Annotated in this window: 37 protein-coding genes and 1 pseudogene; 23 read left to right on the top strand and 15 right to left on the bottom strand. The window is 70.8% G+C overall.

Translation table 11 applies throughout. The features are described 5' to 3' along the window. The 6 genes from KBX08_RS25490 to KBX08_RS25465 form a co-directional block, all read right to left on the bottom strand. Nucleotides 1–898 (bottom strand): succinate dehydrogenase/fumarate reductase iron-sulfur subunit (locus KBX08_RS25490; protein ID WP_210785889.1); only part of this gene is annotated, 898 nt, incomplete at its 3' end. Next, nucleotides 895–2823, bottom strand: a complete 1929-nt coding sequence (locus KBX08_RS25485; protein ID WP_210785888.1) for a fumarate reductase/succinate dehydrogenase flavoprotein subunit — start codon at nucleotides 2821–2823, stop codon at nucleotides 895–897. The genes KBX08_RS25485 and KBX08_RS25490, both read right to left, overlap by 4 nt. 12 nt (nucleotides 2824–2835) lie before the next feature. After that, nucleotides 2836–3642, bottom strand: coding sequence for a hypothetical protein (locus tag KBX08_RS25480; protein WP_088950095.1), 807 nt, complete (start codon nucleotides 3640–3642; stop codon nucleotides 2836–2838). Between the two features lie 245 nt (nucleotides 3643–3887). Continuing rightward, nucleotides 3888–5294, bottom strand: coding sequence for a TldD/PmbA family protein (locus tag KBX08_RS25475; protein ID WP_374101968.1), 1407 nt, complete (start codon nucleotides 5292–5294; stop codon nucleotides 3888–3890). 58 nt (nucleotides 5295–5352) lie between these two features. Further along, nucleotides 5353–6789, bottom strand: coding sequence for a TldD/PmbA family protein (locus KBX08_RS25470; RefSeq protein WP_210785887.1), 1437 nt, complete (start codon nucleotides 6787–6789; stop codon nucleotides 5353–5355). Between the two features lie 32 nt (nucleotides 6790–6821). Next, nucleotides 6822–7370: a Uma2 family endonuclease gene (locus tag KBX08_RS25465; RefSeq protein ID WP_210785894.1), complete on the bottom strand. Its 549-nt coding sequence runs from the start codon at nucleotides 7368–7370 to the stop codon at nucleotides 6822–6824. A 268-nt stretch (nucleotides 7371–7638) separates the two neighbouring features. Between KBX08_RS25465 and KBX08_RS25460 the strand changes: the two genes are divergently transcribed. From KBX08_RS25460 to KBX08_RS25440, 5 genes are all read left to right on the top strand, one after another. After that, nucleotides 7639–8703 carry an ABC transporter ATP-binding protein gene (locus KBX08_RS25460; protein WP_210785893.1) on the top strand — a complete coding sequence of 355 codons (1065 nt, stop codon included), beginning with the start codon at nucleotides 7639–7641 and terminating at the stop codon, nucleotides 8701–8703. Next, nucleotides 8700–9791, top strand: coding sequence for an ABC transporter ATP-binding protein (locus KBX08_RS25455; protein WP_247670042.1), 1092 nt, complete (start codon nucleotides 8700–8702; stop codon nucleotides 9789–9791). Before KBX08_RS25460 ends, KBX08_RS25455 begins: the two co-directional genes overlap by 4 nt. After that, on the top strand, nucleotides 9788–10795 hold the full coding sequence (locus KBX08_RS25450) for an ABC transporter permease (protein WP_210785886.1): 1008 nt from the start codon (nucleotides 9788–9790) through the stop codon (nucleotides 10793–10795). The genes KBX08_RS25455 and KBX08_RS25450 overlap by 4 nt, the downstream gene beginning before the upstream one ends. Nucleotides 10796–10806: 11 nt before the next feature. After that, a complete protein-coding gene (locus KBX08_RS25445; RefSeq protein ID WP_210785885.1) occupies nucleotides 10807–11793 on the top strand; it encodes an ABC transporter permease in 987 nt (328 codons plus the stop codon). 157 nt (nucleotides 11794–11950) lie between these two features. Beyond that, the gene (locus tag KBX08_RS25440) at nucleotides 11951–13693 is read left to right on the top strand and encodes an ABC transporter substrate-binding protein (RefSeq protein WP_210785884.1); all 1743 of its coding nucleotides are present in this window, start codon (nucleotides 11951–11953) and stop codon (nucleotides 13691–13693) included. 767 nt (nucleotides 13694–14460) lie between these two features. On the opposite strand, the pseudogene KBX08_RS25435 reads toward KBX08_RS25440, so the two are convergent. Continuing rightward, a pseudogene (locus KBX08_RS25435) lies at nucleotides 14461–15193 on the bottom strand (XRE family transcriptional regulator). A 186-nt stretch (nucleotides 15194–15379) separates the two neighbouring features. On the opposite strand from KBX08_RS25435, the gene KBX08_RS25430 reads away from it, so the two are divergent. From KBX08_RS25430 to KBX08_RS25420, 3 genes are all read left to right on the top strand, one after another. Next, a complete protein-coding gene (locus KBX08_RS25430; protein ID WP_307850649.1) occupies nucleotides 15380–16582 on the top strand; it encodes a helix-turn-helix transcriptional regulator in 1203 nt (400 codons plus the stop codon). A 40-nt stretch (nucleotides 16583–16622) separates the two neighbouring features. Next, on the top strand, nucleotides 16623–17687 hold the full coding sequence (locus tag KBX08_RS25425; protein ID WP_210785883.1) for an XRE family transcriptional regulator: 1065 nt from the start codon (nucleotides 16623–16625) through the stop codon (nucleotides 17685–17687). 312 nt (nucleotides 17688–17999) lie between these two features. Further along, complete coding sequence (locus KBX08_RS25420; RefSeq protein ID WP_210785882.1) at nucleotides 18000–19418, top strand: xylulokinase; 1419 nt, start codon at nucleotides 18000–18002, stop codon at nucleotides 19416–19418. Nucleotides 19419–19567: 149 nt separating this feature from the next. Here KBX08_RS25420 and KBX08_RS25415 read toward each other — a convergent pair whose 3' ends face one another. Together KBX08_RS25415 and KBX08_RS25410 are read right to left on the bottom strand one after the other, a co-directional pair. Next, entirely contained in the window at nucleotides 19568–20560 is a 993-nt protein-coding gene (locus KBX08_RS25415; protein ID WP_210785881.1) for a MerR family transcriptional regulator, read from the bottom strand. Between the two features lie 67 nt (nucleotides 20561–20627). Further along, nucleotides 20628–21530, bottom strand: coding sequence for an NADP-dependent oxidoreductase (locus KBX08_RS25410; RefSeq protein ID WP_210785880.1), 903 nt, complete (start codon nucleotides 21528–21530; stop codon nucleotides 20628–20630). Nucleotides 21531–21635: 105 nt separating this feature from the next. Here KBX08_RS25410 and KBX08_RS25405 point away from each other — a divergent pair, with 105 nt between their 5' ends. Both KBX08_RS25405 and KBX08_RS25400 read left to right on the top strand, forming a co-directional pair. Then, the gene (locus tag KBX08_RS25405) at nucleotides 21636–22034 is read left to right on the top strand and encodes a helix-turn-helix domain-containing protein (RefSeq protein ID WP_210785879.1); all 399 of its coding nucleotides are present in this window, start codon (nucleotides 21636–21638) and stop codon (nucleotides 22032–22034) included. 81 nt (nucleotides 22035–22115) lie between these two features. Further along, nucleotides 22116–22499, top strand: a complete 384-nt coding sequence (locus KBX08_RS25400) for a nuclear transport factor 2 family protein (protein WP_238690268.1) — start codon at nucleotides 22116–22118, stop codon at nucleotides 22497–22499. 88 nt (nucleotides 22500–22587) lie between these two features. Here KBX08_RS25400 and KBX08_RS25395 read toward each other — a convergent pair whose 3' ends face one another. Then, nucleotides 22588–22791: a DUF1737 domain-containing protein gene (locus KBX08_RS25395; protein WP_307850648.1), complete on the bottom strand. Its 204-nt coding sequence runs from the start codon at nucleotides 22789–22791 to the stop codon at nucleotides 22588–22590. A gap of 170 nt (nucleotides 22792–22961) precedes the next feature. Next, entirely contained in the window at nucleotides 22962–25106 is a 2145-nt protein-coding gene (locus KBX08_RS25390; RefSeq protein WP_210785876.1) for a prolyl oligopeptidase family serine peptidase, read from the bottom strand. A gap of 87 nt (nucleotides 25107–25193) precedes the next feature. On the opposite strand from KBX08_RS25390, the gene mshB reads away from it, so the two are divergent. From mshB to KBX08_RS25375, 3 genes are all read left to right on the top strand, one after another. Beyond that, nucleotides 25194–26120, top strand: a complete 927-nt coding sequence (gene mshB / locus KBX08_RS25385; RefSeq protein WP_210785875.1) for an N-acetyl-1-D-myo-inositol-2-amino-2-deoxy-alpha-D-glucopyranoside deacetylase — start codon at nucleotides 25194–25196, stop codon at nucleotides 26118–26120. A gap of 17 nt (nucleotides 26121–26137) precedes the next feature. Continuing rightward, entirely contained in the window at nucleotides 26138–26575 is a 438-nt protein-coding gene (locus tag KBX08_RS25380; RefSeq protein ID WP_210785874.1) for a hypothetical protein, read from the top strand. 114 nt (nucleotides 26576–26689) lie between these two features. Then, nucleotides 26690–27154, top strand: coding sequence for a hypothetical protein (locus KBX08_RS25375; protein WP_210785873.1), 465 nt, complete (start codon nucleotides 26690–26692; stop codon nucleotides 27152–27154). 60 nt (nucleotides 27155–27214) lie between these two features. On the opposite strand, the gene KBX08_RS25370 is transcribed toward KBX08_RS25375, so the two are convergent. Next, nucleotides 27215–28186 (bottom strand): GNAT family N-acetyltransferase, encoded by a 972-nt coding sequence (locus KBX08_RS25370; protein WP_210785872.1) that lies wholly within the window; start codon nucleotides 28184–28186, stop codon nucleotides 27215–27217. Between the two features lie 79 nt (nucleotides 28187–28265). On the opposite strand from KBX08_RS25370, the gene fdxA reads away from it, so the two are divergent. From fdxA to KBX08_RS25345, 5 genes are read left to right on the top strand one after another with little or no spacing between them, the layout of a single operon-like run. Continuing rightward, complete coding sequence (gene fdxA / locus KBX08_RS25365; protein ID WP_030490464.1) at nucleotides 28266–28592, top strand: ferredoxin; 327 nt, start codon at nucleotides 28266–28268, stop codon at nucleotides 28590–28592. Continuing rightward, nucleotides 28589–29692, top strand: coding sequence for a succinyldiaminopimelate transaminase (gene dapC, locus KBX08_RS25360; RefSeq protein WP_282102894.1), 1104 nt, complete (start codon nucleotides 28589–28591; stop codon nucleotides 29690–29692). Before fdxA ends, dapC begins: the two co-directional genes overlap by 4 nt. Before the next feature lie 47 nt (nucleotides 29693–29739). Next, a complete protein-coding gene (locus KBX08_RS25355) occupies nucleotides 29740–30735 on the top strand; it encodes a prephenate dehydrogenase/arogenate dehydrogenase family protein (RefSeq protein WP_247670041.1) in 996 nt (331 codons plus the stop codon). A 10-nt stretch (nucleotides 30736–30745) separates the two neighbouring features. Beyond that, the gene (locus tag KBX08_RS25350; protein WP_091406191.1) at nucleotides 30746–31396 is read left to right on the top strand and encodes an SIMPL domain-containing protein; all 651 of its coding nucleotides are present in this window, start codon (nucleotides 30746–30748) and stop codon (nucleotides 31394–31396) included. Beyond that, nucleotides 31396–32043, top strand: coding sequence for a nucleoside/nucleotide kinase family protein (locus KBX08_RS25345; protein ID WP_210785870.1), 648 nt, complete (start codon nucleotides 31396–31398; stop codon nucleotides 32041–32043). The genes KBX08_RS25350 and KBX08_RS25345 overlap by 1 nt, the downstream gene beginning before the upstream one ends. Here the strand turns inward: KBX08_RS25345 and KBX08_RS25340 are convergent. Then, nucleotides 32040–32597 (bottom strand): sugar O-acetyltransferase, encoded by a 558-nt coding sequence (locus tag KBX08_RS25340; RefSeq protein ID WP_238690261.1) that lies wholly within the window; start codon nucleotides 32595–32597, stop codon nucleotides 32040–32042. The genes KBX08_RS25345 and KBX08_RS25340 overlap by 4 nt on opposite strands. A 76-nt stretch (nucleotides 32598–32673) precedes the next feature. Between KBX08_RS25340 and KBX08_RS25335 the strand changes: the two genes are divergently transcribed. Continuing rightward, the gene (locus tag KBX08_RS25335) at nucleotides 32674–36093 is read left to right on the top strand and encodes a S8 family serine peptidase (protein ID WP_210785869.1); all 3420 of its coding nucleotides are present in this window, start codon (nucleotides 32674–32676) and stop codon (nucleotides 36091–36093) included. Nucleotides 36094–36145: 52 nt separating this feature from the next. On the opposite strand, the gene dapD is transcribed toward KBX08_RS25335, so the two are convergent. Then, a complete protein-coding gene (gene dapD, locus KBX08_RS25330; protein ID WP_091406183.1) occupies nucleotides 36146–37105 on the bottom strand; it encodes a 2,3,4,5-tetrahydropyridine-2,6-dicarboxylate N-succinyltransferase in 960 nt (319 codons plus the stop codon). A gap of 78 nt (nucleotides 37106–37183) precedes the next feature. Here dapD and dapE point away from each other — a divergent pair, with 78 nt between their 5' ends. Continuing rightward, entirely contained in the window at nucleotides 37184–38257 is a 1074-nt protein-coding gene (dapE, locus tag KBX08_RS25325; RefSeq protein ID WP_210785868.1) for a succinyl-diaminopimelate desuccinylase, read from the top strand. A 50-nt stretch (nucleotides 38258–38307) separates the two neighbouring features. Here dapE and KBX08_RS25320 read toward each other — a convergent pair whose 3' ends face one another. Further along, nucleotides 38308–38475, bottom strand: coding sequence for a hypothetical protein (locus tag KBX08_RS25320; protein WP_210785896.1), 168 nt, complete (start codon nucleotides 38473–38475; stop codon nucleotides 38308–38310). Between the two features lie 154 nt (nucleotides 38476–38629). Here KBX08_RS25320 and KBX08_RS25315 point away from each other — a divergent pair, with 154 nt between their 5' ends. From KBX08_RS25315 to KBX08_RS25305, 3 genes are all read left to right on the top strand, one after another. Then, complete coding sequence (locus KBX08_RS25315) at nucleotides 38630–39484, top strand: TIGR00730 family Rossman fold protein (protein WP_210785867.1); 855 nt, start codon at nucleotides 38630–38632, stop codon at nucleotides 39482–39484. Continuing rightward, complete coding sequence (locus tag KBX08_RS25310) at nucleotides 39484–40029, top strand: TIGR00730 family Rossman fold protein (protein ID WP_091406178.1); 546 nt, start codon at nucleotides 39484–39486, stop codon at nucleotides 40027–40029. The genes KBX08_RS25315 and KBX08_RS25310 overlap by 1 nt, the downstream gene beginning before the upstream one ends. Before the next feature lie 157 nt (nucleotides 40030–40186). Next, nucleotides 40187–40665 (top strand): UvrD-helicase domain-containing protein (locus KBX08_RS25305; RefSeq protein ID WP_210785866.1); only part of this gene is annotated, 479 nt, incomplete at its 3' end.

The following is a 40665-nucleotide window of genomic DNA, read 5'->3' as shown; positions in this document are numbered from 1 at the left end:
CCTCCCGGTGCCAGTTGACGCCGCTCTGCGCCTGCGCCTCAGCCCGCGAATCGTGGGAGCCACCCGCGTGCGAGTGCAACCCACCCCGGGCGGAGCCCGGCGTCGCCGAGCCCTGACGGGCGGTGGTCACGCTGGTCTGGGGCGTCTCGCCCCGACGGAAGATCTTGCTACCAAGCCACACAAGGGGATCGTACCTGCGGTCGACGACCCGTTCCTTCATGGGGATGATCCCGTTGTCAGTGATCTTGATGTGCTCGGGGCAGACCTCGGTGCAGCACTTGGTGATGTTGCAGAAGCCGAGGCCCTGTTCGGCCTGCGCGTACTCCTTGCGGTCGGTCCGGGCGTCCAGCGGGTGCATGTCCAGCTCGGCCGCCCGGATGAAGTACCGCGGGCCGGAGAACGCCTGCTTGTTCTCCTCGTGATCGCGGATCACGTGGCAGACCGTCTGGCACAGGAAGCACTCGATGCACTTGCGGAACTCCTGCGAGCGCTCCACGTCGACCTGCTGCATCCGGTAGTCACCCGGGGCCACGTCCGCCGGAGGGGCGAACGCCGGGGTCTCCCGTGCCTTCTCGTAGTTGAACGAGACGTCGGTGACCAGGTCCCGGATGACCGGGAAGGTGCGCAGCGGGGTGACAGTGACGGTCTCGTCGTCCCCGAAGGTCGACATCCGCGTCATGCAACCCAGCCGCGGCTTGCCGTTGATCTCCATGGAGCAGGAGCCGCACTTGCCGGCCTTGCAGTTCCACCGGCAGGCCAGGTCCGGCGCGTCGGTGGCCTGCAGGCGGTGGATGACGTCGAGAACGACCTCGCCCTCGTTCACCTCCACCATGTAGTCCTGGAGGTCACCGCCGCTCTCGTCGCCCCGCCAGATCCGGAACTGACGCTTCCCGCTCATCGGTTGTCCGCCTCTCCAGCGTCGGCAACGAGGGCGTCGAAGTCGGCGATCTCCTCGTCGGTGAGGTACTTGGCCAGCTCGGCCCGGTCGAAGAGGCCGATCAGCTCCGGCCGCATCTTCGGCAGCGGCTTGCGGGTCAGCTGCACGGTGTCGCCGTCCAGCGCGCAGACCAGGTTGACCTGCCGCCACTTCGGCTCCATCGCCGGGTAGTCCTCCCGGGTGTGCCCGCCACGCGACTCCTGCCGCTCCAGCGCCGCCTTCGCGGTGCACTCCGAGACCACCAGCATGTTGCGCAGGTCCAGGGCCAGGTGCCAGCCCGGGTTGTAGCGTCGGCCGCCGGCCGCGCTCACCTTGGCCACCCGCTCACGCAGTTCGGCGAGCCGGACCAGCGCGTCGGCCAGTTCACCCTCCCGGCGGATGATGCCCACCAGGTCACCCATAACCGCCTGGAGGTCCTGCTGGAGGGTGTACGGGTTCTCGCCGGTGTCCCGCTGCAGCGGCGCGAGGGCGGTCTCCACGGCCGCCTCGACCTCGTCCACTGCCACCTTCGGCCGCGCGGTCAGCCCGTCGGCGTAGCTGGCCGCGTGCCCGCCCGCCCGCTTGCCGAAGACCAGCAGGTCGGACAGGGAGTTACCACCGAGTCGGTTGGAGCCGTGCATGCCGCCGGAGACCTCACCGGCGGCGAACAGCCCGCGTACGTGGCCGAAGGCGGCACCCGAATCCGGGTCAACCTCGACGCCGCCCATCACGTAGTGACAGGTCGGGCCGACCTCCATCGGCTCGGCCGTGATGTCGACGTCGGCCAGCTCCTTGAACTGGTGGTACATCGACGGCAGCCGGCGGCGGATCTCGTCGGCCGAACGTCGGCTCGCGATGTCCAGGAAGACGCCACCGGCGGGGGAGCCCCGGCCGGCCTTGACCTCGCTGTTGATGGCGCGGGCCACCTCGTCGCGGGGCAGCAGCTCCGGCGGACGCCGGTTGTTGTCCGGGTCGGTGTACCAGCGGTCCGCCTCCTCCTCGGTCTCCGCGTACTGCTTGCGGAAGACATCGGGGACGTAGTCGAACATGAACCGCTTGCCGTCGGAGTTCTTCAGGACGCCGCCGTCACCACGCACCGACTCGGTGACCAGGATGCCCTTCACCGAGGGCGGCCAGACCATGCCGGTCGGGTGGAACTGGAGGAACTCCATGTTGATCAGCGTCGCCCCGGCGCGCAGCGCCAGCGCGTGCCCGTCCCCGGTGTACTCCCAGGAGTTCGAGGTGACCTTGTAGGAGCGCCCGACGCCACCCGTGGCCAGCACGACCGCCGGCGCCTCGAAGAGGATGAACTCGCCCGACTCGCGGTAGTAGCCGAACGCGCCGGCCACCCGGTCACCGTCGAGCAGCAGCTCGGTGATGGTCGTCTCGGAGAACACCCTGATCCGGGCGTCGTACGAGCCGAACTCCCGCTGGTCCTCCTGCTGGAGCGAGACGATCTTCTGCTGGAGGGTGCGGATCAGCTCCAGGCCCGTCCGGTCGCCCACGTGCGCCAGGCGCGGGTACTCGTGGCCACCGAAGTTGCGCTGCGAGATCTTGCCGTCCTTGGTGCGGTCGAAGAGCGCACCGTACGTCTCCAGCTCCCAGATCCGCTGCGGCGACTCCTTCGCGTGCAGCTCGGCCATCCGGAAGTTGTTGAGAAACTTGCCGCCGCGCATGGTGTCGCGGAAGTGCACCTGCCAGTTGTCCCGGCTGTTCACATTGCCCATCGCGGCGGCCGCGCCGCCCTCGGCCATCACCGTGTGCGCCTTGCCGAACAGCGACTTGGAGATGATCGCGGTCTTCTTGCCGGCCAGCCGGGCCTCGATCGCCGCGCGCAGACCGGCGCCGCCGGCCCCGATGACGACGACGTCGTAGTGGTGTCGTTCGATGCGAGTGGTTGTGGTCATGTCAGGGGCCCTTTAGTTGATGAACCGCAGGTCGGAGAACCAGCCGGCCGCGAGCGCCATGATGTAGAAATCGGCCAGCGCCAGGGTGCCGAGGGTGATCCAGGCGAGCTGCATGTGCCGGACGTTCAACGCCGAGACGAAGGTCCAGGCCTTGTACCGCACCGGGTGCTTGGAGAAGTGCTTGAGCCGGCCGCCGATGATGTGCCGGCAGGAGTGGCAGGAAATCGTGTACGCCCAGAGCATCACCACGTTGAGCAGCAGGATGATGTTGCCCAGCCCGAAGCCGAAGCCCTTCGGCGAGTGGAAGGCGAGGATCGCGTCCCAGGTGTTGATCAGCGAGATGATCGCGGCGGCGTAGAAGAAGTAGCGGTGCAGGTTCTGCCCGAGCAGCGGGAAACGGGTCTCACCGCCGTACTCCTTGTGCCCGTCCGGGACGGCGCAGGCCGGCGGCGACAGCCAGAACGACCGGTAGTACGCCTTGCGGTAGTAGTAGCAGGTGAGCCGGAACAGCAGCAGGAACGGCAGGGTCAGCGCGGCGTCCGGGATGATCCACCAGCCGGGCAGGAACCGGCCGAAGTGCGAAGCGCCCTCGATGCACCGCTCCGTGACGCAGGGCGAGTAGAACGGAGTCAGGTAGTGGTAATCCGCGACCCAGTAGAAGTCGTGCATGAACACCCGGACCGTCGCGTACGCGACCCAGGCGCTGAGCCCGATCACGGTGATCAGCGGGGCGAACCACCATCGGTCGGTACGCAACGTCTTCGCCGCGATGGCGGCGCGCGCCCGCGCCCCCCTCGGCCTCGTTGCCGTTGAAGTCATTCGAGTCGTCTCCTCGACGGGCCCGTACGGGCGGGCTGGTCTCTCTCCGGTCGGCACGCGGACCGGCGAACCCGCACCCGCTGCCACGTCATGCGCACACCAACGACCACGCCGGATCGACCGACGCAGCTAAGTGACACACGTTACGCCGATCTCCGCGAGCCGTCCGCGCAAGGGAGTGTCCCGTGTGTCTGGCCTGCGGAAAAGCCCTCGACGCGCCGGTTTGGCGCGCGAAGTCGAGAACGTCAGCCGGAGGCCCCTCCGGTGAAGTGCCAGGACGCCAACCGCAGCGACGGCGCCGCCCACCAGACACCGTCCACCCGGTCCGGTTGGCGCACCGCCCGCGCCCCCAGCCCGAGCACCGCCCCCGGCCCGAGCGCCCGCGGGTACGACTCGGTGAACCGCAGGTCGCGGACCGCCCGGACGACAGTGCCGTCCTCGATCAGCCAGACGCCGTTGCGGGTCAACCCGGTGACGACGAGGCTCCTCGGGTCGAGCACCCGGGTGTACCAGAGGTCGGTGACCAGCAGCCCTCGGCGTACGCCGGCCACCAACGCGGCGGTGTCCGCGTCGACGACCGCCCCGCCCGCCGCGCCGGTGGTGCTCCGGCCCACCGCACTGGCCGGACCCGCCACCGCGCCGTTCAGGCGCAGGTTGCGGGGCATCGGGCCCCAGGTGGCACCCCCCGCCACCGCGTGCCCGGTGGACTCCGCGCCCGCCTCGGCGCCGGTCCGGCGGTCGTGCGCCACCGCCCGGGTGGTGCCCGCCTCGACCAGTGTCAGCGCCCGTCGGCCGGTGCCCTCCGCGTCGAACGGCAACCCGGACCCGCCCAGCGGGTCGTCCACCACTGTCACCGCCCGGTCGAACTGGGCCGCGCCCGGCTCGGCGAACGACTGCCGCTCGGCGTACCGCTTGCCGTTGAAGCCGTAGAAGGACAGGTTCTGCAGGAGGTCCGCCACGGCGGCCGGCTCGAACACCACCTCGTAGTGCCCCGGCGGCAGCTCGACCGGGTCGGCCGCCGCCTGCGCCTTCGCGGCGGCCTGCGCGCCCAACTCGGCGCCGTCGAGGTCGGACAGCCGGTCGGCGCTGCGCCGGGCCACCCCGTCCGCGCCATCGCGGCGGGCGATGCCGTCCATCGCCGCCTCCACCGCGCGGCCGTACGCCGAGTGCCCGGCCGAGTTGGCGAACGCCGACGAGCGGTGCGCGGTGCGGCAGTAACCGGCGGTGCTGAGGCCCCCGGCGGCGGCCACGAACGCCCCCACCCGATCGGCCCGCTGATCCGGCTCGGCGTGCGCGGTGGCCTCGTCGACGGGCAGGGCGCCCGGCGTGGGCATGGGCGGGGCCAGCCCCGGCCAACCCGGGTCGGGCGGGCAGAGCCGCGCCGCGGCCAGGGTGCGCTCCACCAGGGCGGACAACCCGTCGGCGGTGACCACGCTGCCGCCACCGGCAGCCGTCCGACCGTCGACGTGCACCCGCAGCCGGACCCCGACAGTGGACTCGGAGACGTTCTGGTGGATGCCCGAGTTGGCGAACCGGGTCAGCGCCAGGTCCGCCCGCGTCACCACCGCCTCGGCCTGCGCGGCCGGCCCGCCAAGACGCCGAACCAGCTCCACGACCTGCCCCGCCAGCTCGACCTCACTCCTCGCGCTCACGCTGAGCCGCCTTTCGTTCGCGACTGCGGGGCTCGCAAACCCGGCTCACTCCTCGCGCTCACGCCGAGACCCCCACACGGACGTTGCGGAACCGGGCCGGCGCGGCCGGGTGGCCGGTGTGCCCGACCTGGCCGGGTTGGCCCTTGCCGCAGTTGGGCGTCCCCCAGGAGACCGTCTCGCTGGAGAGCATGTCCATCGAACGCCAGAACAGCGGGCCGATCCCGGTGTACGTGGGGTTGCGCAGCATCCGCCCCCGCCGCCCCTTCTTGATCTCCCAGCCGACCTCACAGCCGAACTGGAAGTTGAGTCGCTTGTCGTCGATCGACCAGGACCGGTTGAGGTCCATCAACACGCCGTCGTCGGTGGCCGCGATGATCTCCTCCAGCGTGTGTGGGCCGGGTTCCAGGCCGACGTTTGTCATCCGCACCATCGGCAGCCGGGCCCACCCGTCGGCCCGTACGCTGCCGCCGTAGTCGAGGCTGGCCATCGCGGCGGAATCCCGGCCGGCGAGCACACCCACCCAGCGACCGTCCCGGACCGCGTCCCGCTTGACCGCCGGGGAGCCCTCGTCGTCGAAACCGAAGCTGCCCAGCGCCCCCGGGATGGTCGGGTCGATGGTGATGTTCATCAGCTCCGAGCCGTAACGCAGCGAGCCAAGTTGGGCCAGGTCCAGCCAGGACGTGCCGGCGAACGCCGCCTCCCAGCCGAGGATCCGGTCCAGCTCGATGGCGTGCCCGACCGACTCGTGGATCTGCAGGGCCAACTGCTCGCCGCCGAGGATCAGATCGGTCTCGCCGGCCGGGCAGGGCGGCGCGGTGAGCAGCGCCCGGGACTCCTCGGCGATCTGCGCGGCGTGCGCGGCCAGATCCAGCGACTCGACCAGCTCCCACCCGGTGGTGCCGTACTGGCCGCGGTAGCTCGGCCAGGACCGCCGCTGCGTCTCGCCGTCGCCGATCGAGGTGGCCGAGATGCCGCCGCCGCACTCGCGGATGCGCTGGTCGATCCGGTGGCCCTCGCTGGAGACGAACCACTTCGTGGTGTCCCAGATCTGGTACAGGCCCTCGGCCAGGTCCGCGCCGTGCTCGGCCATCGTGCGGGTCACGTCGACCAGCAGATCGCCCTTGTCCGACAGGGCCACCCCGAGCGGGTCGATCTGGCAGCCGGAGGCCCAGCTCGCGGTGACCGCCTCGACCGGCACCAGGTCGACCGAAGGGCCCGGCACCCGCGCGCTCGCCATGGCGGTCCGCGTCGCGCGCCGGCCGGCGTCGCGGGCGGCGGCGTCCGACAGATCGGGTACGGCGTGGAAGCCCCAACTCGCCCCGACCAACGCCCGGACCCCGAGCCCGATGCTCTCGTCCTGGGTCAGCTCCTCCACGTCCCCGTTGCGCGCGGTCATGGACTCGTAGCGGCGGTGCATCACCCGGGCGTCGGCGTACCGGGCGCCCGCGTCGAGGGCGGCCTGGACGGCGGCGGTGGCCGCGTCGAACTCGGTCATGGACCGACCCTAGGCCAGCCGACCGACACCCGTCAGGGGAGCAGTTCCTCCGGCCGGATGCTGGCCTTCACCGGCTCAGTCAGCACCAGCAGCTCGCCCGGTCTGGTCACGGACTGCTCGGTGTAGTGACCGCCCCGCCGCCGGTACAGATGCATGGTGCCGCTGTCCTGCTCCACCAGGAGATACCACTCGATGCCGGCGGTGGCGTAGTAGTGCATCTTGAGGACTTTGTCGGTGGACGCGTTACTCGGCGAGATGATTTCGCAGACCAGCCGCACGTCACTCGCCTCGACGTTGAGTTCGTCGAAGTCGATCGGGCTGGTGATGACGAGATCGGGGATCGGAATCCGTCCCGGCCTGAGTCGAACGTTCACCGCTTCCAAGACATGCAGACCGGCTTCGCGAACCGGGGCTCGTAGCACCGCGCGTAGTTCGCCGGAGATGTTCTGGTGCCGGGGGGTGGGGGCTGGGGTCACGTGAAGGCTCCCGTCGAAGAGTTCGACGCGTTGCTGCGTCTCGCCGAGGGCGAGGTACTCCTCTTCGGTCCACGGGCCTTCGTGGTTGAACACCGCCGCGATCATCGTCACCTCCACCTCGTGCCAGTGGCATCCTCTGCCGGTTGCGCGTCCAATGATCGCACTTGACGTGCGTTCAAGGCCATGAATGGGCGAGGTGACGGGGGTGCGGGGCCGATGCCGACTCGTTACGCTCGGGCCCGCTGACACGTGCCGGCTTTGTAGCTTATTTTCACCCTCGGGACTTTGCTGTAAGTTCTCTTCGTCACTGAGGGAGGTGGCCGTGGACAGCTCGGAACCCTCGCCGTCCGGGGACCCGGACGACCGTCCCGCCGTGCCGGCGCAGCGCTCCGACCAGGACGCCTACCTGCGGGTGCGTGATCTGCGGGTCCGGTTCGACACCGAGGACGGCGTGGTCCGCGCTGTCGACGGGGTGTCGTTCGCCGTCGAGCGGGGCCGCACCCTCGGCATCGTCGGCGAGTCCGGCTCCGGCAAGAGCGTCACCTCGCTGGCGATTCTCGGCCTGCACGACCCGAAGCGGACCACCATCACCGGGGGGATCTCCGTGGGTGGCCGGCAGGTGGTCGGCCTTCCAGACGAGGAGGTACGCCGGCTGCGCGGCCGGGACATGGCGATGATCTTCCAGGATCCACTGTCGGCGCTGCACCCGTACTACACGGTGGGCCGGCAGATCGCCGAGGCGTACCGGGTGCACCACCCGAAGGCCAACCGGCGCGAGGCCCGCCAGCGGGCTGTCGACATGCTGGACCGGGTCGGCATCCCGCAGCCGGCGCGTCGCTTCGACCAGTACCCGCACGAGTTCTCCGGCGGAATGCGCCAGCGGGCGATGATCGCGATGTCCCTGGTCAACGACCCGGCGCTGCTGATCGCCGACGAACCGACCACCGCGTTGGACGTCACAGTGCAGGCGCAGATCCTGGACCTGCTCGCCGACCTCCAGGCCGAGTTCCACTCCGCGATCATCCTGATCACCCACGACCTCGGCGTGGTCGGCCAGGTCGCCGACGACGTGCTGGTCATGTACGGCGGGCGGGCCGTCGAGCGGGGCAGCGTCGAGCAGGTGCTCCGGGCGCCGCAGCATCCGTACACCTGGGGGTTGCTCTCCAGCGTGCCGTCGCTGCACGGCGACGCGGACGCGGACCTGGTGCCCATTCCCGGCAACCCGCCCAGCCTGATCAACCTGCCGCCGGGCTGCGCGTTCCACCCCCGCTGCCGGTACGCGGACCGGGCTGGCAGCCGCTCCCGCACCGAGGTCCCCGAGCTGCGCCCGGCGGGGGAGGGCGATTCGGCCGGCCACCTGGTCGCCTGCCACCTGAGCGCCGAGGAGCGTGCCACGTTCTACGCCGAGGACATCGCACGGGTGGGGGTGGCCCGATGACCGATGAACCACTGCTGCGGGTACGCGGCCTGAGCAAGCACTTCCCGGTACGCCAGGGGCTGCGCGCCACCGGTCTGGTGCGGGCGGTGGACGGGCTCGACTTCGACGTGCGCCCCGGCGAGACGCTCGGCCTGGTGGGGGAGTCGGGCTGCGGCAAGACGACCACCGGTCGGATGCTGGTGCGGCTGCTGGAACCGACGAGCGGCAGCATCGAGTTCGACGGGCGGGACATCACGCACGCCGGCCGCCGGGAGTTGCGCCCGCTGCGCCAGGAACTCCAGATCATCTTCCAGGACCCGTACGCCTCGCTGAACCCTCGGCACACAGTGGGCCGGATCGTGGCGATGCCGCTGCAGGTCAACGGGATCAAGCCGCCCGGTGGGATCAAGGCCCGGGTGCAGGAGTTGCTGGAGCTGGTCGGGTTGAACCCGGAGCACTACAACCGGTACCCGCACGAGTTCTCCGGTGGTCAACGCCAGCGCATCGGCATCGCCCGCGCGTTGGCCCTGCGGCCGAAGCTGATCGTGGCGGACGAGCCGGTGAGCGCACTGGACGTCTCGATCCAGGCACAGGTCGTCAACCTGCTGCGCGACCTGCAACGGGAGCTCGGCCTGGCGTTCGTGTTCATCGCGCACGACCTGGCCGTGGTCCGGCACTTCTGCCAGCGGGTCGCTGTCATGTACCTGGGTCGGATCGTGGAGATCGGTGACCGCGCGGACATCTACGAGCGCCCGCAGCACCCGTACACCCGGGCGTTGCTCTCCGCGATCCCGGACGTCACCCAGCTCGGCCCGGCGGGCCGGATCCGGCTGACCGGCGACGTGCCCACCCCGCTGGACCCGCCGTCGGGCTGCCGGTTCCGCACCCGGTGCTGGAAGGCGCAGGACATCTGCGCCACCGAGGAGCCCGCGTTGATCCCGCGCGACGGCGGTTCGCAGGCCACCGCGTGTCACTTCCCCGAAGGGGAAGCGGCCAGCACGAGCCCCGAAGGGGAAGCGGCCAGCACGAGCCCCGAAGGGAAAGCGGCCAGCACGAACCCGCAGTCGGCGGAGTCGACTGCCCCGGTCGTCGAGGAGGTGCCGTCGTGAGCCTGTCCCCGGTGGAGGGTGTGGCGCTCGCCGAGATCGAGTCCGGCACGGACCCGGGCGGGCCCGCCGTGAAGGGCGTCGTCGGCCGCTCACCCGGTCAGCTCGCCTGGCTGCGGCTGCGCCGCGACAGGACGGCGATGGTCAGCGGCGTACTCCTGGTCTTCTTCCTGCTGTTGGGGTTGGCCGCCCCGCTGATCGAGATGGTCTACGGGATCGGCCCGCGGGAGCAGTTCCAGAACATGCTGGACGGCTTCGGCATGCCGCTGGGGTACGCCGGCGGGGTCAGCGGCGAGCACTGGTTCGGTCTGGAGCCGGGGCTGGGCCGGGACATCTTCATCCGGCTGATCTACGGGCTGCGGACCTCGCTGTTCATCGCGTTCGCGGCGGCCCTGATCACCGCGACGATCGGGATCGTGCTGGGCGCGCTCGCCGGCTACCTCGGCGGCTGGCTCGACGCGGTGATCAACTGGATCACCGACCTGACCCTGGCCATGCCCTTCCTGATCATCGCGCTGGCGCTCACGCCCACCATCACGCTGCGCTTCTACGGTGAGCGGGGGCAGGTGTCGTCCGCCTTCGGGGTGGGGGTGCTGATCGCCGTCTTCGCCATCTTCGGCTGGACCAGTACGGCCCGGCTGGTCCGCGGGCAGGTGATCGCGCTGCGCGAGCGGGAGTTCGTGGAGGCGGCCCGGGCCAGCGGGGCCGGGCTGGGGCACATGCTCTTCCGGCAGCTGCTGCCGAACATCTGGGCGCCGATCCTGGTGTCGTTCTCCCTGGCGGTGCCGCAGTTCATCACCAGCGAGGCGGCGCTGTCGTTCATCGGCGTCGGCCTCAGCGACGAGACGCCCAGCTTCGGCCGAATGATCTACCGCAGTCTGGACTTCCTCCAGACCGACCCGGCGTACGTGTTCTTCCCGGGCATCACGATCTTCGCGCTGGTGTTCGCCTTCAACCTCTTCGGCGACGCGTTGCGGGACGCGCTCGATCCGAAGTCGTCCCGGTAGGGGTCAAAATCATGGCGCGATTTCTGCTCAAGCGACTCTTCTCCGCCACGCTGACCCTCTTCGCGGTGAGCGTGTTGACCTTCCTGATGTTCTTCGCCCTGCCGCGTGACCCGGTCAGCAGCATCTGCTCGAAGAACTGCAACCCGGAGCGGCTGGAGCGGGTCCGTGACGACCTGGGCCTGAACGACCCGCTGATCAGCCAGTACGCCGGCTACATGAAGGGCATCGTGACCGGTCGGGACCTGGGCAGCGCCCAGGGCGGCCGGTGCGACGCGCCCTGCCTGGGCTGGTCGTACGTCACCAACGAGGCCGTCTCGGACACCATCGCCCGGGTGCTGCCGGTGACGCTGAGCATCGTGATCCCGGCGGCCATCCTCTGGTTGCTGCTCGGCGTGGGGCTCGGCATGGTGTCCGCACTGCGTCGGGGCACCTGGCTGGATCGTCTGGCCATCGGCTTCTCGCTGACCGGCGCGTCGTTGCAGCTGTACTTCGTGGGCGCGGTGCTGCTGCTGGTGTTCGTCTACAACCTGCGGTTACTGCCGGTGCCGAGCTACACCTCCCTCTTCGACAACCCGGCGAAGTGGGCCAGCGGCCTGGTGCTGGCGTGGGTGGCGCTGGCCTTCCTCTTCTCGGCCATCTACGCCCGGCTGTCGCGGGCGCAGATGTTGGAGACGCTGTCGGAGGACTTCGTCCGGACCGCGCGGGCCAAGGGCCTGGCCAAACCCACTGTGTACGGGCGACACGCGCTGCGCGCGGCGATCACCCCGGTGGTGACCATCGCCGGGCTGGACGTGGGCGGGGCGCTGGGCGGGACGGTGATCACCGAGACGACGTTCGGCATCCAGGGGTTGGGGCGTACGGCGGTGGACGCGGTGCGCTCGGGCGATCTGCCCACCATCATGGCCACCGTGCTGATCGCCGCCGTCTTCGTGGTGTTGGCGAACGTGCTGGTGGACCTGCTCTACGCGGCCATCGACCCCCGGGTGCGGTTGCGCTGACCTGTCGATGTCCAGCGTGTGACCGGCGGCTGGGCCGGTGGCGAAATTTATCGACAACTGTTACACAACTCGTAGGTTTTCTTCCTTACGATCCTCGGGACGTCGGCGGTTCTCGCCCCGACGAAACCGCACGGCACATGGGTGAAGGGGGTACTTCATGAGACCACGCGTGGCGGTTGCCGCAGGCGGCGCGATCGCACTGGTTGTGGCACTGGGTGCGTGCTCGAAGAACACGGGCGAGGGCACCACTGTCGACACCGAACGGCAGCAGACCGGGGTCATCGCGACCGACCCCAAGGACTCGCAGGGGCCGGCGGCCGAGGTGAGCGGCGCCGCGAAGGGCGGCACCTTCACCATCATCAGGGAGTCGCCGATCTCCCACCTCGACCCGCAGCGGACGTACTCGTTCGCCGGTCTGATGGCCAACCCGCTCTTCGCCCGCTACCTGACCACCTGGAAGGACGACGGCAAGGGCGGCCTGGTCCTGGTGGGCGACCTGGCCGAGACGCCGGGCAAGAACGTCAACAACGACTGCAAGGTCTGGGAATTCACCGTCAAGGACGGGGTGAAGTTCGAGGACGGCCGGCCGATCACCTCCAAGGAGATCGCGTACGGCATCGCCCGGTCCTTCGACCCGGACCTGTCCGGCGGCCCGACCTACATCCAGGAGTGGCTGGCCGACACCCCGCAGTTCGACACCAAGTGGGACTTCAAGAAGAACAAGACGTCGCTGCCGCCCGGCCTGAGCACGCCGGACGCCAAGACGCTGCGCTTCGAGTTCGCCAAGCCCCGCTGTGACCTGCCGTTCGCGGTCTCGCTGCCGACCACCGCGCCGCTGCCGGCCGACAAGGACACCGGCGTCGACCTGGACAAGCAGCCGTTCTCGTCCGGCCCGTACAAGGTCGCCAAGAACCAGGTCGGCGTGCAGATCACCCTCGACCGCAACACCAACTGGGACCCGAACACCGACCCGGTCCGGCACCAGTACCCGGACCAGTTCGTCTGGAGCTTCGGCCCGACCGCGGACGCCGCCAACAACCGGGTGATCGCCGACAACGGCGCCGACCAGAGCGCGCTCGCCTTCAACGCAGTGCCCGCCTCGTTGGTCGCCAAAGTGGCCGGGGACGCCACGCTCAAGTCGCGCAGCATCCTCTCCCCGACCCCGAGCGCCAACCAGTTGGTCATCAACAACCAGCGGGTCACCGACCTGAAGGTCCGTCAGGCGCTCAACTACGCCATCGACCGCGAGGGCTTCATCAAGGCGATGGGCGGGCAGACCGTCGCCGCGCCGCTGACCACGCTGATGCCGCCGGCCACCATCGGCTACAAGGCGTACGACGCGTACCCGGCGGGTGCCAACGGCAACGTCGACAAGGTCAAGGAACTGCTCGGCGGAAAGACGCCCGAGCTGGTCCTTGGCGTCGCCGACAACTCCACCGAGCAGCAGCAGGGCGCCCAGCTCAAGGCCAACCTGGAGCGGGCCGGCTTCAAGATCACGCTGCGGAACATCTCCGACGACGCGAAGCTCGACGAGATCAAGAAGAAGGACAACCCCTGGGACCTGTACATCGGTAACTGGGCGGCGGACTGGCCGAGCGGGGCCTCGATCCTGCCGGTGCTCTACGACGGCCGCACCATCAAGGCCGAGGGCAACAGCAACCAGGCGTACTTCAACGATCCGGCGATCAACACCGAGATGGACCGCATCTCGGCGCTGCCCGCGGCCGAGCAGGGCCCGGAGTGGGCCAAGCTCGACGAGCGGATCATGAAGGAGCACGCGCCGGTGGTGCCGCTCTTCGTCGACGTGGCCTACAACGTGCACGGGTCCAAGGCGGGCGGGATCTTCATCTCCAGCGTCTTCGGCTACCCGTCGTTCGTGAACGCGCACGTCAAGCCGTAAGTCACACCGCAGACCAGAAGGGTCCCCTCCCGACAACGCCGTCGGGAGGGGACCCTTCTGTTATTGCTGGGCAGGTCACGGGGTGTGAGCCGCCGAGCGTCGTTATTGCAAGTCGCTCCCCAACTCCCTGGCGACCGTGCGCAGTTGTTCCTTGAGTGCACTTCGTCGATCAAGGAGAGCGGTTATCAGAAGTCTTGCCTGGCCGCCCTCAGTCGATCGCTGGAGTATGCGGGTTCTTGCGTAACCGCTCTCAAGCTCTTTCCAGAGCCCAACTCTCATCGACTCGAATCTGTCGTACGCTGCGTACAGCTGCGGGTGGGAGGTTGAGAAGGTGTCGCACAGGGTTCGATAGTGTGAGGCCGTTGAGGTGTTGAGCCATTTTTCAAAATCGACACTGAAATTAGTGCCACGAGTGAGGTGGTGAGTGGCGAGTAACGCCTCGTGGCTATTCGATCGCGTCCATTCGTTGATGCTATTTATTCGCACCAGCAGGTCGTCGCGCGCTCGACTCTCCAGTGCGCGGGCATGGCTTCTGGCCTCTCGCCTTGCCTGGCTTCTCCCGCCTATAACCACTGCGGCAAGCGTCGCTGCAGACCCTAATACTGCCGCCCCGGCTGTTAGTGCTGCACTCAACCAGTCCACGTGGGCACCTTCCTCAGCGAGGCGCAGCGGGTTCTCCACAGCAACTATGCGCTCCGGCGTCAAGTGCGCACGCATTTGATCAATCGGTTCGGGGGTCCACCCCGCATTGGCCGTCAGAGATCGCCCTATTCGGGCGACGTGTTGTACTGGTCGAGCGTCGCCTTGGACGTGGAGGCATCCCGGAAGGTCAGCTCCCACGGGCCGGTGTTGACGTCCATGTCCTTGCCGAACCCGACCCACTTCCCGGCCATCCGTCGGCCGGTGGGCTCCACCAGTAACTGGATCGCGCCGTGGTACCGGGCTCCCCGGTAGTAGCCGGCCGGGTCGGTCTGCTCCACCCAGGTGCCGGTGACCACGGCACCGTCCACGGTGAGATCCATTGACAGCGACGAGGCCGCCGAGCCGGGCAGGCTGCGCACGGTCAGTCGATCCCCATGCTGGAGTACGACCACGAAGTGTTGCCCTGCGAATGATTCTCCCCGGCCGCTGGAGTGGTATTGGTAGCGGCTGAGCCACACGCCCTCGTACGACCCGTGGACCGCGAGTGGCTTGGGCGTTGGCGTAGCCAGGCTGGACATGGGCGAGGTCAGGTCGTGGCCACCGTGTTGGTCATCGATGACATGACCATTGGATATCGCGGCGAAGCCGAGCAGCGAGACCGGCAGGCCGGTGACGACCTCCAGGGCGCGGGCGTACCCGGACCGCAGTGCGGCGATCGCGCCAGGCTCCCCGCGCTGGACGAGTCTCGTTGGCCTCGCCGACGCGACGGCCGGCGGCCTGGAGCGCGCGGGCGAAGTCGTCCTGGCTCCTGTGCATCCCCGAGTGGACCGCAAGCAGGGCGGTGTTCAGGGCGTTCATGTCAACCACGATAGCGTTGGGTCATCCGACTGTCACCCTGGGTGCACTTCCAATTATCAGCCGGCGCTGTAGGTGGTGATAGGCCATGACGACTGTCCCTTGCGGCGGCGGCAATGAGAGCGTCCAATCGGCAGGGAACCGTAATTGCTCGATGTACCGTCCGTAGCAGTGGTCCGCCGAGTTGGTGTGACTGTCCTGCTTCTCGATTGGGGTGCCGACGTGTCGCAGGTCGATCCGCGCTTCGGTGCCCAGCTTCGCGCGCTACGGACCAGCAAAGGGCTGTCTTTGCGGGCGCTAGGTCAGCTCGCACATCGGGGCAAGAGCCACCTGCACGATCTGGAGACCGGGGCGAAGGCCCCCACCCCGGCGACGGCGAGGCACCTCGACGAAGTGCTGCGAGCCGATGGGGCGCTCCTCCGTCTGGTGGACGAGCCCGTCGACCACGACACCGAGGCTGGGGAGTTGCTGGCTCGGGTGCGGGTCAGCGATGTCAGTGCCGAGACGCTCGCTCGGATCGAGGCGGGTGTGGACGACCTGGCAAGCGCGTACGCGCTCGTGCGACCGGTCGACCTGCTGCCAATGGTGCGGCGTCAGTTGGCCTATGTGGGGCGGTTGCTCGACGGTCGTGGGACGTTGGCGCAGCGGCGGCGGCTCATCGTTGCCGCTGGTTGGCTGACCGTGCTGCGGGCGACGGTGCACATCGATCTGCTGCAACAGCCCGCAGCAGACTCTCATCTGCGCACCGCCATGGCTCTTGCCGAGCATGCCGAGCATTCGGAGATCCAGGCGTGGTGTTTGGAGACGCAGGCGTGGGACTGGCTCACCCGGGGCGACTGCCGGCGGGCGATGGACCTGTCGCGGCAGGCGCAGTGGGTTGCGCCACGAGGTAGTTCGGCGTATATCCAGGCGACTGCCCAGGAGGCGCGGGTGTGGGCGCGGTTAGCTGACGTGCGGCGGACTCGTGATGCGCTGGATCGTCTGGAGCGGCTGACAGCCAACTTGCCGGTGCCTGAGCGGGCCGAGCACCACTATCGGTACGACCCGACAAAGGCGTTGGCGTATACGGCGACCACGCTGTCGTGGGCTGGTGACCCGGCCGCCGAGCAGATGGCCCGGACTGCCTTGGCCGAATTGGATCCTCGCGGCGATGGTGGTGAGCGGCCGCGGCGCTCTGCTTCCGCCCGTCTGGATCTCGCGATGGCACTGTTGGCCGCCGACCAGCCGGACGAGGCCAGCGTCGTTGCCGCCGATGCGATCCGGTCGGGGCGAGTGGTGTCTTCGAACTGGTGGCGGGCGCGGGAAGTGCTCTGGAAGGTCGAGCGCACCGGGACGGTGGAGGCGGCAGCATTGCGCGAGGTTTACGCGGCGCACCGGCCCGTGACTCGATAGCGGACGGCACGTGGAAGCAGCGGACACACGCTAGAGCTGGGTGGACAAGGTCGAGCGCGGGGTCCGTTCCCTGGAACGGGTGTCGACCATCCGGGAGATCGCGGCGGTGCTGCGGGTCGACGCCGCAGCCCTGCTCGGTCGTGATGTCCAGCCCGTCGGGGTGGCCGAGCGTCGCGAGGGCGTGGCGCGGATTCGGGCCGCGCTGTCGGCGTACCCAATGGCTTTTGGTCGACCGGCGGACCGGGAGGTGATGTCGCCCGATCGGTTGGCTCGGGAGGTGCGGCACGCGTGGATGACCTTCCAGCATGCCCGGTACCCGCGCCTGGTCGAGTTGCTGCCCCCAGTGGTGACCGAGGTTCATCGCGCCCATGCGCAGGACCCGCAGACCCGGCGGGCGACGGTGGTGGAGGCGTATCGGGTGACGGCGGCGCTGCTGGTCAAGCTGGACGAGGGGAGCCTCTCCTGGTTGGCCGCTGACCGGGCGATGTCCGCCGCCGCCGGTGACCGGGTGTTGTTGGCCTGCGCGGCGGTGCAGTTGGGCCAGGCGCTGCGGGCATCGGCGCGGGCAGGGCCGGTGATGCTCGCTGCCGCTTCCCAGATCGCCTCTGGCGCGCCGGAGGAGATTTCGCTGCGTGGATCGCTGCTCGTGCAGGCCGGTCTGATCGCGGCCAGGGCCGGCGACGACCGGGTGGTCGGTGAGCTGCTGGACGAGACCGCCGAGCTGGCTGATCAGGTGGGTGACGGACACGACCATTACCGGACGGCGTTCGGGCCGACGGCCGTCGAGCTGGCACGGGTCGCCGCCGCCGTGGAGCTGGGGGACGGGCCGCAGGCGGTCGCCCGGCACGAAGAGGCAATGGGGCGGGACGGGTGGCGGTGGCTGCCGGTCGAGCACCGCGCCGCGCACCTGATCGATGCGGCGCGCGCGTACCTCCTGACGGACGACCCCGCCAACGCGGCCCGGGTCCTGTTGCGGGCCGACCGCATCGCACCCGCCGAGATCCGCGACCGACCAGCCGCCCGAGGCGTGGTTGCCCAGGTCGCCTGTGACCCGGACGCCCCATCGACGATCACGCAGCTCGCCATCGGCCTCGGAATGCTGTGAGTCTGCGGCCTACCCCAGGGGAGTACCCCCCGATTCAGGCGGGGCGATCGCCGTCCGCCAGGGCGTCAGCTCCGACGCTGGCATCGCGACGCGCAGTCTTGACAACGCTGTGCGACCGTCAAATAATTCAGCCGTTGAACAAATTTGCCCGTTGCCGTGACCTGCCACGACGATGACTAGATCTGGTTCGGCTCGGACTCGACCGCCCGCGACGAACACAACGCCCGCTCGTCCGGATCGCCGTCGCTTACCTGATCCGCCCCCTCCCAATCACGCCATCTGACCAGTCATCGACAACCCCCGGGAGGAACGGTGCCGCTCGTCGCCGGGGTCGACTCGTCGACCCAGTCATGCAAGGTCGTCATCCGCGACGCCGAGACCGGGAAGCTGGTACGCGAGGGTCGCGCACCGCACCCGCGCGGCACCGCTGTGCCGCCGGCCGCGTGGGAGGCGGCGCTGTCCGACGCGGTCGCACAGGCTGGCGGTCTGGACGACGTGGCGGCCGCCTCGGTCGCCGGGCAGCAGCAAGGCATGGTGTGCCTGGACGCCGAAGGGGCCGTGGTTCGGGACGCCTTGCTGTGGAACGACACCCGCTCGGCCGGCGCCGCCGTCGACCTGATCTCGGATCTCGGCGGCGGCGAGGCCGGGCGGCGAGCCTGGGCGGAGGCGGTCGGCCTGGTGCCGGTGGCCAGCTTCACCGTCAGCAAGCTGCGCTGGTTGGCCTCGGTCGAGCCGGAGAACGCCGCCCGTACGGCTGCGGTGTGTCTGCCGCACGACTGGCTGACCTGGCGTCTGGCCGGCGCGCCGGGGCTGGATGCTCTGCGCACCGACCGCAGCGACGCCAGCGGAACCGGGTACTGGTCGGCCGCGACCGGTGCGTACCGTTCGGACCTGATCCAGTTGGCGTTCGGTCGGGATGGCTTGCTGCTGCCGCAGGTGCTCGGGCCGACCGACCGGGCCGGGCACCTGCGCACCGGCGCGCCGCTGGGTCCCGGCGCTGGCGACTGCGCCGCGGCGGCGCTGGGTGTCGGCGCCGAATCGGGCGACGTCATCGTGTCGATCGGCACCTCTGGCATCGTGTCGACCGTTTCTGACGTGCCGGCCGCCGACGCGAGCGGAATCGTGGCCGGGTTCGCCGATACGACCGGCCGTTTCCTGCCGGTGGTGTGCACGCTCAACGCCGCCCGGGTGCTGGACGCGGCTGCGACCATGCTGCGGGTGGACCATGCGGAGCTGTCCGCGCTGGCGCTGTCCGCCCCGCCGGGCGCCGACGGGCTGGCCCTGGTGCCCTACCTGGAGGGGGAGCGCACACCGAACCGCCCACACGCCACCGGAGCCGTGCACGGCCTGACCCTGCGGACCTCGACCCCCGCGCACCTGGCCCGTGCGGCGGTGGAGGGCATTCTGTGCTCACTCGCCGACGGGCTGGATGCGATGATCGCGCAGGGCGCGACGGTCAACCGGGTCGTCCTGGTCGGCGGCGGCGCCCGCTCGGAGGCGGTGCGCCGGATCGCGCCTACGGTCTTCGGCTGCCCCGTGCTCGTCCCTCCACCGATGGGGGAGTACGTCGCGGACGGCGCCGCCCGCCAGGCGGCCTGGGTGGTGTCGGGCGGGCAGCGACCGCCGGCGTGGACGGTCGGGCAGGTCGAGGTGTACGACGCCGACGCTGTGCCGGCTGTCCGCGAGCGGTACGCCGTCGCCCGCGCAAACGTCCTCGACCACGCTCATTGACGGCACGTCCGAGCAGGAGTTCCCGGATTAAGGCTCGGCATGGTTCCTGACCTCAAGGAGTTGCCGATGCGCGTCACCGTCCGGCTCGCGGCGTTTTTCCCCCCGCCGCCTGACCAGGTGAGCCAACGTGTCGGGCCGCGGATCGGCGATCAGGACGCCGGCACGGCGGACGCGCGCAGTGCCTCGGCCAGCCACTCGTAGGGGAACCGCTCCGGCGGCGCGTCGTTCACTGTGCCGATCAACTCCAGGTACCTGTCGAACGGCCCCTCCTGCTCCGGCGGCGTGCGGTCCCACTCCGCGCCCTTGCGCATCTGGTCGGCGGCCTGGATCCGGAACTCGGGCGTGTCCGGGATCCCGGGGCTGTCCGGCGTCGCGAAGATGCCGGTCAGCCACCCGATCCACTGGTCGGCGATCTCCCGGCCCCTGGGCGAGTCCGGCGACACCCGCTCACGCGCCGCGTCCATCACCGGCTGGCCGATCGCCGCGCCCTCCTCCAGGGCGTCCAGCATCGGCGACGAGGTCATCAGCGGCCCGGCCCCGGTGGTGCACGCCTCGTGCAACTCGCGGCGTACGGTCTGCCGGACCTCGGTGTCCCGGACCAACTCGGCCAGCTCGATCCACGCCTCCAGCTGGGCAGCGGTGGGATGGTCGGGCAGCTCCGGTCGGGCCGCCCGCCACCACTCGACCATCCGCTCCGGCGGCTCCCAGCCGGCGGAGACCTCGGTCCAGAACTCGTCGATCAGCCGGTCGCGTTCCTCGTCCGACATGCCGACCAGTTTGTGCATCAGCGTGACCTGCTCGGCAGTGGAGTCCTGCCGCAGGATGGCCGACAGCACCGCGCGCCGGCTGCGCAGCCGTGCCTCCTGCCGTGCCAGCAGGGCCAGGTGGGTGGCGGCCAGCTCTCGTAGCGGCGCCTCGCCGGCCAGCACCCGCCGGATCTCGTCCAGGCCGGCGTCGAGTTCCCGCAGCGTCCGGACCAGTTCCAGCCGGGCGATGGCCGACACGTCGTACCGGCGGTGGCCGGCCGGCGTGCTGGCGGCCGGCATGACGACACCGGCGTCCGCGTAGTACCGGACCGCGCTGACGCTCAGGCCGGTCCGCCGGGCGACATCTCCGATGGTGTACAGCTCGTTTCCGTCCACGACGCCCACTATGCGATCTCAAGCGGCTTGAGATGCAAGCCCCTCATCGAGCTTTCGCTGCGGCGGATCAGGGGACGATCACCACGCCGCCGCGCACGCCGCCTTGGGCCAGCCGCTCGTGGGAGGTCGCCGCGTCGGCGAAGGGGTACACGTCAGCGACCCGGAGCGGGATGTCGCCGCTGGTGACGAGTTTGACCAGTTCGCCCAGCCGGGTTCCGTCCGGTGGCACCTCCAGCGCGACGGTCCGGATTCCGCGCACCGGCTCCGGGCGTAGCGGTGGTGACGCGGCCAGGTAGCCGCCGCCGTCCCGAATGAGGTCCAGCAACGAGGAGCCGATCACCGCCAGGTCGATGACCGCGTCGAATGTCCCCGTCGGATCGTCGGAGCGCGACAGGAACGCGGCACCCAGCGACTCGACGAACTCGCGGTCGTCGGCTCCGGCGAGTCCCGTGGCGTGCAGACCGGCCGTCCGGGCCAGCGCCAGAACGAACCCACCGACCTGCCCGGCGGCGCCGGTGACGAGCACTGTCGAACCCGCGGGGAGCGCGAGCAGGTCGAGTGCCTGGGCGGCGGCGAGGCCATTGGTCGGCAGGGTCGCCGCCTCGGTGGCGGGGACACCGGCGGGCGCGGAGGTCAGCCAGGCGGCGTCGAGGACCACGTACTCCGCGTGGGCGCCGACAGTGGTTTGCAGCCACGGTGAGAAGCCGATGACCTCGTCGCCGGTCGTGAACTCGTCGACCGACGGGCCGATCGCGTCGACGCTGCCGGCGACGTCCCAACCCGGCGTGTACGGCAGGCCGGTTGGCAACGGGGCCGGGAACCGACCGGAGCGGACCATCAGATCGACCGGATGGACGACCGACGCCGCGACCCGCACCCGCACCTGCCCCGGCCCAGGCTCGGGCACCGGCACCTCGGCCACCTGCAGGACCTCCGGCCCTCCGAACTCCGCATAGCTGATTGCGCGCATCGCCGTCTCCTTCGTGGGATTTCGTGATCACCACGACCGTACGAATCATCGGCACTATGAGAAAGCAGGTACCTTAAAGTGCCTAGGGCACCAACGGAGGTAAGAATGGCGACGTCGACCGCAGCGCAACGCCGCGAACAGGCCAAACGTGACTACGACGCGTTCCTGGAGCAGTGCCCGACCCGTGAGCTGTTGAGCAGGCTCACCGACAAGTGGGTCGCCCTGGTGATCCCGGCGCTCGTCAGCGGCCCGCAGCGGCACGGCGAGCTCGCCCAGCGCATCGCTGGCGTCAGCCAGAAGATGCTCACCCAGACCCTGCGCACCCTGGAGCGCGACGGCCTGGTCACCCGCACGGTCACTGCCTCGGTGCCGGTCCGCGTCGACTACGAGCTCACCCCGCTCGGCCATGAACTGTTCCCGGTCATGATCGCGATCAAGAACTGGGCGGAGACGCACATGGACCGCGTCTTCGAAGCCCGGACCCAGTACGACGCACGCCCCTGAGAACTGAGGAGACGTCTCGCCCGGGGTTGAGCCCGCCGAGGGCTCGCGAGATTGTCGCTGGTGGAGGCTAGGGTCCGCGTCGTGGACGACACCTCGACGGCCCGGCAGGCCGCCCACGCCTACGTTGATCTTCTGGAGCGCCGCGACTGGTCCGGGTTGGCAGTCCTGCTCACCGATGACGTGGTCTACGAGATGCCGCAGACTCGGGAGCGCATTCGCGGTAAGGACGCGTTCCTGCGGTTCAACACCGAGTATCCCGGCGACTGGCACCTCCGGCCGCGACGGGTGATCGCCGATGGCCGGGTCGCCGCCCTGTTGCTCGACGTTCGCGTCGGTGACGAGCGGCAGGACGCGTGCGTCTGGCTGGAGATGTCCGAGCATGGGCTGATCAGCAAGATCATCGACTACTGGCCGGAACCGTACGATCCGCCACAGGGCCGGGAACACCTCGTGGAACGTTGGTGATCGTCAGCCTGCCGCAGCGGGCCAGGCGCCGCGGGCGTGGCGGGTTCACCCCAGATGGGTACGGAGGAAGTCGAGTTTCAGGGCGTCTCTACTCAGCGCTCCCCGCGGAGCCGGCGGGGCGCGGCAGCACCAACGCCTGAGCGGCGATGACGCGTTCGCCGTCGAAGGTCAGCGCCGGCGACCCGTGCAGCCGATAGCCCTGATCGAGAAGCGCGCTGACGCGGGCGCAGAACTCAGCATCATCGGGCCCGGTGATGAGGCGGTAGCCGAGGGGCTTCGTGAAATCCGACACCGCCGAATTGTCCCTGCTCGGATGCCAGAGCGTGGTCCCGGCTGACATCCCGTCTTGTTGCGCGCGGGGCTGTGCGTTCAGGAACGACCGATGGCGCGGTCCAGGAAATCGTGGATCATCGGCGCAGCGATGTCGAGCTCGGTGTGCCGAACCCACTTATCGAATGCTGCCTACAGCAGGTGGGTCCGGAGGAAGTCGAGTTCCAGGGGAAGCAGCCGCTCGGCGGTGCCGTTCGCGGCCAGGTGGGTGGCCCCGGTCAACGGCAGCACGGCGTGCGGTCGGCCGGTGCTCAGCAGGGCAGCCGAGAGCCGGAGCGTGTGCGCGGCCACCACGTTGTCGTCGGCCATGCCGTGCACCAGCAGCAACGGCCGGGCCTGGTCCGGGCTGGTGACCGGCTCGGCGGCCAACTCGACGAGCGAGTGGTGCGCGTAGATGTCCAGGCCGTCTTCCGGCAACCCCAGATAACGCTCGGTGTACGCGGTGTCGTACAGCGCCCAGTCGGTCACCGGGGCACCCGCGATCCCGCACCGGAACAGCTCCGGGTGTCGCAGCACCGCCAACCCGGCCAACCACCCGCCGAACGACCAACCGCGCACCCCTACCCGGCCCAGGTCCAGGTCCGGGTGCTTGCCGGCGAGCGCGGTGAGCGCGTCGATCTGGTCGGTCAGGATCACGTCGGCGACCCGCCGGTGGATCGCCTTCTCGAACGACGGCGCCACGCCCGGCGTACCCCGGTTGTCGATGGTGACCACCGCGAACCCGGCGTCGGCCCACCACTGCCGCTCCAACCACGCGGCCCGCGCCGCCACGACCTCCTGGTGCCCCGGGCCGCCGTAGATGTCCAGCAGCACCGGCAGCCGCCGGCCCGTCACGTGGTTGTCGGGATAGAGCACCGCCGCCGGCAACCGCCGATCGGTCACCCGTTCCAGCAGTGGTAGTGGAGCGTACGGCGGGACGGCGGCGAACGAGCGCAGCTCGGCGATCTCCTGATCGCCGCGGCGCACCGTCCAGCGCACCCCGGCGTGATCCAACGACGCGACGCCGACGGCCAGCACGTCACCGCCCACCGCTGCGGTGTACCAGCCGGAGTCGGTGGTGAGCCGGCGCGCGTCCACCCCACCGCCGATGGTGGTGCGGACCCGGAACAGGTGCCGTTCGCTCGGCTCGCCGTCGCTCGCCTCCACCAGCAGGTCCGCCGGGCCGGTGGCGGCCGGAAGCCGACCCACCACCCGTCGTACGTACAGCGACGGCGGGGTGAGCAGGGTGCCGTCCGCGAACAGGCACCGGGCGTCGTACCCGTCGTGGGCCAGTTCCCCACCGACCAGCACCCGGCCGTCCGGCAGGTGCGCGGGCGTGCCGGCGATCGGCTCGACCCAGCGCGGATCGGCCAGCTCGGCGTGCACCTGCGTCTCACCAGTGCGCGGGTCCACCGCCAGCACCAGCCCGTGCTGCTGCGAGCGGCGCAGCACTGTGATCAACGGACTGCCCTCACCCCAGCTGACTCCGGTCAGGTACGGGTAGGTCTCCCGGTCCCAGTGCACGTCGACCCAGCCGTCGTCCAGGTCCAGCAGGTGCAGGCTGACCTCCGCGTTCGGGCCACCGGCCCGGGGGTACGCGACAGCGGTCGGCGGGCTCGCCGGCTCGGCCGGGTCGTGCAGGTGCCACCGCTCCAGGCGGGACTCGTCGACCCGGGCGGCGAGCACCGAACGGCTGTCGGGCGCCCACCAGTACCCCCGGAACCGGCCGAACTCCTCTGCCGCGATGTGCTCGGCCAACCCCCAGCTCACCCCGGCGTCCTCGCCGGCCAGCAGGGTGTCGGTGCCGTCGGGGTCGATCACCCGCAGCTCACCCCGGCGCACACCCTCGGCGGCGTCCGTCACGTACGCCAGCCGCTGCCCGCTCGGGTCCGGGCGAGGGTCCAGCACCGGGCCGACGGCCGCCACCTCCACCACGTCGCCGTGCACCAGATCGGCCCGGAACAACCGCCCGGCCAGCGCGAACACCGCAACCCGGCCGGCCGCGTCCAACGCGTACGAGCCGATGCCGGCGGCGCTGAGCCGCAGCCGCTCGCGTAGCGCGCGTTCGCCGGGGGAGAGGGAGCGGACGTCCCCGCCCTCGCCCAGCAGGGTCGCCGGGTCGGCGACCAGCTGCTCCTCGCCGGTGGCCACGTCCAGCAGCCAGAGCGCGTCCGCCGGATCCTCGGGGCCGGCGGAGCGCAGGAAGATCACCCGGGAGCCGTCCTCAGCCACCGAGACAGCGCGTGGCGCGCCGTGGCTGAACCGGCGGGTGCGGGCGGCCAGCTCCGGAAAGTCCACAGCCCAAATCGTAGAGCGGGAGTGGGGGTGATGTGGCCGACCTGGGCGGACGCGTCAGCGTCGGCCGGGGGAGAACCGCCGGTTAGAGTGACCGTCGTGACGATGCTGCCCGACCGCCGCCTGCTGCTGGTCCACGCGCACCCCGACGACGAGTCGATCGGCACCGGCTCGACGATGGCCCACTACGCCGCCGACGGCGCGCACGTCACGCTGGTGACCTGCACGCTCGGCGAGGAGGGCGAGATCCACGTGCCCGCGCTGGCGCAGCTCGCCGCCGCCGAGGCCGACCAGCTCGGCGGATACCGCGTGGCCGAGCTGGCCGCCGCGTGCGCCGCGCTCGGCGTCAGCGACCACCGCTTCCTCGGCGGCGCCGGCCGCTACCGTGACTCGGGGATGATGGGGCTCGCGACAAACGAGCACCCCCGGGCCTTCTGGCAGGCCGACCTCGACGAGGCCGCCGGGCACCTCGTGGAGATCATGCGGGAGGTACGCCCGCAGGTGCTCGTCACGTACGACCCGAACGGCTTCTACGGCCACCCCGACCACATCCAGGCGCACCGGGTGGCCATGCGCGCCGTCGAGTTGGCCACCGCCGAGGGCTGCGCCCCGCTCAAGGTCTACTGGACGGCCCTGCCGCTCAGCGTCCTGGAGGCCGGCATGACCCATTTCGCCGAGTCCTCCGACAACCCGTTCGGCGGCATCGAGAACATCGCCGACCTGCCGTTCGGCACCCCGGACGCCCAGATCGCCGCCCGGATCGACGGCACCGACCAGCACACGGCCAAGGAGGCCGCGATGCGGGCGCACGCCACCCAGATCCCGGCCAACTCGTGGCTCTACTCGATCGCCGGCAACTTCGGTGGCGAGTTCATGGGCGTGGAGTTCTTCACCCTCGCGGTCGGTGAGAAGGGCCCGGGCGCCGGGCCGTACGGCTGGGAGGACGACCTCTTCGCCGGCCTGCCCGCGGAGACCGCCCCGGACCGGTCCCCGGTCGCGGCGGCGGGTCTGCGGTGACAGTGCCGGCCGCACCGATGACGGTCGAGGAGGACCAGGAAGCCCCGCCCCCGGCGGGGCCACCGCCGCGACTGCTGGACCTGGGCGTCCGGCTGGTCGGTGGGATCGTCGTGGTCCTCGCCGGTGTGCTGACCGGCGTACTGGAGCTGCTGCTCGCCACGCTCCGCGTCGGCGGGCACCTGGTCGGCGTGTCGGTGCTCCTCGCCATCGGCGCCAACATCCTGCTGAGCTGGTTCGCGTACGAGGCGGTGGGCCGTCGCTGGGCGGTGGCGCTGCCGGCGGTGCCGTGGTTCGCGCTGATGGCGGTCGCCGCCATCCGGACCAACGAGGGTGACCTGTTGCTGGCCGGCGACAACTGGGTCGGGCTGGCCATGATCGTGGCCGGCGCGATGACCTTCGCGGTGATGGGCTTCCGGCAGATCCTCGCCCCGCAGCCGACCACGCTCGGCGGCTGACGCCGCGCTGGTTTGGTTGCTGCCGGGTGATGACGGCTCCCAGGTAAGGGTGGTAGATATTCCTGCCAGGGATGCGAGCCCCGCGACGGGGGCGTACGGCAGGAGGGTCCGGCGATGGACAAGCGGTGGCGTGACCTCGGGGTGCTCGTAGCAGCGCTGTTCGCGGTCAACGTGGTCGCCCGACTGATCACCCGGTTCGGCTTCGACGGTGACGACACCGCCGCCGACCGGGTGTCGCTGGCGATGTTCACGGTGATCGGCCTGATCCTCGCCGTGGTCGCCTTCCGCTGGGGCCGACGCCGGCCGCTGGCGGGCTGGGCCGCCGACATGGCTCTCGTGGTGCCGGTGGCGATGCTGCTGACCGTGCTGGTCGGGCCCCTGCTGGTCGGTCACAACCCGTTCGCCGGCGGCGCTGGGACGTTCTTCGCCCAGATCTGGCTCTACCTGCTCGCCACCGGCGCCGGGTTGCTGATCGGCTACCTGGTGCTCACCGCGCTCGGCCGTGACTACCGCTCTCAGCAGCTCAAGCGGTACGCGGAGGTCAAGGCCGCGAAGCCCCGCCGCGTCGTCCGCCGCTGACACCCGGCCGTCCCGACGTTGTGGCCGCCCGGCCGCCGCCGCGCCCGGCGGCGGCCGAGGTCAGTTCGGGGCGACCCGGGTCAGGTAGGAGTGGTGGGTGACGAGGCCGAGCCGCTGGTAGAGCGCGACCGCCGCCGTGTTGCGCTGCTCGACCTGGAGGAACGCGTGCGTCGCGCCACCCGACACGCCCCAACTGGCCAGCTCGTGGATCACGCGGCGGGCCAACCCCTGACGGCGGGCCGCCGGTACCACCTCGATCAGGCTGAGGCCCAACCAGCGCCCCTGGCCGGTCACCGTGCCGCGGCCGACGGCCACCAGGGCGTTGTCGGCGTACACGTGGGCGAAGCGGACCTGGTCCACGGCGGTGAGGACGTGCCGGGCGGCGTCCGGCAGACCTCCCTTGCGGCCGGCGGCGATGGCCAACCACTCGTCGCTGGGCGCGGTGGCCAGCTCGACGACCGCACTGGCCCACCTGTCGGCCCGGCCGCTGTCGGGTGTCGACGCCGGCAGGGGCAGTGGCGCGGTCTGCACCAGCGTCGGCGGGCGGGTGCCCCAGCCGCGGGCGTCAAGTTCGGCGCCGACCGGAGCGGCGAGGGGCAGCGGCGTGTTGATCAACGCGGGTTGCCCCAGCTCGGCGTACCAGCGCTCCACCGCGTCGACAGCGGCGGCCAGTGGCCGGTCCGGGTCGCCGATCGGCAGCGCCGAGTTGGCGCGCCCGGTCCAGCCCTCGGCCGACCGGAGCAGCCAGTCACCGAGTCTGCCCCGGGTCGGTGCCGGCCAGGCCTCGTCGGCGGCGCGTTCCAGCGCCACGACCGCCGCGGCGGTCGGCCGACGGGTCGGCGGAACGCGCTTGGCGCGGTGCACCTGCGCCACCGGCACCCGAAGCGGCCCCTGAGCGGTGGCCAGCGTGAGATGAGTCTCGCTCAGCTCGACCAGCTCGCCGAGGGCATCGGAAAATTGTGGGCGGCCTTCGCGAATCCCCACAATCCGGCGGACCACGATTCGGTGTCCCACATCCTGCTGTCGGAGCACGATCGACCCCCTCCCCGGCGAGATACTAGGCTCTTACCGTCGCGGGAGATCGCGGCGAGTCTTGCGGAGGAGAAGACCGGTGACCTACATCATCGCCGAGCCGTGCGTAGATGTGCTCGACAAGGCATGCATCGAGGAGTGCCCGGTCGACTGCATTTACGAGGGCAATCGGATGCTCTACATCCACCCCGACGAGTGCGTCGACTGTGGTGCCTGTGAGCCCGTCTGCCCCGTGGAGGCGATCTTCTACGAGGACGACGTCCCGGAGCAGTGGAAGGACTACACCGGCGCGAACTACGAGTTCTTCGAGGACCTGGGCTCGCCCGGTGGCGCCTCGAAGGTCGGCAAGGTGGAGAAGGACGCCACCTTCGTCGCCGCGCAGCCGCCGCGCGGCGAGGGCCACTGAACCGGCCCGCGCCGGTCTCGTCGCGGCTGCCCGAGTTCACCTGGGACACCCTGGACGCCGCGGCCACGCTGGCCGCGGCGCATCCGGAGGGCCTGATCAACCTCTCCATGGGTACGCCGGTCGACCCGGTGCCCGAGGTGATCCGGCGGGCGTTGGCTGACGCGTCCGATGCTCCCGGTTACCCGCTGACCGCCGGCACCCCGGCGCTGCGGGCCGCGATCGCGGCGTGGGTGTCCCGAGCCTGCGGCGCCGGCGTCGACGGTCTCGGTGTGCTGCCGACCATCGGCTCGAAGGAGCTGGTGGCCTGGCTGCCCACGCTGCTCGGCATCGGCCCGGGTGACGTGGTGGTGGTGCCGTCGATCGCGTACCCCACCTACGAGGATGGCGCCCGGCTGGCCGGTGCCACAGTCGTTCGTACCGACTCGCTCACCTCGCTCGGGCCGACCCCGCGGGTCCGGTTGGTCTGGGTCAACTCGCCCGGCAACCCGACCGGCCGGGTGTTGCCCGCGGCGCACCTGCGCAAGGTGGTCGACTGGGCCCGCGAACGTGGCGCGGTGGTCGCGAGCGACGAGTGCTACCTGCCTCTGGGCTGGTCGGCCGACCCGGTGTCGGTGTTGTCTCCGCAGGTCAGCGGGGGCAGCTATGCCGGGGTGCTGGCCGTGCACTCGCTCTCCAAGCGGTCCAACCTCGCCGGCTACCGGGCCGGCTTCGTCGCCGGCGACCCGGCGCTCGTCGCCGAGCTGCTCAAGGTCCGCAAGCACGCCGGCATGATCGTGCCCGCGCCGGTGCAGGCGGCCATGGTGGCCGCGCTGGAGGACGAGCGACACGCCGAGGAGCAGCGTGAGCGTTACCGCGCCCGGCGGGAGGTGCTCGCCGCGGCGTTCACCGGTGCCGGGTTCACCGTCGAGCACTCCGAGGCGGGCCTGTACCTCTGGCTGACCAGGGGCGAGGACTGCTGGCAGACGGTCGACTGGCTGGCCCGACGCGGCATCCTGGTCGCGGCCGGCGTCTTCTACGGCCCGACGGCCGGGCAGCATGTCCGGGTCGCGCTGACCGAGTCCGACGAGCACATCGCCGGCGTCGCGGCGCGCCTCACCTGATCGCGGCTCCGGGACGGTCGAGCATGGTGGACAGGCCAGGTGCGCGGATGCGGGCGGCGGTCGTCGGCACCGGCCTGATCGGTGGCTCGGTGCTGCTCCGGCTGGTCGCCGCCGGCATCGACGTCATCGGGTGGGACCCGGACGAGGCCACCCGGCGGGAGACCCGCCGGGTGGGCGTACCCGCGCCGGACCGCCTGGTCGAGGCGGTGACCGACCGGGACGTGGTCTTCCTGTGCGGGCCGTTGCCCACCCTGCCGGCGACGCTGGTCGAGGTGGCGGCGATGACCGGTGAGCGTTGTGTGCTGACCGACGTCGGTAGCACCAAGGAGCAGGTGGCGGCGTTCGCCGCCGCGCAGGGGCTGACGCACCGGTTCGTGCCCGGCCACCCGATGGCGGGCACCGACCGGGCGGGCTTGACGGCCGCGCGACCGGACCTGCTCACCGGCGCGGCCTGGGTGCTCTGTCCGGCTCCCGGCCCGGCCACCACCGCGTTCCGTTGGCTGGCCGAGCTGCTGGTGGAGGTCTTCGAAGCCCGGGTGGTGCCGATGTCCGCCGCGGAGCACGACTCGGCCGCCGCGCTCGCCTCACACGTGCCGCACCTGCTCGCCGGCGCGCTGGCCGGCGCCGTGCACCGCGCACCGCTGCGCGACGCGATCCTCGCGCTCGCCGCCGGCAGCTTCTCCGACGGCACCCGGGTCGCCGGAACCCCGGCCGATCGGACCGCCAACATGCTGCTCGGCAACCGGGACCGGGTGCTGCGTGAGCTGGCCGGGGTGACCGCGTTCCTGGACGACCTGACCGCCGCGCTGCGCGCCGACGACGCCGCGGCGCTCACCGCACGCTACGACGAGGCGCGGGCCTCCCGGGTGGCGCTGCGCGACCGGCGGTTCGACGCGTACGACAGGCAGTTCCCGGCCGGTGGTGACCACGCCGCAGAGGTGTCCTGGTTGCGCGAGCTGGGGGTGGCCGGCGGCTACCTGACCGGCCTGCACGCCGACGCGGACACTGTCTCCTACGCGGCAAGGCGCCCCGTCGCTGACTAGGCTGAGGGGCATGGCGGTGGATGGTCCGGTGGTGCAGGTGCGCGGCGAGGCGTACCGGGAGGTGCCGCCCGAACTGGCCCGGTTCGCGGTCACCGCGACAGCCCGCGACCGGGACCGGGAGGCGACGCTGACCCGGTTGGCCGAGCGGGCCGCAGCGGTCCGGGTGCTGCTGGACGGTTCCGGGCCGGCGGTGGCCCGGCGGGAGACCGGCGACCTGCGGGTGCGTCCGGAGACCCGGCGCTCGGGTGAGCGGGTGGTCGCCTGGCACGGCAGTGTCACCACCACCGTCACTGTCACCGACTTCACCGCGCTGGGTGAGCTGATGCTCCGGCTCGCCGACCAGGACCAGGTCGAGGTGGCCGGTCCGTGGTGGGAGCTTCGTCCGGACAGCCCCGCCCATCGTGCGGCCCGGCATGCCGCGATCAGCGACGCGCTGCTGCGGGCCCGGGAGTACGCGGAGGCGCTGGGTGCCCGGGTCACCTCGTTGATCGAGCTGGCCGACGCGGGCCCCGCCGACCGGCCGATGTTCGCCCGTGCGGCCTTTGCCGGGGGTGGTGGCGCGGGCGGTGGTCCGCCGGAGCTCGAGCTGGACCCGCAGCCACAGACTGTGCAGGCGGCGGTGCAGGCGCGGTTCACCATCAGCGACCCGGTTCTGGGCTGATGCCGCCGGCCCGGGTGCTGTCCGCCGACGAGTTGGTGGCGCGGGCGTCGGTGCTCGCCGAGGCCGGCCCGCGACAACTGCTCGGCATCGCCGGCGCACCGGGCGCCGGGAAGTCCACCCTGGCGGAGCGGATCGTCGCCGAGATCGGGTCGGCCGCCCGCCTGGTGCCGATGGACGGCTTCCACCTGGCGCAGTCGCAACTGGTTCGCCTGGGCCTCGCCGACCGCAAGGGCGCCGTGGACACCTTCGACGCCAACGGGTACGTCTCGCTGCTGCGCCGGCTGCACCGGTTGGAGCCGACGTCGGTCTACGCGCCGGAGTTCCGCCGGGAGCTGGAGGAGCCGGTGGCCGGCGCGATCGAGGTGCCGCCGTCGGTCCGGCTGGTGGTGACGGAGGGCAACTACCTGCTGTTGTCGGATTTCCCCTGGCAGGAGATCCGACCGCTGCTGCACGAGGCGTGGTTTCTCGACCTGGACGCCGAGGTGCGGCACCGCCGGCTGACCGCCCGGCACGAGGCGTTCGGTCGGTCCGCGGAGCAGGCGCGGGCGTGGGCGCTGGGTAGCGACGAGTCGAACGCCGCTCTGATCACCCCCACCGCCGACCGGGCCGACCTGGTCGTACGCCTGTCGGATCCGCCGACGGTCTAGCCGAGTTCGCGGACCGGCCGGGCCGGGTTGCCGACGGCCACCACGTTGGCGGGCAGGTCCCGGGTGACCACCGCGCCCGCGCCGACGACGGTGTCCGCGCCGATCGTCACGCCGGCCAGCACGATCGCGCCACCGCCGAGCCACACGTTGTCGCCAATGGTGATCGGCTTGGCCGCCTCCCACTTGTCCCGTCGCGGGCCGGGCTCGACCGGATGCGTCGGGGTGAGTAGCTGCACGTTCGGCCCGACCTGAACGTCCGCGCCGAGGGTGATCGGGGCGACGTCGAGGAAGACCGCGTTGTAGTTGACGAAGCTGCGCGGGCCGATCCGGATCTGCCAGCCGTAGTCGCAGTAGAACGGTGGGCGGACCCAGGTGTCCTCGCCCAGTTCGCCGAGCAGTTCACGCAGTGCGGCGATCCGGGCCTGCGGATCGGCCGCGGGACTGGTGTTGAAGCGCTCCATCAGCCGGGCGGCCCGGTCCAGATCGGCGATGATATCGGGATCGTCGGCGATGTATGGCTCGCCGGCGAGCATCTTGTCCTTCATGGAGGTCACCGCCCGATCATGCCGGCCCGGTTCGTCGGCTCGTGGCGGGTCCGTCACTTTTCGGTCTTCTTTTTGCATACTCAGTATGCAATTCTGGGTTGTCAATGTGACTCCATCCATCAAGACGCTTGACCAGGAGGATCCGTTGCACCAGGGAAGAAGATTGGCCGCTCTCGGCCTCGTGTTCGCGCTGGCGCTCTCCGCGCCGGCTCCCGTCTCAGCCGCACCCGCCGTGCCCACCCCACCGGTTGGCGCCGGCCCACAGTCCACTGCGGGTGGACCCACCGCCAACCGCTCGACCACCGTCACGCTGATCACCGGTGACCGGGTCACCGTCACCACGTCCGGCGCTTCGGTCCGGCCTGGCGCCGGCCGCGAGGACGTGCAGTTCCTGGTCCAGCGCGAGCGCGGACGCCTCACAGTGACGCCGACGGACGCGGTGCCGTTGCTGCGCTCCGGCCGGGTGGACCGGCGACTCTTCGACGTCACCGGGCTGGTCGAGGCGGGTTACGACGACGCCCACCGCAACACCCTGCCGCTGCTGGTGGAGTACGGCTCGACGGGGACCGCCCGGCGTGCCTCGGCCGCCCTGCCCGGCACGCGGCTGACCCGCGACCTGCCGGTGATTCGCGGTGCCGCCCTGAACAGCGACAAGTCTTCCCTCGGCGGGGTCTGGGAGGCGGTCACCAGCGGTCCCGCCGGGGCTCGGCTCGACGCGGCGGGGGGCGTCGAGCGGATCTGGCTGGACGGCCGTCGACGGGTGACCCTCGACCACAGCGTGCCCCAGATCGGCGCGCCCGCCGCCTGGGCGGCCGGGTTCACCGGCGCGGGAGTGTCCGTCGCGGTGCTGGACACCGGCGTCGACGCGACCCACCCGGATCTGGCCGGCAAGGTGGCCGAGGCGCGCAACTTCACCGAGGTCGCCGACGCTCGGGACATGGTCGGCCACGGCACCCACGTGGCCTCGACCATCGCGGGCAGCGGCGCCGCTGCCGGCGGGAAGTACCGGGGTGTGGCGCCGGACGCGACGCTGCTGGACGGCAAGGTCTGTGAGGACACCGGCTGCTCCGATTCGGCGATCCTCGCCGGCATGCAGTGGGCCGCGGTGGAGAAGAAGGCCGCCGTGGTCAACATGAGCCTCAGCGGCTGGGACACCCCGGAGGCCGACCCGCTGGAGGAGGCGGTGCAGACCCTGACCGCCCAGACCGGCACCCTCTTCGTCCTCGCCGCCGGCAACGACGGCATGGACGGCTCGGTCGGCTCCCCGGCCAGCGCCGACGCCGGGCTCGCCGTGGGCGCGGTGGACCGCGACGACGAACTGGCCGACTTCTCCAGCCGTGGCCCGCGAGTCGGCGACGACGCGCTGAAGCCGGACATCACCGCGCCCGGCGTCGACATCGTCGCCGCGCGGTCAGCCAACGGCGTCATCGGCGATCCGGTGGGGGACCGCTACGTCACCCTCTCCGGCACCTCGATGGCCACCCCGCACGTGGCCGGTTCGGCCGCGCTGCTGGCCCAGCAGCACCCGGGATGGCGGGCCGACCGGCTCAAGGCCACCCTGATGGCAGCCGCCAAGCCACACCCGGACCAGACCGCCTACCAGCAGGGTGCCGGGCGGATCGACGTCGCACACGCGATCACCCAGCAGCTCACCACCGACCCGGTCAGCGTCTCGTTCGGACGTACGCTCTGGCCGCACGGTGACGACGCCCCGATCACCCGCACGGTGACCTGGCGCAACGACGGTCCGGCGGCGGTCACCGTGGACCTGAGCATCGAGGGCGCCGGCCCCGGCGGTCGGGCGCTACCGGCTGGCCTGTTCCAGTTGGGCGCCAGCCAACTCACAGTGCCGGCGGGCGGCACGGCCGCCACGACCGTCACCACCGACACCCGGCTCGGCGACGCCGACGGGTACTGGACCGGGCGGATCGTGGCCCGGTCCGGTGCGGCGGTCGCTGTCACCCCGCTGGCCGTGCACCGGGAGGTGGAGAGCTACACGCTCACCGTGGAGCACCTGGACCGCGCCGGCGCGCGCACCGCGGACCACTGGACGTCCCTCGTCGGAATGGACACCTACGGCTTCTGGGACCTCGTCAGTTCCGACGGGGTGGCCACCGCGCGGGTGCCCAAGGGGCACTACGGCCTCAGTGGCCTCGTCTTCGAGCCCGGTCCGGAGGATGAGCAGCCCGGGATGTCCCTGTTGATGCAGCCCGAGGTGGCCATCGAGCGGGACACCCGGATCGTCGTGGACGCCCGCCGGGCCAAGCCGGTGCGGACGACCGTTCCGGACCGGACCGCCGTCCCGCAACTGATCGACCTCAGTGGCAACTTCACCGCCGACGACGGCAGTGGGTACGGCGTCGGGCTCTGGGCGGAGACGTTCACCGGCCTGACCAGCGGTCAGCTCGGCAAGCAGGTCTCCGCCGACAAGTTCGTCGCCACCGTCAGCAGTAACTGGACCACGCCGGACTCGGCCAACAGCCCGTACCTGTACTCGCTGGCCGAGGCGATCCCGGGCCGGATGCCCACCGGGTTCGTCCGCGACTACGCCCGACGGGACCTGGCCACCGTCGTGCACAAGTTCCGCGGTGGCTACCCGGGCATGGAGGCCGAGCGGATCGTGCTCCCCGAGCTGGAGTACAACGTCGGCTACTCGGCCGTGATCCTGCCCACCGTCGTGCCCGGCCAGCGGGTCGAGTACTACAACACCATGGGCGTGAAGTGGGAATCCGAGGTCCTCTTCGGAACGGTGGACGAGGAAGGGTGGTTGATCCCGAAGGCAGCGCTCTTCTCCACCCCCACCGCGTACCGGGCCGGACGGACGGTCCACGAGATCTGGAACCAGGCGCCGTACACGCCGTCCTTCCCGACCCCGCGCTGGCCGCACCAGAGCGTCAGCCGAATCGGCGACACCATAGTGGTCGACGTGCCGATGTTCAGTGACGCGGCCGGGCACCCGGGCTTCTCGCTGAGCGACAGTGAGCACACCAAGCTCTGGCGCAACGGCACGCTGGTCGGCGAGAGCGAGTACGCCGGCTACGGGGAGTTCGCAGTGCCACCGGGCGCGGCGGACTACCGGCTCGTCACGTCGTCGAAGCGAAGCTTCACCGACCTGAGCACCGCTGTGGAGTCCAGTTGGACCTTCCGGTCGAGGCACGTCGCCGGTGAGACGCCGGTCCGACTGCCGCTGTCGGCGGTGCGCTTCGCGCCGTCGCTGCGGGTCGACAACAGCGCTCCGGCCGGTCAGGGCTTCGTCGTACCGGTCCGGGTGCAACGGCAGCCCGGCGCGCCGGCCACCCGGGTGGAGAAGCTCGCCGTCGACGTCTCGTACGACGGCGGAAAGACCTGGGGCAAGGCGAAGCTGGTCCGCACCTCCGCCGACGGCTGGTCGGCTCTGTTGCGGCATCCGGCCGGACCCGGCTACGTGTCGCTGCGGGCCACCGCCCGGGACACCGCCGGCAACACGGTGACCCAACGGATCATCCAGGCGTACCGGTTGCGCTGAGGCGTACCCCGTCCGGGTCCGCGGCCGAACGCCGCGGACCCGGCGGGGCCCGTCAGTCGTTGGCGTGCAGAGCGGCGTTCAGCTCGATGCCCCGGCCGGTGCGCGGTCGGGCCTCCAGCCCCCCGGTGACCGAGTTGCGCCAGAACAGCAGGCCGTCGACGCCGGACAGCTCCCGGGCCTTGACCACCCGGCCGTCGGGGAGCGTGATCTTCGACGCGGCGGTGATGTAGCAGCCGGCCTCGACCACACAGTCGTCGCCGAGTGAGATCCCGACGCCGGCGTTCGCGCCGACCAGGCTCCGCTCACCAATGCTGATCTTGTCGGTGCCGCCGCCGGAGAGGGTGCCCATGATGGAGGCCCCGCCGCCGATGTCGGAGCCGTCGCCGACCAGCACGCCCTGCACGATCCGCCCCTCGACCATCGAGGTGCCGACGGTGCCGGCGTTGAAGTTCACGAAGCCCTCGTGCATCACTGTGGTGCCGGCGGCCAGGTGCGCGCCGAGGCGGACCCGGTCGGCGTCGGCGATCCGCACACCGGAGGGCACCACGTAGTCCGTCATCCGGGGGAACTTGTCGACCCCGTACACCGCCAGGTGCCGGCCGGCGGCCCGCTCGATCACCCGCAGCTCGTCCACCCGCTCCGGGGGGCACGGCCCGGCGGACGTCCAGGCCACGTTGGCCAGCTTGCCGAAGATGCCGTCCAGGTTGAGCTGGTTGGGTCGCACCAGGCGGTGCGAGAGCAGGTGCAACCGGAGGTACGCGTCGGACGCGTCCTTGATCGGGTCGTCCAACGAGCCGATCACGGTCACCACCTGCACGGTACGCAGACCGGGCAGGGACCGGTCACCGAGCGCGGCCGGCGGCAGGTCGAGCACGTCCGCCTTGTCCTCGCCGGCGACCAGCGGCAGCTCGCCCAGGCCCAGCTTGCCGGTCGGGTACCAGGTATCGAGCACCTGCTCGTCTGCGGTGACCGTAGCCAGGCCGATGCCCCAGGCGGAATCTGCGGACGTCACTGTTACACCTCTCGGTCACTGCCGGGCCGACCTCGGCTCGCTCCTCGCGCTGACAGACCTGAAGGTACCGTGCGAACCATGGAGAACCCGCTGACCCCCGAGGTCCTCGCCGATCCGGTGCAGCTGACCCGCGCTCTGGTCGACATAGAGTCCGTGTCCCTCAACGAGAAGGCGATCGCCGACTGTGTCGAAGAGGTGCTGCGGGGCGTACCGCACCTGACCACCCACCGGCACGGCAACACTGTGATGGCGCGTACCGACCTCGGTCGGTCGCAGCGTGTCGTGCTGGCCGGGCACCTCGACACGGTGCCGTTGAACAACAACTTTCCGTCGACCATGCGCGGCGACCTGATGTACGGCTGCGGCACCTCCGACATGAAGTCCGGCACCGCGTACGCGCTGCACCTGGCGGTGACGCTGCCCGAGCCGCGCTACGACGTGACGTACTTCTTCTACGAGGCCGAGGAGATCGAGTCCCGGTACAACGGGCTCAACCTCGTCGCCCAGGCATTCCCGCAGTGGTTGCAGGCGGACTTCGCGGTGCTGCTGGAGCCGACGTACGGCATCGTCGAGGCGGGCTGCCAGGGCACGATGCGCTCGGTGGTCACCACGACCGGCGTACGCGCCCACTCGGCGCGCTCCTGGCACGGGGTCAACGCCATCCACGCCGCCAGCGAGGTGCTGCGACGCCTCCAGACGTACGAGGCACGCCGGGTCACCATCGACGGGTGCGACTACCGCGAGGGCATGAACGCGGTACGGATCAACGGTGGGGTGGCCGGCAACGTGGTTCCCGACCTCTGTGAGGTCGAGGTCAACTACCGGTTCGCCCCGGACCGCACCCCGGCCGAGGCGGAGGCGCACCTGCGTGAGGTGTTCGCCGGCTTCGAGGTGACCGTCACCGACACCGCTGCCGGTGCCGCGCCCGGGCTCGACGCGGCCCCCGCGAAGGAGTTCCTGGCGGCGGTCGGCGCCGCGCCGATCGGCAAGCTGGGCTGGACGGACGTGGCCCGGTTCGCGGCGATGGGCATTCCCGCGCTGAACTTCGGCCCGGGCGACCCGAACCTCGCCCACCACCCCGACGAGCACGTCGAGATCAGCAAGATCCGCGATGGTGCGGCAACCCTGCACCGCTGGCTGGCCCCGGCCTGACCCTGGTCGCCCCGTCGCGTCCGGTCGCCCCGGTGATCAAGAGGTTTGCGTCAGCCTGGCCCGTTGTCGGCGACGCAAACCTCTTGATCGGCTCCAGAGGGGGTGGGGGAGGTGGGGATTGGGTTCTGCTGGCGGGTGCGGCGGCGTTCGGCCACCACGTCTCGGATCCGTCGCTGCATCTGGCGACGGATCCGGATCATCTCGTTGTTGCTGATCACGCTGTCTCCTCCCCCGAAGGCGCGCGCCGGGGCATACCCGGTATGTGAATAGTAAGACGTACGGGAGCGCCGAATAGTTGCCCATGATCCCGAACAATTTCTCGGCGTCCCCGCCCCGCGCACCCGGCCGGTGCTGCTCCACTACGGTTGCCCCATGAGCCAGAGCAACGGGCGGGAGGCCGGTCGCGGTCCGGGACAGGAGCGGCATCGCGGTGCGGTCACCCTGCGCAGAGGGGCGATCCCGAGCAGCACCGCCGACCAGCGACTGCTGGATTCACGGGGGCGGGGTGACTGGAAGACCAAGGACGCCTGGCGCGCGCTGCGCATCCTCGCCGAGTTCGTCGAGGGTTTCGACACCCTCGCCGACGTGCCGTCCGCGGTCAGCGTCTTCGGCTCCGCACGCAGCGCGCCGGACAGCGCCGAGTGCCAGTTGGCCGAGCAGCTGGGCGGTGCGCTGGCCCGAGCCGGCTACGCGGTGATCACCGGAGGTGGGCCCGGCGTGATGGAGGCCGCCAACCGGGGCGCCAGCGAGGCCGGTGGGCTCTCCGTGGGTCTCGGCATCGAGCTTCCGTTCGAGCAGGGCATCAACGACTGGGTCGACCTGGCCATCGACTTCCGTTACTTCTTCGCCCGTAAGACGATGTTCGTCAAGTACGCCCAGGCGTTCGTCGTGCTGCCCGGCGGGTTCGGCACCATGGACGAGTTGTTCGAGGCGCTCACCCTGGTGCAGACCGGCAAGGTCACCCGGTTCCCGGTGGTGCTCATGGGCGTCGCCTACTGGCAGGGCCTGCTGGACTGGCTGCGCGGCACGATGGCCGCCACCGGCAAGATCGGGCCGGTCGACCTGGACCTGATCTGCCTCACCGACGACGTCAACGAGGCGGTCCGGTACATCGTCGAATCGGAGGCCGTGCTCTCCGCCGAGCAGGAGGCCGTTCGCGAGGAGGCTGTCGCGCGCACCGACGCAGACCAGCAGGCCGCAGCCGCTCAGGCTCGGGACCACGACTGATGGCGGCGATCTGCGTCTTCTGCGCCTCCTCCCGTACCCTCGATCAGCGCTGGTTGGATCTGGCCGCCGAGACCGGCGCGGAGCTGGCCCGACGCGGGCACACGCTGGTCAGCGGTGGTGGCTGCGTCGGCATGATGGGCGCGCTGGCGGACGGCGCCCGATCCGCCGGTGGGCGCACCGTCGGCGTGATCCCGCAGTCGCTGGTCGATCTGGAGGTCGCCGACCTGGCCTCGGACGAGCTGCTGGTGACCGACTCGATGGCCAGCCGTAAGACCTTGATGATCGACAAGTCGGATGCCTTCCTCACCCTGCCCGGCGGGCTGGGCACCCTGGACGAGTTGTTCGAGGTCTGGACCACCGCCACCCTCGCCCTGCACGCCAAGCCGATGGTGCTGATCGACACCGACGGGTTCTACCGCCCCCTGCTGGACTGGCTCGACGCGCTGGCCGACCAGACCTTCCTCAAGCCCGCCGGCCGCGATCTCCTGACGGTCACCACCACCGTCACCGAGGCCCTCGATGTCCTGGAATCCCACCTGACCTGACCACCCCGCTCCGGTTGGGCCGCGGTGATCATGGAGTTGGCGACGCCGCCGTCGGCGTGTCGCGCAGCTAACCTCATGATCGACGGGGGTGGATGGGGTGTGGTGTGGGGTGGGATTTGGGCGGGTGGGTGTCGTATGGGTCTGATGGGATGAGCTGATGCAGGCGTACCGGTTGGTGCGGCGGCCCGGAGGGCCGGCGCGGGGGGACGGGGCGACGCCTGACAGCGCTTCCGGCGCCGGCGGCGGCTGGCGGGCCGATCCGGTGCAGGCCGAGGTGGTCGGGCACACCGACGGGCCGATGCTCGTGCTCGGCGGCCCGGGCACCGGCAAGACCAGCACGCTGGTCGAGGCGGTCGCCGCCCGGGTGGCCGAGGGGGTCGACCCCGAACGGATCCTGGTGCTGACCTTCGGCCGCCGAGGCGCCACCGCGCTGCGACAGCGCATCGAGGCCCGGATCGCGCAGGACGGCCACCGGGTGCTGCGCGAGCCGCTGGTGCGCACCTTCCCGGCGTACGCCTTCGGGCTGCTCCGCCGTGCCGCCGCCGAGCGGGGTGAACCGTCGCCCCGGCTGCTCACCGGCCCCGAGCAGGATCTGATCATCCGTGAGCTGCTGGACGTGGTGGGCGAGGAGCCCGA

The organism is Micromonospora sp. H61 (genome assembly GCF_018070325.1).
Classification (GTDB): domain Bacteria; phylum Actinomycetota; class Actinomycetes; order Mycobacteriales; family Micromonosporaceae; genus Micromonospora; species Micromonospora salmantinae.
The sequence above is the reverse complement of the archived record's forward strand: the minus strand, read 5'-3'. Positions and strand labels throughout refer to the sequence as shown.

Excerpts from the sequence above, each read along its gene's own strand:
- KBX08_RS25485 (WP_210785888.1), bottom strand. The coding sequence starts at position 2,823 with ATGACCACAACCACTCGCATCGAACGACACCACTACGACGTCGTCGTC.
- KBX08_RS25480 (WP_088950095.1), bottom strand. The coding sequence starts at position 3,642 with ATGACTTCAACGGCAACGAGGCCGAGGGGGGCGCGGGCGCGCGCCGCC.
- KBX08_RS25470 (WP_210785887.1), bottom strand. The coding sequence starts at position 6,789 with ATGACCGAGTTCGACGCGGCCACCGCCGCCGTCCAGGCCGCCCTCGAC.
- KBX08_RS25465 (WP_210785894.1), bottom strand. The coding sequence starts at position 7,370 with ATGATCGCGGCGGTGTTCAACCACGAAGGCCCGTGGACCGAAGAGGAG.
- KBX08_RS25455 (WP_247670042.1), top strand. The coding sequence starts at position 8,700 with ATGACCGATGAACCACTGCTGCGGGTACGCGGCCTGAGCAAGCACTTC.
- KBX08_RS25445 (WP_210785885.1), top strand. The coding sequence starts at position 10,807 with ATGGCGCGATTTCTGCTCAAGCGACTCTTCTCCGCCACGCTGACCCTC.
- KBX08_RS25440 (WP_210785884.1), top strand. The coding sequence starts at position 11,951 with ATGAGACCACGCGTGGCGGTTGCCGCAGGCGGCGCGATCGCACTGGTT.
- KBX08_RS25410 (WP_210785880.1), bottom strand. The coding sequence starts at position 21,530 with ATGCGCGCAATCAGCTATGCGGAGTTCGGAGGGCCGGAGGTCCTGCAG.
- KBX08_RS25405 (WP_210785879.1), top strand. The coding sequence starts at position 21,636 with ATGGCGACGTCGACCGCAGCGCAACGCCGCGAACAGGCCAAACGTGAC.
- KBX08_RS25380 (WP_210785874.1), top strand. The coding sequence starts at position 26,138 with ATGACGGTCGAGGAGGACCAGGAAGCCCCGCCCCCGGCGGGGCCACCG.
- KBX08_RS25375 (WP_210785873.1), top strand. The coding sequence starts at position 26,690 with ATGGACAAGCGGTGGCGTGACCTCGGGGTGCTCGTAGCAGCGCTGTTC.
- KBX08_RS25355 (WP_247670041.1), top strand. The coding sequence starts at position 29,740 with ATGCGGGCGGCGGTCGTCGGCACCGGCCTGATCGGTGGCTCGGTGCTG.
- KBX08_RS25350 (WP_091406191.1), top strand. The coding sequence starts at position 30,746 with ATGGCGGTGGATGGTCCGGTGGTGCAGGTGCGCGGCGAGGCGTACCGG.
- KBX08_RS25345 (WP_210785870.1), top strand. The coding sequence starts at position 31,396 with ATGCCGCCGGCCCGGGTGCTGTCCGCCGACGAGTTGGTGGCGCGGGCG.
- KBX08_RS25335 (WP_210785869.1), top strand. The coding sequence starts at position 32,674 with ATGCAATTCTGGGTTGTCAATGTGACTCCATCCATCAAGACGCTTGAC.
- dapE (WP_210785868.1), top strand. The coding sequence starts at position 37,184 with ATGGAGAACCCGCTGACCCCCGAGGTCCTCGCCGATCCGGTGCAGCTG.
- KBX08_RS25315 (WP_210785867.1), top strand. The coding sequence starts at position 38,630 with ATGAGCCAGAGCAACGGGCGGGAGGCCGGTCGCGGTCCGGGACAGGAG.
- KBX08_RS25310 (WP_091406178.1), top strand. The coding sequence starts at position 39,484 with ATGGCGGCGATCTGCGTCTTCTGCGCCTCCTCCCGTACCCTCGATCAG.